The sequence below is a fragment of the Bradyrhizobium uaiense genome (assembly GCF_010811875.1).
Lineage (GTDB): Bacteria > Pseudomonadota > Alphaproteobacteria > Rhizobiales > Xanthobacteraceae > Bradyrhizobium > Bradyrhizobium uaiense.
This window is the reverse complement of the sequence record NZ_VKHP01000034.1, coordinates 1-50,032: the sequence shown is the minus strand read 5'-3', so window position 1 is coordinate 50,032 and position 50,032 is coordinate 1. Positions and strand designations below refer to the sequence as shown.

Annotated in this window: 38 protein-coding genes and 2 pseudogenes; 23 read left to right on the top strand and 17 right to left on the bottom strand. The window is 60.4% G+C overall.

The window, feature by feature from the left end:
* The first annotated feature begins 440 nt into the window (after window positions 1-440).
* Window positions 441-1,127 carry a hypothetical protein gene (locus FNJ47_RS11355; RefSeq protein ID WP_163153160.1) on the top strand — a complete coding sequence of 229 codons (687 nt, stop codon included), beginning with the start codon at window positions 441-443 and terminating at the stop codon, window positions 1,125-1,127.
* An 89-nt stretch (window positions 1,128-1,216) separates the two neighbouring features.
* Here FNJ47_RS11355 and FNJ47_RS11350 read toward each other — a convergent pair whose 3' ends face one another.
* Window positions 1,217-2,050, bottom strand: coding sequence for a DUF1194 domain-containing protein (locus FNJ47_RS11350; RefSeq protein ID WP_163153159.1), 834 nt, complete (start codon window positions 2,048-2,050; stop codon window positions 1,217-1,219).
* An 871-nt stretch (window positions 2,051-2,921) separates the two neighbouring features.
* Here FNJ47_RS11350 and FNJ47_RS11345 point away from each other — a divergent pair.
* Window positions 2,922-4,766, top strand: a complete 1,845-nt coding sequence (locus tag FNJ47_RS11345; RefSeq protein WP_235999830.1) for a caspase family protein — start codon at window positions 2,922-2,924, stop codon at window positions 4,764-4,766.
* A 172-nt stretch (window positions 4,767-4,938) separates the two neighbouring features.
* Here the strand turns inward: FNJ47_RS11345 and FNJ47_RS11340 are convergent, their stop codons facing one another.
* The 3 genes from FNJ47_RS11340 to FNJ47_RS11330 all read right to left on the bottom strand — a co-directional run bounded on the left by FNJ47_RS11340 (window position 4,939) and on the right by FNJ47_RS11330 (window position 9,241).
* On the bottom strand, window positions 4,939-5,583 hold the full coding sequence (locus FNJ47_RS11340) for a DUF4384 domain-containing protein (RefSeq protein ID WP_163153158.1): 645 nt from the start codon (window positions 5,581-5,583) through the stop codon (window positions 4,939-4,941).
* Between the two features lie 20 nt (window positions 5,584-5,603).
* A complete protein-coding gene (locus tag FNJ47_RS11335; RefSeq protein WP_163153157.1) occupies window positions 5,604-7,379 on the bottom strand; it encodes a caspase family protein in 1,776 nt (591 codons plus the stop codon).
* Window positions 7,380-7,519: 140 nt separating this feature from the next.
* On the bottom strand, window positions 7,520-9,241 hold the full coding sequence (locus FNJ47_RS11330; protein ID WP_163153156.1) for an NHL repeat-containing protein: 1,722 nt from the start codon (window positions 9,239-9,241) through the stop codon (window positions 7,520-7,522).
* 156 nt (window positions 9,242-9,397) lie between these two features.
* Between FNJ47_RS11330 and FNJ47_RS11325 the strand changes: the two genes are divergently transcribed.
* A complete protein-coding gene (locus FNJ47_RS11325) occupies window positions 9,398-9,679 on the top strand; it encodes a hypothetical protein (protein WP_163153155.1) in 282 nt (93 codons plus the stop codon).
* Between the two features lie 31 nt (window positions 9,680-9,710).
* Window positions 9,711-10,739: a DUF4424 domain-containing protein gene (locus FNJ47_RS11320; protein WP_235999828.1), complete on the top strand. Its 1,029-nt coding sequence runs from the start codon at window positions 9,711-9,713 to the stop codon at window positions 10,737-10,739.
* 8 nt (window positions 10,740-10,747) lie between these two features.
* Here the strand turns inward: FNJ47_RS11320 and FNJ47_RS11315 are convergent, their stop codons facing one another.
* The 9 genes from FNJ47_RS11315 to FNJ47_RS11275 all read right to left on the bottom strand — a co-directional run bounded on the left by FNJ47_RS11315 (window position 10,748) and on the right by FNJ47_RS11275 (window position 24,339).
* Window positions 10,748-12,538, bottom strand: coding sequence for a serine/threonine-protein kinase (locus FNJ47_RS11315; RefSeq protein ID WP_163153154.1), 1,791 nt, complete (start codon window positions 12,536-12,538; stop codon window positions 10,748-10,750).
* Window positions 12,535-13,311 carry a PP2C family protein-serine/threonine phosphatase gene (locus FNJ47_RS11310; RefSeq protein WP_163153153.1) on the bottom strand — a complete coding sequence of 259 codons (777 nt, stop codon included), beginning with the start codon at window positions 13,309-13,311 and terminating at the stop codon, window positions 12,535-12,537. The genes FNJ47_RS11315 and FNJ47_RS11310 overlap by 4 nt, the downstream gene beginning before the upstream one ends.
* 6 nt (window positions 13,312-13,317) lie before the next feature.
* Window positions 13,318-14,019: a type VI secretion system-associated protein TagF gene (gene tagF, locus FNJ47_RS11305; RefSeq protein ID WP_163153152.1), complete on the bottom strand. Its 702-nt coding sequence runs from the start codon at window positions 14,017-14,019 to the stop codon at window positions 13,318-13,320.
* Window positions 14,016-17,564, bottom strand: coding sequence for a type VI secretion system membrane subunit TssM (gene tssM / locus FNJ47_RS11300; protein WP_163153151.1), 3,549 nt, complete (start codon window positions 17,562-17,564; stop codon window positions 14,016-14,018). Before tssM ends, tagF begins: the two co-directional genes overlap by 4 nt.
* 42 nt (window positions 17,565-17,606) lie before the next feature.
* Entirely contained in the window at window positions 17,607-18,980 is a 1,374-nt protein-coding gene (tssL, locus tag FNJ47_RS11295) for a type VI secretion system protein TssL, long form (RefSeq protein WP_347341656.1), read from the bottom strand.
* 149 nt (window positions 18,981-19,129) lie between these two features.
* Entirely contained in the window at window positions 19,130-20,467 is a 1,338-nt protein-coding gene (gene tssK, locus FNJ47_RS11290) for a type VI secretion system baseplate subunit TssK (RefSeq protein WP_163153163.1), read from the bottom strand.
* A gap of 48 nt (window positions 20,468-20,515) precedes the next feature.
* Window positions 20,516-21,889, bottom strand: coding sequence for a type VI secretion system-associated FHA domain protein TagH (gene tagH / locus FNJ47_RS11285; RefSeq protein ID WP_163153149.1), 1,374 nt, complete (start codon window positions 21,887-21,889; stop codon window positions 20,516-20,518).
* A gap of 12 nt (window positions 21,890-21,901) precedes the next feature.
* The gene (locus FNJ47_RS11280) at window positions 21,902-22,465 is read right to left on the bottom strand and encodes a DUF6931 family protein (RefSeq protein ID WP_163153148.1); all 564 of its coding nucleotides are present in this window, start codon (window positions 22,463-22,465) and stop codon (window positions 21,902-21,904) included.
* A 5-nt stretch (window positions 22,466-22,470) separates the two neighbouring features.
* Window positions 22,471-24,339 carry a type VI secretion system Vgr family protein gene (locus FNJ47_RS11275; RefSeq protein ID WP_163153147.1) on the bottom strand — a complete coding sequence of 623 codons (1,869 nt, stop codon included), beginning with the start codon at window positions 24,337-24,339 and terminating at the stop codon, window positions 22,471-22,473.
* A 349-nt stretch (window positions 24,340-24,688) separates the two neighbouring features.
* On the opposite strand from FNJ47_RS11275, the gene FNJ47_RS11270 reads away from it, so the two are divergent.
* The 9 genes from FNJ47_RS11270 (at window position 24,689) to FNJ47_RS11230 (ending at window position 36,652) form a co-directional block, all read left to right on the top strand.
* Window positions 24,689-26,002, top strand: coding sequence for a type VI secretion system protein TssA (locus FNJ47_RS11270; protein ID WP_163153146.1), 1,314 nt, complete (start codon window positions 24,689-24,691; stop codon window positions 26,000-26,002).
* Between the two features lie 123 nt (window positions 26,003-26,125).
* Window positions 26,126-26,653 (top strand): type VI secretion system contractile sheath small subunit, encoded by a 528-nt coding sequence (tssB, locus tag FNJ47_RS11265; RefSeq protein ID WP_163153145.1) that lies wholly within the window; start codon window positions 26,126-26,128, stop codon window positions 26,651-26,653.
* A 16-nt stretch (window positions 26,654-26,669) separates the two neighbouring features.
* Window positions 26,670-28,172 (top strand): type VI secretion system contractile sheath large subunit, encoded by a 1,503-nt coding sequence (tssC, locus tag FNJ47_RS11260; RefSeq protein ID WP_163153144.1) that lies wholly within the window; start codon window positions 26,670-26,672, stop codon window positions 28,170-28,172.
* 51 nt (window positions 28,173-28,223) lie between these two features.
* Entirely contained in the window at window positions 28,224-28,709 is a 486-nt protein-coding gene (locus tag FNJ47_RS11255) for an Hcp family type VI secretion system effector (RefSeq protein WP_163153143.1), read from the top strand.
* A 69-nt stretch (window positions 28,710-28,778) separates the two neighbouring features.
* On the top strand, window positions 28,779-29,327 hold the full coding sequence (gene tssE, locus FNJ47_RS11250) for a type VI secretion system baseplate subunit TssE (RefSeq protein WP_175068367.1): 549 nt from the start codon (window positions 28,779-28,781) through the stop codon (window positions 29,325-29,327).
* Window position 29,328: 1 nt separating this feature from the next.
* On the top strand, window positions 29,329-31,296 hold the full coding sequence (tssF, locus tag FNJ47_RS11245) for a type VI secretion system baseplate subunit TssF (protein WP_163153142.1): 1,968 nt from the start codon (window positions 29,329-29,331) through the stop codon (window positions 31,294-31,296).
* Window positions 31,260-32,324: a type VI secretion system baseplate subunit TssG gene (gene tssG / locus FNJ47_RS11240; RefSeq protein ID WP_163153161.1), complete on the top strand. Its 1,065-nt coding sequence runs from the start codon at window positions 31,260-31,262 to the stop codon at window positions 32,322-32,324. Before tssF ends, tssG begins: the two co-directional genes overlap by 37 nt.
* 99 nt (window positions 32,325-32,423) lie before the next feature.
* Window positions 32,424-35,060, top strand: coding sequence for a type VI secretion system ATPase TssH (gene tssH, locus FNJ47_RS11235; RefSeq protein WP_163153141.1), 2,637 nt, complete (start codon window positions 32,424-32,426; stop codon window positions 35,058-35,060).
* A 5-nt stretch (window positions 35,061-35,065) separates the two neighbouring features.
* Window positions 35,066-36,652, top strand: a complete 1,587-nt coding sequence (locus tag FNJ47_RS11230; protein WP_165445639.1) for a class I SAM-dependent methyltransferase — start codon at window positions 35,066-35,068, stop codon at window positions 36,650-36,652.
* An 82-nt stretch (window positions 36,653-36,734) separates the two neighbouring features.
* On the opposite strand, the gene FNJ47_RS11225 is transcribed toward FNJ47_RS11230, so the two are convergent.
* The gene (locus FNJ47_RS11225) at window positions 36,735-37,364 is read right to left on the bottom strand and encodes a hypothetical protein (protein ID WP_163153139.1); all 630 of its coding nucleotides are present in this window, start codon (window positions 37,362-37,364) and stop codon (window positions 36,735-36,737) included.
* A gap of 125 nt (window positions 37,365-37,489) precedes the next feature.
* On the opposite strand from FNJ47_RS11225, the gene FNJ47_RS11220 reads away from it, so the two are divergent.
* The gene (locus FNJ47_RS11220) at window positions 37,490-38,368 is read left to right on the top strand and encodes a hypothetical protein (RefSeq protein ID WP_163153138.1); all 879 of its coding nucleotides are present in this window, start codon (window positions 37,490-37,492) and stop codon (window positions 38,366-38,368) included.
* A gap of 39 nt (window positions 38,369-38,407) precedes the next feature.
* Entirely contained in the window at window positions 38,408-39,790 is a 1,383-nt protein-coding gene (locus FNJ47_RS11215) for a hypothetical protein (protein ID WP_163153137.1), read from the top strand.
* 208 nt (window positions 39,791-39,998) lie between these two features.
* Here the strand turns inward: FNJ47_RS11215 and FNJ47_RS11210 are convergent, their stop codons facing one another.
* Complete coding sequence (locus FNJ47_RS11210) at window positions 39,999-41,087, bottom strand: M91 family zinc metallopeptidase (RefSeq protein WP_163153136.1); 1,089 nt, start codon at window positions 41,085-41,087, stop codon at window positions 39,999-40,001.
* Window positions 41,088-41,298: 211 nt separating this feature from the next.
* Between FNJ47_RS11210 and FNJ47_RS11205 the strand changes: the two genes are divergently transcribed.
* The 8 genes and pseudogenes from FNJ47_RS11205 (at window position 41,299) to tnpC (ending at window position 48,333) form a co-directional block, all read left to right on the top strand.
* On the top strand, window positions 41,299-41,907 hold the full coding sequence (locus FNJ47_RS11205) for a hypothetical protein (RefSeq protein ID WP_163153135.1): 609 nt from the start codon (window positions 41,299-41,301) through the stop codon (window positions 41,905-41,907).
* Window positions 41,908-41,930: 23 nt separating this feature from the next.
* A pseudogene (locus FNJ47_RS11200) lies at window positions 41,931-42,041 on the top strand (IS3 family transposase); the annotation flags it as partial.
* 591 nt (window positions 42,042-42,632) lie between these two features.
* Window positions 42,633-43,577: an HD domain-containing protein gene (locus tag FNJ47_RS11195; RefSeq protein WP_163153134.1), complete on the top strand. Its 945-nt coding sequence runs from the start codon at window positions 42,633-42,635 to the stop codon at window positions 43,575-43,577.
* 55 nt (window positions 43,578-43,632) lie between these two features.
* A complete protein-coding gene (locus tag FNJ47_RS11190) occupies window positions 43,633-43,965 on the top strand; it encodes a hypothetical protein (RefSeq protein ID WP_163153133.1) in 333 nt (110 codons plus the stop codon).
* Between the two features lie 24 nt (window positions 43,966-43,989).
* The gene (locus FNJ47_RS11185; RefSeq protein WP_163153132.1) at window positions 43,990-45,156 is read left to right on the top strand and encodes a radical SAM protein; all 1,167 of its coding nucleotides are present in this window, start codon (window positions 43,990-43,992) and stop codon (window positions 45,154-45,156) included.
* A gap of 343 nt (window positions 45,157-45,499) precedes the next feature.
* The gene (gene tnpA, locus FNJ47_RS11180; RefSeq protein WP_163153131.1) at window positions 45,500-46,375 is read left to right on the top strand and encodes an IS66 family insertion sequence element accessory protein TnpA; all 876 of its coding nucleotides are present in this window, start codon (window positions 45,500-45,502) and stop codon (window positions 46,373-46,375) included.
* Entirely contained in the window at window positions 46,375-46,725 is a 351-nt protein-coding gene (tnpB, locus tag FNJ47_RS11175; protein WP_430649373.1) for an IS66 family insertion sequence element accessory protein TnpB, read from the top strand. The genes tnpA and tnpB overlap by 1 nt, the downstream gene beginning before the upstream one ends.
* A gap of 72 nt (window positions 46,726-46,797) precedes the next feature.
* On the top strand, window positions 46,798-48,333 hold the full coding sequence (gene tnpC, locus FNJ47_RS11170; protein WP_163153130.1) for an IS66 family transposase: 1,536 nt from the start codon (window positions 46,798-46,800) through the stop codon (window positions 48,331-48,333).
* Window positions 48,334-48,743: 410 nt separating this feature from the next.
* Here tnpC and FNJ47_RS11165 read toward each other — a convergent pair whose 3' ends face one another.
* Together FNJ47_RS11165 and FNJ47_RS11160 are read right to left on the bottom strand one after the other, a co-directional pair.
* Complete coding sequence (locus FNJ47_RS11165; RefSeq protein ID WP_163153129.1) at window positions 48,744-49,055, bottom strand: DUF736 domain-containing protein; 312 nt, start codon at window positions 49,053-49,055, stop codon at window positions 48,744-48,746.
* A 502-nt stretch (window positions 49,056-49,557) separates the two neighbouring features.
* Window positions 49,558-49,710: pseudogene (locus FNJ47_RS11160) on the bottom strand (recombinase family protein); the annotation flags it as partial.
* Between the last annotated feature and the right edge of the window lie 322 nt (window positions 49,711-50,032).

The window sequence follows — 50,032 nt, the reverse complement described above, 5'->3', positions numbered from 1 at the left end:
CCAGGGGCGGTCAGACGAGGCGCGCTGAAAGGTTTGTCCTTGCTCGATTGATGACGGTTGACCTTGTAGCGGTGTGTCGGATTGCCGCAGGCATGAACATACTGAGCCATCTTAGTGGGGATGAAGTCCCGAGGCGTCGGCAGCATCATCAGGCCTCTGTGCTCGAATTGGAGCTGATCCGATCGTCGGGAAATGGCAGCTCGTCTAGTCGGAGGTCAATGCAGCTTCCTGCGGCATGACCAATGACATCGGCGTTGCCGGTCGACTTCGGAACTTCATCCCCACTAAGATGGCTCAGTATGTTCATGCCTGCGGCAATCCGACACACCGCTACAAGGTCAACCGTCATCAATCGAGCAAGGACAAACCTTTCAGCGCGCCTCGTCTGACCGCCCCTGGAAGAGGTCACAAAGCGCCGCAGCAGCATATGGAAGGTCACCATGTCCGACACCCATACCCGCGACCCCTCGTGGAAAACCGACCTGATCTGGCACTATTTCCACAGCGTCACGACGGCAGCCAAGGCGCCCGCTGCCTATCGCAAGTTCTACAGCAACCAAGACCCCAGCGACGAATTGGACAACCGCCATCGCGTCTATGAAATGCTGGTGGACGAGCCGCTCAACACCCGTCCCATTCTGCTGGCGACCGCGGACGAGTCGATGGAAAACTACAAGAAGAGCAAGCTGCCATGGAACCAGAACAATGCCGGATTCCTGAAGGCAGTGAACAATGAATATTGGTGCGGCTCGATCCTCAAGATCGTATTCGTCCGCTACATGGGTTGGAAAATGGTCGAACCGACGGCTCGTGACCAGGTAAGCGCGGGCCGCGATCCCAGCAAAGCGGTGGATTGGACAATCAAGAACCTCGAAAACAAGGTGCCGGTACGAGCCTCACTCGGCGGTGCCCACTATGTCGGCATCGTCGGCCACCGCACTGCAGGAGCCGACAACAAGGTCACAGAGTTTCTGTGCCTCGACCCTTGGGCATATGGCATCGACGGCGGAAACATGGACATGAAATATGCCGGCACAAAGACCGCGTTTCTCGGGATTAGCAAACGCGACGGCGCGATATGGACTTATAGCAACAAGGCCGTCGCCTTCGTTGAACGGCCATCCTAGAAAATCATGGCAGTGGATAGCCCTCATTCTCACGCGCCGCCGCGCAGACCGCTCGTGAATGTGGAACAGTCTAAGAAAATTATAGAGATCTACCGCCCCCAACGGTCTTGCCAGATTTTCTCTCCAATCCAACAGGGTACGCGCGGTTCATTCTCTATAACTGGAACGACCAACCGCTCCGGCGTACGACCCGCCACCTCAAAGACTAACTTGGTGCGAATTGCCTCTTTCATCTCGTCGCGCAGCTTGATGGAGACCACAAACAAACCCGGCCCTCCAATCACGCAGTCTTCATAGTACCAATCGAGATTATTGATATCCATGGCGTTAGTCGACGGTTCTTTGATCATGATCGGCAGGCCATTGATCGCAATGCCTTTCTCAATTGCGGCATCACGTGCAATGGTAACCGGTATGCCATTGTTATTGGGACCGTCACCAGAAATGTCGATCACGCGTCGCGCTCCCAAAAACCGATTCTCGTAGAACAGCGGAACGGCGAAATTGAACGCGCCAGAGATTGATGTACGTGAACCTCGGCGCAATGGGGCTTTCATGATTTCATCCGCCACCGCACCAGCGGATTCCGGCCCATCAATCACACGCCAAGGAATAATAACTTTCTGATCGCTCGACGCCGACCACTCGAAGTATGTGACAGCTATCTTACTAGTCGGTCCTTGCTTGAGGGCCTGGAGAAATTCCTTTGATGAGATCGCCTCGGCATACCCTTCGCGCTGAACGGCCAATTCGTCCATATCCATCGAGTAAGAAACGTCAACAGCGATAACAAGCTCGAGGTCCACCGATACGGAAGCCTCGCTGCCGTCGCTTCGTTGAGAGCCGAGGTTTCTCGGTCCAGCCGCGCCCGCCGAGATAGCTCCGGCAACGAGCATAGCTCCGATTGACATAGCCCAGCGCATCATAACCTCCACGGACCAAAGGTGACACGGATGGCGGAGCCATTCAAATCCGCCAACCCGACCTCCAGGAAATGTGCATCTCGCCTGTCCGGTGCGCCGCTCTAAAGACCGAATAATTCATAAGAGACTGACAATTTCCACCCTGCTCCAGACCAATCCTAAATGAGCGGAGGCGTATCCGTTGGCGAAATCAATCGCTACATTATTGGACAAAGCTCGCCGGCTCAGAACTTTTTGAACAAATCAGCTGTCGCAAGCCGATAAATTACCGCGATAGATATGGAGCGAGTTGTCTGGAACATGCCTGAGGACATCTAGCACGCGATAATCAATGTTGTGCGCTCAGCGTAAGAGAGACGACCGCGGGTGCGTCAAAACGGTTGAGACATGCCAACTGAACCGTCTCATTGTTACCCGCCAAGCAGCGCCGTCTTCTCAAGCTCGGCGGCTGTCCATGCCCGAACGAGAGCGCGGCGATAGATCTGACGAGACCGGCCTTGATCCGCTCTGCTCCATGAGGCGACGCGCACTTATTTTGGATGTCCTTCCACCGCCAAGGGATGGAACTTCGGTCGGCGAGCCTGACCTGTAGCCAGCACCACCAGCCACCGCGCAAAGAGCGGAAACCGAAATTATTTCAATGCTTTATTTTCGGCCCGGCATCGGGCCGGCTACCCGTTGGTTTACACTCTTCCGTGTGCAGTTGAACGTCTTCGCCACCCTGAACGACAACATTCAGAAATGGATTGGACCTGGGATTGGTAGCTGTGCGGAGAAAGGCCGTCCGACGCGGAGTCTGCCACGGCGGAATTTGCGCGGGGCCAACTTCGATAAAGCTACCATTGTTTCGGGCAGATTCTGGACGGCGGCCATGAGCTTGTACGCACACTTCAGAGTTTTTGTTCTTCTTGCGGCTTCGGCTCTACTCGCTTCGCAGCCCGCATGGGCAACGAAGCGAGTGGCTTTGGTAGTCGGAAATTCGAACTATCAAAATGCGCCGTTGCTTCCGAATCCTGCCAATGACGCCACCGCTATCGCCGCGACCTTGAAGGGCGCCGGGTTCGATTTAGTGGAATCCCGGCAGAACCTGACCTCGAGCGACATGCGGCGGGCACTGAGGGATTTCGCCGATCAAGCTCGCGATGCAGACATCGCGATCGTTTACTATGCAGGTCACGGAATCGAGATCGACGGGACGAATTATCTGATTCCGACGGATGCCAGACTTGAACGCGACACTGATATCTATGACGAGGCCTTCTCGCTCGATCGCATCCTACTCGCGATCGAGCCGGCGAAGCAGCTGCGCATCGTGATCGTTGACGCATGCCGCAACAATCCATTCGCCGACACGATGAAACGCACCGTTGCTTCGCGCGCGATCAGCCGGGGGCTCGCCCGGGTCGAACCCGCCGTATCCAATACGCTGATCGCATTTGCGGCCAAGGCCGGACTGACCGCACTCGACGGCAACAGCAAGAACAGTCCTTATGCGACAGCGCTAGTCAAGTACATCGCAAAGCCTGGACTCGACGTGCGTAGGGCTTTCGGCTTCGTCCGCGATGATGTCTTGCAAGCTACGGGAAATCGACAGGAGCCTTACGTTTACGGCTCGCTGGGGGGCGAGGACGTTGCGCTTGTGCCAAAGGCCGAGGAGCAGGTACCGCCGGCGGTCAGCGCCTCATCGGAAATTCGCCGCGACTATGAGTTGGCGCTGCAGGTCGGCAACAAAGCCGCCATGGATGCGTTTCTCGCCCAGCATCCTGACGGCTATTACGCAAATCTTGCCAGGCTTCAGCTCAATCAGATCGACGCGGAGGACGCGCGCATTGCCGCGACCCGGAAGGCGCAGGAAGCGGAGCAGCAAAAAGCCCGGCTTGCGTCCGAAGGTGCCCAGCGAGCCGAGCAGGAAAAAGCGGCCGCAGATTTCAAGGCCGCGGAGGACGCCCGTATCACGGCAGAAAGGACAAAGCAGGCAGCGCAAGAGCAAGCGACCGAGGCCGAGCGGAGGCGGGTGGCATCCCAATCCTCGACGGTCGCCATACTTTCCTCGAACGGGCCCGTGCCCGACAGCGCCAAGCCGAATGATCCTGCACCCGCTGTCAACTCCCAGAATAGCGAGGGTGCGAAAGTTGCCGCCTTGAACACGGCACCGCCGCAGCAGAATCTTGCCAAATCAGTTCAGAGCGAATTGAGCCGGGTTGGCTGTTTCACAGGCTCCATTGACGGTGAGTGGAACGCCGCCTCGCGTCGTTCCCTAGGCTTGTTCAACCGGCACGCCGGAACCAAACTCGACGTCAAGCTTGCAAGTCTCGATGCGCTCGATGCGATCAAGCTGAAACCGACTCGGGTTTGCCCCCTGATCTGCGAGCACGGCTACAAGGCGGACGGCGACGAATGCCGCAAGATCACCTGCGCCGAAGGCTCGTTCCTCAACGAGGACAACGAATGCGAGAAGAGTCACGGGAAAAAGCCGGTGGCGAAGCGCAATATGGATGAGCGCCCGTCGCGCGCCGATCATTCGGTACGCAGTATCTCCGAGCCGCGAGCTGATGTTCCGCGACGAAGGCAAGCCACTGCAAGGTCCTCAGCCGGCAGCGGCCAGATCGTGTGTGATTCTTATCTATGCCGCCCGGTCCGTCACGGGTGTCATCTCGATTACCGTGGCGGCGGAGGTCCCGGCGGCGGTACCGGCAATGTTGAAGTCTGCAACTAGGACAGCATGGACAACGGCGCGCTCGACATCGTGTACGGCCGCCGACTGCTCCGCAATTGACGATGCTGGCGGCAACAGAGCTGAAGCCCTGGCCCTTCGGCCACAAGAGTATTCACCACATCGCGTGGGACGATCTCCTCAACCGCCCGAGTAAGCCAACGCGATCGCTTGCCTACTTGATAGAGTATGATTTGATGTCGAATGACCAATTGTTCGACACCAGCTTTCCACTGCCGCTGTCCGTTACACGCAACTGACGTGTCCAATCGGACAGATAGCTCAACGTATCGGCCGGCCCCTGAATCTTGCGCTGAACGTCTGGCAAATCAAGCAATTGCACACGTCGCTCGCTCAGGATCGCAACGATCACGGCAGACCCAGCCGGTGGCGCGACGACATACTCAAATCCACGTTGTTGTGCCGCAGGAGTCGGAACAATGAATTGGACGCCAGGCTTCACAAGATTCATGTCTCGTTCGATCGACTGCGCCAATAGCTCGGCGGTTGGAAAGATCTGGGACATCCGCCCTTCCGCATCAACATCCACGAGTATCAGATAGCCAGCCTTTTTGGCGGTTAGGCCGAATGACACCTTGCCGCCAATGTTAACTGTTGGACCCGGCAGGATTTCAAGCGACACGCTAGCAGCGTTTGTCGAGCCGCGGGGGGCCTGTACATGCCAGAGCATTGGAGTATCTCTCGCGGCAGATGGAAATGCCGATGGCAGCGGCGCGGCGCTCACGATCCCGCTTCCCGCCGCCGAGAGCACCAGCGCGAGCCATGATTGCTTCTGGAAAACCGGCTTCGCTGACGACATGACCTGCAGTCACAGCATTGTCAGGGAACGCTGAAAAAGCCAATAGACGCGATCCGCGCATCCGCCGGCAGATAGCGCTCCAGACTCTTGATCATCTGCCCCGAGGCGCGACGCCGGTTGAGCTGCATCAGGACCGTCTCTAGATCAACCATTCGCTGTTGCGAAGTCACCGCAACGATCTGCTCGGCACCGAACGGCTCGCCCACCCGAAGAGGCAGCCGCAGATTTACTGATCGGGTAAGCGCGGCATCGGAACCCACCGGATACAGCATTTGGATCGTTCCATCTCCGGACACGTTGAACAGTAGCACCGCCCGCGAACCGACGTCGGACAATTCGACCTCGACAGTCTGGCCGCTGCGCTGCTGTCGATCATCCGGCCAAATACGCATCGGCTGCGGCGACTGCGTCGCCATGCGCTTGAGCTCCCGAATTGCCGCAGTTCTGTTGACCACCGTCGGCAAGCCGTCAACGTCAACACCATAAGCGACCACATCGCCCCAGGCGATTACGTCATGCGACACGGGGTCCCAGATCAGGTCGGGATTATCGGTTGGTTGAACGGCCTGCACACTGGCGTCCTGTGGTTTGACGTTCGCGAAATAGCTGATCTTGCCGTCAAGCGCCGCCAAGCGGATCGGTGTTATGAGACGGAAGGGCGGCAGCGCGGCACCGGGCGCGGCCGAGCCGGTCGCAGCGACGCCGGCCGGAGCGGTTTGCGAAGCGGCCGTAAAGGCCGGCGGCGCGGGGGTTTGTTTCTCGACGGGCGCGACGGCAGGAACCTGAGCGGGAGCAGCTCTCGCGGCCGTCCCCTGGATCAGCACTACGCCGCGCGTCAATTCGAAGGCGACCTCGGTCTCCGGCATCTGCGCCGGCGACGATACCGTCACGATGTTCTGGCGTTGGTCGGACAATTGATAGACCACCTGCCGAACATTGCTGAAAAGCTCCTTCAGCGTCACTTTTCCATCATGATTGATGTCCGCGTTGCCCCCCACGGCTCGCGCAACGGCATAACTCAAAGCGCCGCGCAAGCCATCGATCCCGGGAATCCGCACTTCCGGCGCCTTGGTGTAACGATCAACCGCAGCAATGAACGCAGTGTGGTCGAGATCGAGCTCGGACTTCGGGTCGTCGCTGCTCGACACTGGCTTCAATTCATCAACCAGCAGTGTGTAGCGTGGCACCTGTCGAAAGCTCATCTCCGCCGCACGCGGATCGATATCGCGCACCATTCCGCCGCCGTGGCAGGTATCCGCAACGAAGATCACTTTTGCGCCGCGCAATTCGAATTGCCGGATGAAATGGTTGAATTCGCTTCCTAGAATGCGTTCGACCGATCCGGCCGGCGTGGTCGCGAATTCGGGCAGCAGGAACACGTTCTCCATTCCGTCCGGTTCGGAGCCCTTGATGCGCTCCGGCTCCTGCGAGCCGTGACCTGCAATCGATAGGAAGATGAGATCGTTGCTCTTAGTCCGCTCCACTAGCAAGCTGATTTCACGCAGCACGCTTGCCCTATCGGCCTGCGCATTGGTCAGCTCGACCACATCGCTGACGCCCATGGTCCGCAAGCTGGACACGATGTCGTTGGCGTCGGCGACCGCACCCTTCAGTTTGCGTACGTGCTGGTAGTCGTCGATGCCGATGACGAGCGCCCGGAGAGCCGCACCGTCAGGATTGCTTATCGACAGTTCGCCCGCTGCATGCGCGCGTGGGGCTAGCAGACCGATCAGGGTGAGCAGGATTGCGGCACACAGCAAGCCGGATTTTTGATCAAAGCCGTTCAGCGATCGCATCGTGATTCACCTCGATATCAAGTAGGTCGGTCCTGGAACTACACCGGTAAGGCGGAAGGGCGGGATGCCGTCCAGACCTCCAGAAACCGGTGCGCAGGCGGTGATCCATGTTCATCTGTAGCCTTAGCAAAACCCCAGGTTCAGCGCCGTTTGCTCGCCGCCTTGCGGCCTATCGGCGCCTCTATCTCCTGATAAGCGTTCGCGGAAACAGTCGTCTGATCGTCTGCCAAGGCACGAAAGCGGACCGGAACGTAACCGCGTGTGAGCAGGCTTGCGAGCGGATAGACGTTGCGGCAGACCCTGCCGTTGCAGCCGCCCGTCGAGGATTCCATGACCTCCGCCTTGCGATCCGGCGTGAACCGCAGGAACAACATCACGTGGGAACCCGGCTTGTTCAGCGCGTCACCAGGCTTGAGGTCCCAGGGGTTGGTCACGGGTGCGGCGATCGCGGGGATCGCGGCGGTCGTGTAGTGAACCGAAAGTCCCCATGTGGCGCTGACGAACGCCGAGCAGTCGACGCCGGCCACATCCGGCCGCGGTTCGTTGCGGGTGCAGACATTGCCCGCAAGCGTCCCGCTTTCGATCCGCTGCCGGAAATTCGCGAGCGAACCATGGCAGCCCCAACAATAGGGCACGCCCCGCACTTCCTGGTTCACCTTGCCCTGCAGATACCACGGCCGGCGAATCCGGCTGAAACCGGAGCATTGGCTGTCGGGATCGCTGCCGTAGTTCGCCGGTGTCAGCTTCCACTGAATGCCTTCAAAGGCGAAGGCCGTCTCGATCGCTTGCTGGCGATTGGACGGCCGTACGGCGGCGGTCGCGTTGAACTTGATATCCGGCTGCGCCGCCGGCGCGGCCGCCGTGCGCGACGGCCTGACGTCAATGACGGATACCTTCCCCAGGGGCCGGAAGCCGACGCCAACGACCTCAACACCCTCCGGCTTGGTACGCAAAAAATAGACATCGCCGTCGCCTGAGACGGTGACAAACCGCCGGGTGACGGGTGTGTTCTCCAGAGGCAACTCGTAAATGCCCTCAAGGCGTCCGTTCGCGGCATAGCGTGCGACGAATGTGGAGGCATTCTTACCCGAAGGAGGAATGTCCTCGGCCAGCACGTAGAAGCGGTCACTGTTGTCAATCTCAAGAAACTCCACGGTGCCGAGCTGGTTGCGGACGCGCAGGCCGAGCTGACCGATGGTCTCGTTGGAGACCATCGTTTGGATTTCCACCCGAACGCTGGCATTGCCCTTGTCGGGAATGATGTCGGCGATCACCGATCCCTTGCTGCGCGAGGCGATATACTGCCGGTCGGGCTGCCGCGTCGTTCTCACGATGGCCGCGCGCGTGTTCTGATCCAGCAAATCGGTTGGGCTGCTCGGCGCCTGCGAGCCCATCTGTGCGAAGGCCGAAATGGCGACCTGATCGTCCGCTCCGCGGGATGAGACTTCCTCCAGCTGGATCACGTCTCCGCCCAGCCCGCGGGTAGACTGTCCCGGTGCAGCTTTCAGCGTGCGTACGCCGCCGTCCCAAACCATGATGTCGTCGTTACGAACAACAAGGTCCGTGGGCTGGACATCGCTTGGCATCTTCAGGATGTCGGGAGCCGCATTCGGTTGTTTAGGGTCGAACTGCAGAATGCGGCCGTTGACCTGATCAAGCACAAACAGATTTCCCTGTCCGTCCGCGCTGAGCGCTTGCGGGCCCACGAGTTCGACGTCCTTGCCGGCCGGGACGATCCCGACCATGGATGCGGCCGAACCGTCGGCAAAGCTTCGCACGACGGAATCGTCGGCCCTTGCCACGCTAGAAGCGATGGCTGCGCCGACGATAGGGAGCCAGATCCAGCTAGATGGACGAAGCATATCCGCCTCAATGTAACCGAACCGAATCCCGCGTCAGTCCGACTAATCCAAGACTGCGCGAGAGTAGCGTCAATTAGTGGCGAGCAACCCCAATTTCGTTCAACTCCTTCACTGGACGGTGATGGTCCGAACTCCTTCAGCTTGCAGTGCAAAATCATGGCCAGAAACAGATTTGAGCAAGTCAGCGAAATCCAGCCCGACGCAATTACTCTGGTCTTGAGGCGCGACGACCAAGGCGCCTCCGGGTCAATCGTGTTGCCAGCCGCCGCAAGCGGGGGACGCTTGAGCAGCGATCAGGTCAGCGCCCAACTACCTGCCCAGGACGCCTTTCGCGGCGCGATCCGTCTAGCCAATGACATGAAGCTCGCGATCGTGGTTTGCGACCCGGATGGCGTCTGGAAGCCGGAATGGGGAGATCTCTACCAGGCGATCAATTGATCCCGCGCTGCGGCGCCGCATGGAGGCCGGCATGGCAAATGGAGCGTTAGGCGGGCTGTCATTGAGATTGCAAGTCCTGATGATCGCCCTGATGGCCGCAACCGGTTGGCCCGCGCAGGCGAACGACTCCGCGGCCGAATTGTCCATCGGCGGGCTGCAATTCGTTCGCACCAAGGATGTGGCCATGGCGAGCGAGGAGCTTCGTATTGGCTTGGACAGGGTCAGCGTACGCTACCAATTCGTCAACCAGACAAGCAAGCCGGTTGCACTCACTGTCGCCTTTCCGCTGCCCGACATCGATTTGTCCGAAGCCGAGAACATTGCCTTTCCATCGAGCAATCCGGTCAACTTCGTCGAGTTCGAGACCAAGATCGACGGCATCGCGGTGCCGCTGACCATCGACCAACGCGCCATGGTCGGCAGCAAGGATGTGACCGCCCTCCTTCGTCAATATAAGCTGCCTTTGCTGCCGCTCGGCGATCGGGATATCCGGATCGCCGACCTGCCTGCGGCAACCCGAAGCAAGCTGATCGATGGCGGCCTTCTGATGCCTGCCGGTATGAACGACAACGGTCGCCAGCAATACATGCCTGGCTGGATAACCAAGACTTCGGCTGTTCGCGAGCAGGTGTTTCCTGCGGCGCGTACCGTCACTGTCGAACATCAATACCGCCCGAGCGTCGGCTCCAGCCCTGACACGGTCCTGCGCTCGGGTCTGCGTCGTAGCGCAGCGCTAGGTCCCGAGGTCGAGCGATACAGGCGAGACTATTGCATTACGGATGCGTTCCTTGCCGAATTGGACAGGCGTGCAGGCAGCGACCAGGCGAATACCGCAAGGCTGCAGGAGCGGCGTATCTCCTACGTGCTCAGGACGGGCGCGAATTGGGCAGGTCCAATCCGGTCCTTCACATTGACGATCGATCCGGGAAGTGACGACCATCTGGCCAGTTTTTGTCCCGGGCGGCTCAAGCCATCATCTGCAAACAACTCGCGCCAATTTACGGCGAGCGACTTCATGCCGGATGCCGACCTGAAGATCTTGATAATCGGCAAGTTCTGAAGAGTAGCTCAATTCGTGAGCATCACATAGCGCGCGGCCGCAGTGATGGTCACGTTGCCGCGCTGAGCTTCGCTGGTCGCCTGCAGGAAGAAGGTGTCGGCAGCCATCGGTCGCGGCTGGCGCAACGAATCCAGAACCCGCGGGACCGCAATGACCAGCAGGAGTTGCGGACCGATCGTCCGCTCCATCGGGAGTGCAAAGGAAAGCGAGTCGATGCCTGGCTTCAGGAGATAGGACAGGCTACGCACCTCGCCGCGATCCGAGACCATCAGCAGTTCCACCACCTGGTTGGCGAAATTCTCAACGGTCCCATTGAGAGTCTCGCCTGCCTTCAGCTCCGTCGCTGACAGGTTGATGCGCGGCGCACGTGCTTGGTCGCTTCCAACCTGGCTCAGGAATTTGACTGCCGGACATTGTGCTTGGTTCACCTGCCTGACGCCGACAGAGGCCTCAAATCCCTGCTCCTTTCGAAACGCTTTGTCGAAGGTATCGAACGGCGCTGTTGAAGCACCGTAACCTTCAATGACGGCTGCGCTCGAGCTCACCGCAACAGGCAGGATGAAGAAGCAGTCTCCGCCCGCGTATTGGGCAACGTATTTGCGGATGCGCTCGGCTCGACCCGGCCCGTCGGGAGACGGAGACGGTATCACCGCCGGCTTCAACGGCTCCTGATGTGCTGGCTGTGAGGGGGAAGGCTCGCTCGGCGGCGCGGACACCCCGGCGAGTTTCGGAGGTGGCGGCAAGGCCGCCAATCCCGACGTCTTCCAGACAAATCGATAGTAGGTGTACCCACCGCTGCCCAGCAGAAGCAGCAGCCCCGCGACGCAGGTGCCAAGCCAGATACGGCGAGAGTTCCGCGTGGTTGGTGGCGGCCGCTCCTGCGCGGACGCCCGGGCTTCCGACTTCCCCAATGGATCGAAGCCGTAGAGCGGCGCAACGGACGGCTGAGACGAAGCCCCCGGCGCCCAGTTGGCGACCTCCGCCATGGTCGGGCGCAATGCCGGATCCGGCTGCAGCATCCTCTTGAGAAGCGGCCTGATACGCATATCCACCGCGCCGAGATCGGGCACACGCCGACGTTTCTCGACCAGTTGAAACTGGCTCCCGCCCATATCGAGCTTCTGTCCGGTCAAGGCATGGAACAGCACGAGGCCGAAGCTATAGACATCGGACTTTGCGGTGACATCGTTGCCGTACAAGCCGACCTGCTCCGGCGACGCGTAATTGTCCTTGCCGGCGAAGCCGGAACCGATGATGGTCTTGTCACCCATCTGGGTTGACCGGGCGATACCAAAGTCGATGATCTTCGCGCGCCTTACATCGTCGAGCGGCACGATGATGTTGTCGGGGGAGACGTCGCGATGGATAATGCCGTGCTCATGAGCGGCCTGAAGGCCCGACGCGACCCGCTGCACCAACTTGACCAGCGCTTCGAAGGTCAGCGGCCCATCGTCGAGCATGTTCGACAGCGAGCGCCCGTTCACAAATTCCATCGCGAGATACGGGCGTTGCAGCACGGGTTCGACCGTGAACAGGAAGTAGCGAACGATTGCTTCATGCGGAAGATTGTGAAGCGCCGCCGCCTCCCGGCGGAACAGCGTAAGTGCCGCTTCGTTGTCGACCATGTCGGGTAGCAACATCTTGACCGCGACCGGCGATCCGGTCTGGATCTCGCGGCATCGGTAGACCTCCCCCATGCCGCCTGATCCGATCATCGCTTCGATTTCGTAAATTCCGTTGAGCCGGGTGCCGGCCGGCACACCGCGGTAGGATGACCGAAACGGATCGTTCGCGGTCATGGTCGCGGCTCCCGATTGAGCGGCGTTCTCGTGGGCTCTGAGGATCGTCGCGCGAGCAATCGCACGATCACGATCGTAACGTTATCGAGCCCGCCGCGATCAAGCGCGAGCGCGAGCATGTCGTCGCAGGCTGCCTGAGCAAGTCGAGTGGCCGCGTGCTGCTGAATCTCGTCATCCTGCACGTGTCGCGTCAAGCCGTCGCTGCAAATCACGAAGACGTCTTCTGGTTCGGCTGGACCGGTCACCACCTCGAACTCGGGTTCGGCGACAACGCCGACAGCCCGGGTGATGGCATTGCTCGGCCAATCCTGGACCTCTTCGCGCGATAGTGTGCCGCCGGCGATCAGCTCCTCCAACTCGCTATGGTCGTGCGACACCTGCGTGATACCGTAGCGATTGATCAGGTACACACGGCTGTCGCCCGCCCAAATACAGGCATAATGGCCGTCGCGCACGAGCAGGACTGCCGTCGTGGAGCCGACAATGGCACCCTGCCTTGCGTGGCTAAGTGCCTGGATCTGCTGATTGGCGCTGAACAGACGCGCTTCGCATTGCGCCAGCAGGTCCGCCGCCGAGTCCGTCGTGCCGATCGCATCGAGCGACTGCACCACGATGCGGCTCGCAAGATCGCCGGCCTCATGACCGCCCATACCGTCAGCGACGGCCCACAGGCCGACGTCGGTTCTCACGAGGTATGAATCCTCGTTTCGCGCCCGCACCCGTCCGGCGTGGGTCACGCTACCGACATCGAACAAGGACGGGACGTTTACCATCGCGCGTCATCCCGTCCCGGACACCGCGCGGCCAATGTCGCCGGTCAGCAGCGTGGAATAATGAAAGGGATCCGGCAGTCCGCGGCAACAGAGCGCGATCGGCGAGAAACCCTCGCCTCCGGCGGTCCACCAGAAACTGGCCGCGGCATAGACTTGCGGGTTGGCGCCGCAGAGCGTGCCAAGCGACTCGCCAAACCCATCGACCTTCGAAACCATTCCCAGCGTCGCCTCATTCAACATCACGATGGGCGATGCATCGGTTCGCGGCGTCAGCAGATGTGGGAGCGCGAGACGATCCACCGCATCGGAGATCTGCTCGAACGTCGCAGCCCGGTCCAGGGTCGATAGCAAAAACGTCTCCACCTGCCCGAACCACTCGTCCTGCGGATCGATGTGCGGCGGCGGCAATGCGGCGGCGTCATCAGATACCGCATGCAGCGTCAACGGATAGTATCGACCTACCCCGTCAAGCGACGGCATGATCGCTCCCGCGACGGTGGTGCCGCAGATTGCGGCACCAAGCCAGAATCGCCACACCGGCGCGGTCAGGAATGCTCCCTGCCAAGCCGCGCCGAGTTGATTGCGGCTCGCGGAGACGGCAGCCTGCACCCACGGCTCCCAGACTTCAAGGAAGCTCCGCGGCGTCGCGATCGCGATGAAATCACGCTTGGCGCCAATCTTGCCGAATAAGCCGCACCGCATGGTCATATTCCGGTTGGGCAACGAAACTCACGGAGCACTGACAGGTTTAGCGGATTGCGCAACGATCCTGTCGAGATCTGATAGTTGAGCTCCCGTCCGGCAACAATGAAGGTTGCGCTGGCGGTTTCCGCCTTCGCGACCAGCGAGCCGGCCTCCAGCATTCGGAACAATGACCAGGGACCGACGCGCTCAAGTACGGATGGCGAGCCTGTCTCGTTGCTGACCGAAATTGCTGTCCGCGGCGACGGCCCGGGCCAGAGCACCGTCGTCGGTGAGTTGCTCTGCGGCGGCGGCGGGGCAGCGGGTTGCGGCGTACCGAACATGGAGGGAGCTGCGGCTGGTCCTGGCGTAGTGGGGCTAGTGATCGTCGTGCCACCGATCTCGGTCTTGACTGTGATGCCCGGTCCGGCCGGGGGCGGCGGCCGAATCGCAAAGGACACCGCCGGCACACCGCCGCCAGTCTGGAAAAAGGCATCGCGGATATAGGCGGCATTCTGAAACTGCTTCAATGTGTCAGGCGAGAACGATCGGCCGACAGGACTTTCCTTTCGCCAGACCCAGTCCGAGCGCGACGTATCTGCATAAGGCGCCAGGAACTGGGTGAAGAACTTGTCCATGACGCCGTTCGGGCTGAACAGCTTGGCGAAGTCAGCGAGCGGCACTTCCTGACCGCTGCTCCGTACAAAGGGATAGCGGTTGGTCACCGTCTGCTGGCAGACCGGCGTGACTTGATCGCGCAACGACTGCAGGATCTGACCGGCCGTGGAGGCGGCGATGCTGCCTTCAAACTCCGTGGCCGCAGCCCGCAGCATATCCGAAAATGGTGGCGGCATGCGCGAGGCGTTGTTGCGCAGCGCTGCAACCTGGGTCTGCAGCCCCGCAGTTGCCTGCGCCGTCAGTTGCGGATTCTCCACCATCAGCGTCAGATTCTGCGCGATGTCGTTGAGGTTCGCGATCGTCGAGTCGATTGGCCGGCGCGTGCTCTCCCCTTCAAGCACCGCATGGTAGGGCTTGAACTGCGACTCGATCGCCGCGCCCGGCGTGCCATCCTGGGCATTGTTGAATAGTGCAGGCGTGGTCACGGCAGGGGGCGCTGCCGGCGTACCAGCACTTGCCTGCTTCGGGCGCTCCTTCGTCAGCATCGTCTCGTCGCGCACCGACTCCAGGATTTGCCGCATCGGCGAGGTCGGCGCCGAAAGCGCCCTCAGCACCTCGTATTTCGGCTTGTCGGAGAGCAATTTCTTCAGACGCAGACTTCCAAGCGCAGTACGCCAATTTGTTACGAAATCGTTGGAATAGATGCTGAGCAGATCGCCAGCCAGGTTGTCATACTGCTGGTCAATTGCCGACTGCTGGCCGGCGTCACCCAGCACCCACCGCTCCCGCTTCATGCGCTCCGACAATCCGGGCAGTCGAGCAATGAACTTCTGATTGAAGCCGTTGTAAGTGAAGAACTCGGGCACCCGTACGTTGTCCAGGGGTTGCCCAGTCGTGGTTTCGAAGACAACTGCCACGTCCGGGCCGCCGCGGCGGCTGACAACCCAGTCACCGGCGTTCGATCCGCGTGCCTCCGACTTTAGAAATTCGTAGGCACGTTGCGACACGCTGAGGCGCGCCAGCGAATTCTGGGCCTGCTTGATCAGCCGGCCGTCAAGCTCGACCAGCGGCGGCTGCTCAGTTTCGAGGTCGAACATTGCAACAAGATTTTCATCGAGCAGACGCCGCCCTTCCGCATTGGTCGCGCCGGGATAAAGGTTGTCCGCCCAGTCGCGCTGCATCCAGGAGCGGATCAGCTCGCGGTCCGGGGATTGCAGGCCGCCAAGCATCAGGTAGACCTTCAGCGCCTCATAGACGAAGGCAGGCTCATTGATACGCGCATTGAGCTGCTCTTCCAAACGGTACAGCAAGCGAGGCCTGAACATGCGCTCGAGCGCAGTGTGATAGGCTGCCTTCGCGGGCGACAACAGACGCGCGTGCTGACTAAGCCCGTAACGCGCCGAGAACGCTACCGGCTCATTCCGTGACGCATAGCCGGCGGGGGCGTTCCGCAGTCGATAGAGTAGCGGCAGCACCTTGTCGAGATCGTGATCGGCGATCAGCGTCTGCTTGATGAGCGGCGCCCCGGCGGCCGCATACTCCTTGTCCGCCTGCAAACTCTGCTCGATCAGGTCGGAGTTGCGCTTGTAGCTTGTCAGCCAAACACCTATCAGTCCGATCGCCACCAAACCTATCACCGACAGCGCCGCGGTCTTGAGGATCAGGGCGCCACGCACTGCAGCACGGTCGGTCGAAACCCAATCGGCCTCGCCGATGATGACCTTCGAAATCAAATCAGCAAGGAAATAGCTCTTGCCGGTTCCGGAGTATGATCCGGCACCGACTTCTTCCGCGCCAAATGTACGCGCCAACGATCCGATCAATTGATCGATCGGCGTACCCTGCTGAGTGCCCGAGGTGAAATAGAACCCCCGCAGATTGGCGTTCACGTGGTACCGCGTCGGCTCAAAAATCTGATTGAGGAAATCGTGGATTTGCGGCTTGAGCCGCGCCATCTGCGCCGGGAAGCCGAACAACTGCACCCGGTGCTGCGGCGTCGGCTCGTCCTGGAGACGGTCGAGCGTTTCCTCGCTCAGGCGCTCCAGCAGGCGATCGAACTCGACCGGGACCTGCCCCACCAGATTCTGGGTCTTGTCGGCGGTCTGGAAGGTGGCGCCCCAGACCTGGCGCCGGCCGGGCTCGCCGAGATAGGCGAAATATTCGGTGAAACCGGCAACGAGATCGGCCTTGGTGAACAGCGCGTAGACCGGGAAACTTACCTTCAGTCGTTGATGCAGTTCCAGTAGCCGCATCCTGATGGCATCGGCATGAAGCGCGAGCTCCTGCTTGGGCAGCGTCAGCACGTCCTCCAGACTGATTGCCACAAGAACGCCGTTGATCGGCTGGCGCGACCGATTTTTTTTCAGAATGTCGAGAAAGGACAGCCAGCTTTCCTTGTCGGCTTTGCTGTTTGAGTCCTGGGTTGTGTAGCGACCGGCGGTATCGATCAGCACCGCTTCCTCGGTGAACCACCAATCACAGTAGCGAGTGCCGCCGACCCCGGCGATCGCCGCCGGCGTTGCCCCCCGCGCGAGCGGAAACTTGAGCCCCGAATTCACCAGCGCGGTGGTCTTTCCCGCGCCCGGCGGACCGATGATGACGTACCAGGGCAGATCGTAGAGATAACCGGACTTGTTGCCGCTCGCAGTCTTGAGCGTTGCGAGCGCGTCCTTCATGCGCTCCTTGAGCACCGGCTCGTCGCTGACGGCCTGATCGGCGCCGCTGACGCCGTCAGCGATTTCCTTCGCATTCCTGCGTCGCTTGAAGAAATGGAGACCGGTGACACCTGCTGCCGCGGCGCCGAGTAGCAGGATCGCGATCTGGCGAATGATGTGATTTTCCAATGGATGCCAGTCGCCGAAAGCAATGAAGGGACCGGCAAGGTAGATCACCGCCCCAAGCGAGCTGAGCCCGACTCCATAGAGAACGATGCGTAGAATGTCCTTGGCGAGCATTTACCGGTACCTGTCGCTTACGCGTGAGCTTGTGGCATCCGTCTATTCGCTACGTTCGATGAAGATTTCGACTCGACGGTTTTTAGCCCGTCCCTCCGGTGTCGAATTGCTGGCAATCGGTGAATCCGATCCCTTGCCGTCGACGTCGATGCGCGAACCATCGGCGAGGCCGGGTTTCAGCGCGCCGGCAACCGCCTTGGCGCGCTCGACCGACAATTCGAAATTCGAGGGGAAACGCACGGTGCGGATCGGCGAGCTGTCGGTATGGCCAACCACTCGGATGCGGCCGGGCTCCTTGTCGAGCGTCGCCGCAACGCGGGCCGCGATCGGCTTGAAGCCATCCAGGATGGTTGCCTGGCCCGAGGCAAACAATGCGAGATCGCAGACCCTGATCACGATGAAGCTCGCCGTTTGATCCGCCGTCATGGCGCAGGCCGTCTTCTCCTGTGCAAGCGCGTTGCGAATGCGCTGCAGCTGGGTAATGCGATCTGGGGGTGGCGGCGGAGGTGGAGGCGGCGGCGGCGCAACGACGCGGCGCTTGAGTTCGATTGGATCGCCGGGATGCAATGCCAGCGCGACTTCCGCGGCATTCTCTGCACGGCCAGCCAGCAGTGTCCGCAGCACAAAATAGGATCCCGTCAGCACCGCGGCGACCACGGCCGCCACCAGCCAAACCGGAATGCGCAGGTGCTTCCGCCGACCAGCCAAAGCCTGGCCGCGCCAGTGCGGCGACAGATCGTTGGTCGGCTTGGGTCGAACCCGGCGCAACGTCTCATAGAGGTTGCGCTGGATCACCTGGAGGTTCGCAAGCCCGCCCGGCGACGTCCGGTGAATGCCTTGGAACCCGAGTGCAAGACAGGCGTGCTGGAGTTCGAGCACCGGATAGTTGACGAGCGGATCAGTCTTCAAATGGTCAAGAATCTCGAAGAAGCGTACGCCACCGACGCGTTCGCCGAAGAACCGGCTGAGCATCGAGTATTGCGCCCAGACGTGTCGATCGTCGGTCGGAATGTGTTGCACGATATCGTCGGCGGTAGCGCACAGGATGTACTTCGCCGTATTGGCCTGGTGCTCGGAAATGCCGGCCGAGCGGATATCCTTCTCGAAGAACTTGATGGCGTCGGCGACCTGCTCCATCAGGCTCGCGAATGACGCCCGCATCAGTGCTACTCGCAGCCGGCCAAGCAGCTGCAGCAAGGGGCCGCCGGCGCGCATCACCGGATTGGCGTTTGGCGCGACCAGATCGTCGACACGCAAGGGCGGTCCGGGCGGCAGGATCGGTTGCTGCGCCGGAGCCTGCGCCGGCGTCGAAATCCATTCCTCCGACGGCTGGCTGGTCGGCGGCGCAGCGTAGCCTGCGCCCTGCGGCGCGGGCGAAAATGAAGGCGGAGGCGACGGGCCACCCGGCGAAGCCACGGGCGATGGCGAGTACGCTGGACGGCTTGCAGGCCCCTCGCCTGCTGGAGGTTGAGGAGGCGGAGCCGGCGGCATCTTCCCGCCGGGGTTCGGACGGATGATGGTCCGCTCACCCCGACCGAAAGGGTTAACCGGCTTGTCCCTGTCGGTCATGGCCGCTCTTCCAGGATCGCCCAAAGGTACAACTCAAGCTCCGGCCAGTCGCCGGAAAAATGCATCCCGATCGACGCCGCTGTGCTGAACTCTGGCCACAGCGGCGACTTGCGATCGAGATAGAAATAAACGTGGTCCGTGATGGCTCGGATGTGCGGTGGCGGCGTCGGCAAATGCACCAAGGTTAAACCCGGCAGGTTTGCGTGCACGATCTCGGTCATCTTGGTGTTGGGCCCGACCTTGAACAGGTGCGGGAATTCATTCTGGATCTCGACGAGAGGTCGCCGCGCGGCAACCTCGAGCACCAAGGTAGCATTTCGGAACAACGCCCGATCGCGGATCGGCGACACAAATGCGTTCGGGGCGCGTTCGATGATCTCCAGACGAATCGCTCGCCTGCCCAGCCGCGCACTGAGGAAGTCCTGGATGTCGCGCACCAGCGGCGTGAAGACGTATTCGAGGTTATCGTGATCGTATGCCGGGTAGTCCCGTGCGCGTCGTTCGGTGGTCGCAAAGGTCGCAAGCTCACCGGCAAACCGCAGTAGTTCTTCGTACAGCCGCTCGGGATGCACGCTGCCAGACCGCTTGAAATGAGCCAGCACGGGAATGGTCCGGTTCAGCACCTGCAGCACCAGGTAATCGACGCTCTGCAAGCCGCCGCCGGACGATGGATCGACCGCGTAGCGTGCAAGCTCATCGAGTTTGGTCTCAACCCAGCCAATGATTCGATTGAGCCAGCCATCGACGACCGGATGTGCGGCGCAGACCAGCATCGGCGGAACAAACTTGTCATCAAACAGGATATTCTTGTCGCGTACTTCGAGGATGCGGGCGATGCCGAGGCCCATGTATCCCGGCTTGCTAGTCTTGCGCAGCTCGAACGATAGCCGCGGATAGACAATGTCAATCTCTTCCTCGATGCGCAGCGCCGAGGTTGAATCGATAAACGTCTCGGAAGTCCGAACGTAGCGACTTGCGCTGTCGGTGCGATCCTCATCCACCTCCCGCGTGTTGGGCGCCGCGACCGGCATCATCAGCCAGACGATCTGGCCTGCGGCCGAATCCGGCACTTCGATCGCTTCCGGGATCGGACTGTCGGCAGGGATATCGAACGGCGTCCCATCGGGCATGACGCCGGTCGCACTGCGCACGGCGAATTTGCTCTGCTGTGTAAGATCGTTGTCGATCTCGAGCTGCGCAAAGCCCCACGGGTACGGTGTTGTGTAACGAACGCGCTTTTCCAGCAGATGCTCGAGATAGCGGTCGTTCTGCTGCAGATGATGCGGCCGCAGAAACAGACCTTCCGACCAGAAAACTTTGCTGTACCAGGACATTCCTGCATCCACTTGGCAATGATCGGCGACGGCATCGTCACCGACGGTTCACTTTGACCCCGCCTTGTCTGCGCGGTCGTAATATTCAGAGAAATGAAGCATGAAGGTATCGATCGGCGCGCTCTCGTCGCGACCGAGATGCGCCTTCCAGCGCGTCAAGAACTCATCCCATAACTTACTCTTGTTTGAGCCGAAAAAGGATCTTGCACCGCGCTGAAGCTCGAGCTCGCGCGCCATCAGCGTTGGATCGATACTGGCGATCAGCCCGCTGACCGCATGCTGCATTGCCGCATAGGTCTTCAATTGATGGGATTTGAGATCTTTGAAGCCCTGCGCGAAGGCATGCGGCGCATCGAGGTAACTGCGCGTCGGCGGCCCGAACAGGATACGCATCGCGTCTTCCGCGGTCGGCGAGAATTTCAACGGATTGTTCTCGATGGCCTGGATGGTGGTTTGACTGGTGCTGCGGGTCAGTTGCTTGGCCTGGGTCCGCGCCTGCAGCAGAGCCATCAAATTTTCCACGGTCATGCGCAGTATGATGCCCAGCTGCTCCGCGAGTTCGGCCTCGGTCTTGTCGGCAAAGAAATTCTCCGGCAGTCCGGCAGCACGCGCCACCAGGAGCGCGAATTCGGGATTGCCGATCGAGGTGCCCGTAGCCGGTACCGGTTCGGCCACCTGCGGCCGCGGCGCTCCGGCATGCCCTGCCGAGGGCGCCGGCGGCGGCGCGACGGCCGTTTCATCGTCGACCCAGACCGATGGTCGGCGCGGGGTCGGCATCACGTGCAGCATGTCGACCGGCGGTTTAGGCGTGGCGATGGGACCGGCTGCCCAGCTCATGTCGTCATGCGGAGGCGGCTCTCGTTGAGGCATCTGGGGTGAATGCCGGACGGGGTCGACGCCCGCCGGCGGAACGCTCGCCGCCCAGTCCAGGAATTCCACATTGACGGGCCGCGCTGCTTCACGCGGCTTTCTCAACTGCTGGGGGTCGATTGGCGGCGGCACGTCGCGACCGGGAGCCCACAGTTCCTGGTAATCGGCGTGCTGCTGCGCGAGAGGAGCTTGCTGCTGCGCGCCATGGCTCGGAGCACCCTCGGCACGCTCGTCCAGGTCCAGCGAAACGCCAATGACATAGTGGCCGATGACGAGCCGATCGCCATCGCGTAGCCGATGCGCGCCCCGCATGCGCTGGTCGGCGCCGTTGAGAAAGGTGCCGTTGGTCGAGACGTCGTGCAACCAATAGCCGCCGTCGCGATAATGGACCTCGCAATGCTTCCCCGAAATCATCCGAGACGGATCGGGCAATGTCCAATCGAGATGACGATCGCGGCCTATATCGACCGAGCGACGGCCGGTGACCGTAAATGACACAGGTCCGCCATCGGGGAGGTTGGGCTCGTTCTCGATGTTGAAGCGAAGCACCATCACATCGTCTCGTCAGCGCAGAGGGCGCGGTTCGCCGCGTGCCAATTGAATACCATCCTCCAGGCAGGCCGTCATTATCCGGTCCCTGGACTCACGGGTAAGCCGGCAAAGCCCGATCAAAAGAGCCGCGCGAACCGCCCGCGCCGTCTGATCTGGCTTGGCCTCGACCGGAGCAAATTCCGCAGGGACGACGCTCCCGCCAGACCAGCCCGCCGCCAACGCCAGCCAAGTCGCCGGCTGTTCTGGATCATTGGCATTGCCGACCGCCAACGCCTTGTTGCGCGATTGCTCGTCTGGCTGCCGGACCCAGGTCTCTGCAAAGCTGAGTGACCTGCCTTCGTTGCCGTCGAAATTGTCGCACATCTGCCGAAGCGAGCGACATCCCCAGGCGACGGCCACGCGCCTGGGAAGCAGGTACGCGCAGAAGGATACAGCCTGGTGCCAGTTGCCTGCATCAGCGGCTTCCTGCAGGAAATCCAACGAGGACTTTTCCGGGGCGGCGTTACCGACGTCGTATCGCGCCAGCGGATAGGCTTCAAACAGATCGCGGACTGTGCTGAACCGAACTTGACCCATGGCCGTCAGCCGACAATGGTTGGTGTGCCGTGGGCAACCAACGGGCCGCCGGCCGCGAGCGCCATGGCGGCCTGCGCGGTCATGGTGATGGTCGGCGCGTTGATGACGATTCCGGCGGGGGACAGGATGATCTGGCTGGGACCAACCTGGAGGGTGATGTTGACATTGGCCGCAAGCGTGATGCTCAGCCCTGCGTCGACGGACTGATCCATCGCCAGCTTGATGTGCTGACCACCCAATTCGATATCAAGCTTGTCATTGCCGTTCTTGATTGTGGTCTTGCGGGTATCGCCGCCGAACGCGGCTTCACCGATGGTCCTGGTCTCGGTATCGCGGACCGTTACGTCGTAGTCCTTTTCGGCGTGCAGGGTGATCTTCTCGGACCCTCTCTTGTCCTCAAAGTTCCATTCGTTGTAGCCGCCCCCTCCCTTGGTCGAGTCGGACTTCAATCCCGCGATCGTCTTCTTGGACGGCAGATCGTAGGGCAGCTTGTATTCATCGTTGTACACCGTCCCGATAACCAAGGGCCGGTCGGGGTCTCCTTCCAGGAATTCCACGACGACTTCCTGCCCGACGCGCGGGATGATCTGACCGCCCCAGCGCTTGCCGGACCAGACTTGGGCCACGCGCAACCGGCACGACCGCTTCTTTTTTCGATCCCAGAAAAAGCGAACATAGATTTCGCCCAACGACTCGACGTCGATTTCCTCGCTCGAATTGTCGTCCTTGGTGACGACCTTGGCCGTCTGGATACCATTGATCCTCGGCTTCGGTGTCATCATGGGAGATCGAAACGGTCGATCGCTTGGCAGAAATTCATAGCTGCCGAAGTAGACGTGCTGTCCACCGTCGCCGGGACCGCCAGTGCGGTAGGACTCGACGGAAAACGAGTGAGCTGCTCGTACGACGAGATATTCAACGTTCTGCGAGTCTCTCGAATGCTTCTCGAGCTTGGTTAGTCCGCCGGGGAACAGATTGACGGCGTCGCCGTTGCCGCGGCGGCGCCGATCCATCGCCTGCTCGGCCTGGAGCTGGATCTTGGCGTATCGTTCGCCGTCGGATTTCTCCTTGAACTTGCCGGGATAGTCGTAGAACTCCATCTCGGATCGCGTGTAGTGCTCGGAACCCTTGGCGTCGCTGATCATCTGTGCGTTGGGTTTCTGGTAGTTGTAGTCGTTGAGCTCGAACTTTCCGGTGCGAAACCGGCGCTCGGAAACCCATTCATAAATATGCTGCTCCTCGCGGCGGTCGGATCCGGTCAGCGGGACATAGGGGATCTTTGCGAGACCGTTGATTGGACTGTGCGAGGACCTGGAGTCAGCCAGCACCAGCGTATGCTTGCCACCCTCATGCTTGAAGAAGTAGTAGATGCCGTGCTGCTCCATCAGGCGGCATACGAAATCCAGATCGGTCTCGCGATACTGAACGCAGTACTCGAGCTTTGGACATGAGCCCTCTTCGGTAAGCTTGGACTCATAATCCGTGAAGCCACGCTCGTTGAAGACCTCCTTGATGATGTCGGGCGCCTTCTTGTCCTGAAAAATCCGGCAATCGGTGGTGCGCGACAGTAGCCATAACCAGGGCCTCAGCACGATCCGGTAGCTGAAATAGTCGTTCCTGACCCCGAGCCACTGCGCTTCCGTGAGAATGCCGCTGAACTCGCGCTCCTTCCCGTGCAACTTGATGGTGAGCGTGCACTGCTGGCCGATCGCGCGATCAAAGTCGAGATCGGCGTCCTCGCTGAGGCATTCGATACGATATTCGTACAGTTCACTCAGACCTTCAGAGGCCTCGAACCTGACAAAAACCAGCACATCCTTGCCAAGGGGGGTCTTGAGCTCGCAAAGGCGGGTATCCTGGGTAAGCTGGCCCATGTGGGCGTTAAACTCCTTCGTTGACCGCACCATCCGCGCAATCGGCGCATCAGGTCGTCAAGCCTGAAACAACCGAAGTCCGAGCCAGCCATCGGTGGGACGACCGACCTGTCTGCCCGGTCTCGCCCTCTCCTGACGCGCCAAAGCTCGCGCCAGATGGTCCCGGCACTCCATGTAGTCGGCTCCAAGAGCTTGTTGGTTCACGCGAAACGGTCGTGGCCGCCGGGAATGAACCGAGGTCATCGTTGATCTGACCTAACAGACGATCGGATCATGAACCCCCGCCCGATCCGCCACTTGTGACGGACTTGGCAATGGGGCTAGAGCCCCTCAGACGGACCATCTTGGCATGCTCGATGTCACATCCCTGACCCAGCCCGTATCCCCGGACGATCCTTGCGGGCCTGACCTCGATGCGGCCGGGGATGTCCAGTACCTCAATTTCTTCGCAAGCGCGGAATCGCTGCTTCCAAAGTCGTACTTCGAGGTCGTCAACGCCAACGGAGAACGCGGACGCTTTGACCCAAAGGCCCTCGACATTACCGGCCAGTTCGCCGCTGCGCGGCCGCTCTTGGCACGCACCCGCGATCTACGCTTGACCATGCTGCTCGCCAAATTCTCCATCTTAAACCGCGATCTCGACGGCTTTCTCAGCTGCCTGAAAGCGACCACCCTGCTGCTGCGTGAACAATGGGAAGCGGTTCACCCGAGGGGCGATGACGGCGACTATGGTTTTCGCGCCGTCACCGTCGAGGCGATCGACGTGTTTCCGACGGTGATCAACCCGCTCCAATTCCTTCCCCTGATCGAAAATCGCAGGCACGGCAGCCTCAACTACCGTGCCTATCAGATTGCCAAGGGCGAAATTCCCGCCGCTGATGCCGATGTCGACATGCCCGATCTTGCAACCATCGAGCGCATTGTCGGCGAGACCGATCTCGACACCCTCAAGGCGGTGAGCGAACGCTGTTCCGCGGTCGCAGCCGAGATCGCCGACATCAAATCGGTTTGGCACGAAAAGCTAAACTCAGGGCAACCCATCAGCCTCGACAGGGTGGCGGGTGTCGCGAATGGCATGGCCAACTGGCTCGCGGCTCTGGTCACCGCACGCGATCCGGCCGCAGTTGCTCCATCCCCGGACGAGACTGCTCAAGACGGCCCGCAGCTTGCGATTGAAATCGCCGGTGCACTGACCTCGCCAGGACAGGCATCCGCGGCGCTAGCAGCCGCTGCCGACTATTTCGCGCGGAAGGAACCGTCGAGCCCAGCGCTTCTGCTGGTGCGGCAAGCACAGGACATGGTTGGCAAATCGTTTATCGAAGTGATGCGGATGCTGATGCCCGGCCAGGTCGAGAGCGCCGCCATCAATATTGGTCGCGACAAGGTTTTTGACCTGCCGATCGAGCGCATGGCGGAATTCGCGACATCGCTCCCATCTGCAACGGAAAACGACACACAAGCTACTGATTTTTCAGCAGAAAATAGAGTGCAGGCGTTGGACTTGCTGAGCAAGGTTGCATCTTTCTTCCGGACCGCGGAGCCGTCCAGCCCGATCCCGTTCCTGGTCGATCGCGCACGCGAACTCGCGCAGCGAGACTTCCTCAGTCTGCTGAACGAAGTCCTGCCAGAGGGCGCTCTGAAGACGATCGACAAATCGAATTGAACCCGCCTTCCGTTCGACGGGACTAACCAAACGGAAGGAAGCTCCGCCGACGAAGACCAAGGCACTTCCCAGCCTCCGTCGCGCAAGTCGGCTTCCGCAGCGATTTTTTGAAGAGGGCACCCAATGGCAACCGACAGCGGTCAAAAATTCATTCGCCGGAACCGCGCACCGCGCGTGCACATCACTTACGAAGATCCGTATGATGCCGAGCGGCTGATCGAACTGCCGTTTGTCATGGGCGTCTTGTCCGATCTTTCCGGCAACAACCCCGGCGTCGAGAAGGCGAAGGTCGAGGAGCGCAAGTTCCTCGAGTTCGACATGGACAATTTCGACAACCGCATGGCGGCGATCCAGCCCGGCGTGACGGCTCGTGTAGCCAATCGTCTCAGCGATGGGTCTGACGAAAAAATCTCCGTCAACCTGCGCTTCAATAAAATGTCGGACTTCACGCCCGTGGCGGTCGCCCGCCAGGTGCCCGCGACGGCCAAGCTGCTCCAGGCACGCGAACAGCTCGCCAACCTGCTGCGCTACATGGATGGCAAGGTGGGCGCCGAGGACCAGCTGAAGAAACTCCTCGCCGATCCTCAACTGATGGCCGCACTGCGCGAGCGCGCGGCCGGCCAGTCCACCGAACCCGACACCAACAGCTAAGGGAAGGATGGGGACCATGGCCAAAGAAGCTACCCATAAAGAGACCACCACCCAGGTCGGGACCGTCGAGGCTGACGAGTTTGCTGCCCTGCTGAAGCAAAGCTTCAAGCCGCGCACCGAACGTGCGGCAACCGAAGTCGAGAACGCGGTGTCCACGCTCGTCCAAGAGGCGCTCAAGGACACCAGCGTCATCAAGTCGGACGTGCTAGACACCATCGAGGAGATGATCGCGCGGATCGATCAGAAGCTGACCGCGCAGATGAACGAGATCCTGCACGCACCCGAATTCCAGGCGATCGAGAGCGCCTGGCGCGGCCTCCACTACCTCGTCTTCAACTCCGAGACCGACGCCAACCTCAAGATCCGGGTGATGAACGTCTCCAAGACCGAGCTGTATCGGAACTTGCGGCTCTATCCCGATGCGCGCTGGGATCAGAGCCCCCTGTTCAAGCAGATCTACGAGTACGAATTCGGCCAGCTCGGCGGCGAGCCGTTCGGCTGCCTGATCGGCGACTACTATTTCAGCCACCTCCCGACCGACGTGCAGCTACTTCGCGATCTCAGCAAGATCGCCGGCGCCGCGCATGCCCCCTTCTTTAGCGGCGCCGAGCCTACGCTGATGGGAATGGACTCCTGGACCGAACTGTCCAATCCTCGCGATATCGGCAAGGTGTTCGACACGCCGGAATACGCCGCATGGAAGGGACTGCGCGATCAGGACGACTCGCGCTATCTCGGCCTTTGCATGCCGCGCGCGCTGGGCCGCCTCCCCTACGGTGCCAAATCAGAGCCGGTAGAAGAATTCGCCTTCGAAGAGGAGACGGACGGACACACCGGTGACAAATACGGCTGGATCAACGCCGCTTATGCGATGGCAGTGAACATCAACCGCGCCTTCAAGGAGTTCGGTTGGTGCACGCGCATCCGCGGTGTGCAGTCGGGCGGCGAGGTCATCAACCTGCCGACGCACACGTTCCCGACCGACGACGGTGGCGTCGACCTGAAATGCCCCACCGAGATCGCGATCAGCGATCGTCGCGAGCACGAGCTTGCAAAGGCGGGCCTCATCCCGCTGATCCACCGCAAGAACACCGACAAGGCCGCCTTCATCGGAGCCCAGTCGCTCTACAAGCCGAAGAAATACTTCGGCGAGAAGGGTGTGGACGCAACCGCATCCGACAACCTGTCGTCACGCCTGCCTTACATGTTCGCAGTGTCCCGCTTTGCGCACTACCTGAAATGCATGGTTCGCGACAAGATCGGATCCATGAAGGAAAAGGATGAGCTGACGGTTTGGCTGCAAACCTGGATCAACGAGTACGTTGATGCCAATCCAGCCTTGTCGTCGGAGGCGCAGAAAGCGCGCAAGCCGCTGGCCGCTGCGAAGGTGGAAGTCATAGCAAACGAGGAGAACCCGGGATACTACAACGCGCGCTTTTTTCTCCGTCCACACTTTCAATTGGAAGCGATGGACGTCGGTCTCAGCCTTGTCTCGCGCCTTCCGGGCCCGGGCTCCTGACGCCGCGTTATCGCAACCCTCACTCATCCAGGTTTTTGAAAGGGCTATGCTATGGCTGTCGACATCTTTCTGAAGCTCGATCCGATCAAGGGCGAATCGCTCGACGACAAACACAAGGACGAGATCGACATTTTGAGCTGGTCGTTTGGCGAGAGCCAAAGCGGCACCTTCCACAGCGGGTCGGGCGGCGGCGCCGGCAAGGTCAACGTTCAGGATCTCCACTTCACGCACTTCGTGGACAAAGCCACGCCCGAACTCTTTAAGGTCTGCGCCAACGGCAAGCACATCGATACCGCGATCCTCACTGTCCGCAAGGCCGGTGAAAATCCGCTGGAGTATCTCAAGATCGAGATGAAGCATGTCCTGGTCTCCAGCGTATCGACCGGCGGATCGCATGGCGAAGATCGTCTCACCGAAAACGTGAGCTTGAACTTCGCGAAGGTGAAGATGACTTACAAGACCCAGACGGAAAAGGGCGGCGCCGGCGCATCGCCGACCTTCGGCTGGGACGTTCCGGCCAACAAGGAATGGGCCTGATCGTAAGCTTCCTGTCCGGTGCCGGCTACCAGCAATGGCAATCGGCGCCGGCGGTACAAGGGATTCTCAATGACTGTTGCGCCAAAGAAGGATCGGCTCTCTCCGCCATTGATGCTCGCCTTTCGTGCGGCTTACGACGCTCGTGATGCGCGCAAGCCAATCGAACTGCGCGATCAGTACGGTGAGCGAGTGATAGCGGGACGGCGCAGCACTGGTCGTTTCCCGATCTCAGAGACGTTGCTAAGGCGGGAAGTTTCGCATGACGTTGAAACGCTCCTTAATACTATTGCCCTCGAATCGACGCTCGACCTGACTGGCTACGCCTGCGTTCGCACCTCGATTTTGAACTATGGTTTTCCCGACATCGCAAACCGATCCATCGACGAGGTCACCGACGAAGAGCTCAGCGACGCCCTGCGCATGTCGCTTACGACGTACGAGCCTCGGCTCGATCGCAAGTCCATCCGGGTGCGGCGCGACACCACCGTGGACCCCGAACAGCTCAAGCTGCGCTTTTTCGTACAATCCGACCTGAAGTGCGAGCCGCTCAACGTGCCCGTGGAATTCGTCGCGGATGTCGACCTCGACAGCGGCGATATACAGATCAATCGACTATAGCATGGATCGCGAGTTCCTCGACTTATACAATCGTGAACTGTCGCTGCTGTACGAGCACGCGGAAGACTTTGCCGACGAATATCCTGGCATCGCCGAGCGCCTCGGCGGGCTGATCCGCGATCGCTCAGATCCAATGATTTCGGGCCTGCTCGAAGGCGCCGCGTTCCTCGCTGCCCGCGTTCAGCTCAAGCTCAAGCACGAATTCCCGGAATTCACGGCAAACCTGCTCGAACAGCTGGTTCCGAACTATCTCGCGCCAACTCCATCTGCCATGCTGGTCAAGGTACAGCCACCCTATGCCGATCCGGCATTGCGCGACGGTAGGAAAATCGTGCGGGGCGCCTACTTCGATGCGAGCTACCGCGAAAGGGAACGGAGCCTCGCCTGCCGATTCAGGCTTTGCCGCGATATCGTGCTTTGGCCCTTTGACGTCACCAGTGCCGAATATTTCGCGACCGCGGGCGCATTGCAGGCTCTCGGGATTCCGGTCAGCGGTGAGGTCATTGCGGGGCTCAGGCTCTCCATGACCCACCGTACCGCAGCGCGGCTCGACGAAGAGCCGGCAGACGCGGAGGCACGCAACAAGCCGGAAACCTGGTTCGCGGGCTGCCGCACCGGCGAATTGCCCATTTATCTGACTGGCGCCGAATCCGATGCTATCGCGCTTTACGAACAGCTGACTTCGAACTGCGTCAACGTCTACTTTCGCTATCTCGACGATTTCGGTGATCCGGTCGTCATCCGGGCTCCGAACGACTGTGTGCAACAAGTTGGCTTCGGCGAGAAAGAATCCCTGTTTCCTAACGATAACCGGGTCTTTCGCGGCTCGGAGTTGTTGCGGGAGTATTTCCTGTTTCCGCGCAAGTTCCTTGGCATCAATCTGACGGGACTTCGCGCTGTGATGCCGCGGCTGCGCGGCAAGTCAATCGATATCGTCTTCGCGTTCGATGAGCACAACTCACGGCTTGCCGCCTCCGTCCGCGCTGAGACTTTCAGTCTCTATACTGCCCCGGCAATCAACCTGTTTGAGAAGACCACCGATCGCATCCCTGTCAAATCGAATACGCACGAATACCACGTGGTGCCCGACCGAAGCCGCTATCTCGAATACGAGCCGCACCAGGTGCTGGAGGTTTACGCGCACTTTCCCGCAGAAAAAGACAAGCGGCACGTGCGTCCGCTGTACTCCGCCGAAGTCGACCGGACGGCCGCATCGGTCGAGGGGCTTTACTTTACCGTTCGTCGGCTACCGCGGCGCCGCACTGTCGAGGAAAAGGCATATGGCACGGCCTCGGACTACACCGGGACAGACATGTTCCTTTCGCTGCTCGAGCCTGGCGACCTGAGTGGCGACAGATCCGCCGCCGAGCTGAGCGTCCGGGCGTTGTGCTCAAACCGGCATCTCACGGAACATCTGCCGGTCGGCCAGGGCGGAGCCGACTTTCGCCTGTTGGACGACACCTCGCTCGAACTAATGTGCATAGCCGGCCCCACCCGGCCACGCGAGCCGGTGGTGGCGCAGTTGCGCAGTCGCAGTCAAGTCGCCAACAGCGGCGTTGTCAGCTGGCGCCTGATCAACATGCTGAGCCTGAACTATCTCGGCCTCGTAGAAAGCGGCGGCGGCAAGAATGCCGGAGCACTGCGGGAGATGCTGTCACTGTTCGCCGACCAGTTCGACGACGCTACGGAACGAAAGATTCGCGGCGCGCGCAGCATCGAGAGCAGGCCCGTGGTGCGGCGGGTGCGAGAGCGTACCGGCAGTGGCGCAGCGCGTGGCCTGGAGATCACCGTCACTCTCGACGAGAAGGCATTCGAAGGCAGTGGCGTGTTCCTGCTCGGGGCTGTGCTGGAACGCTTCTTCGCCGACTATTCGGGCTTCAACACCTTCACCCAAACCGTCATCTCGACTTCGGAACGCGGCGAGATCATGCGCTGGCCGGCCCGCATGGGTACCCGGAGGCCGCTGTGACGCTGATCGACCAGATGAAGGCCGAGCCTTGGCGGTTCGATTTTTTTCAAACGCTCCGCCAGCTCGAGCGATCCAACCCGGATCAGCCGCGGATCGGCGACAGTGCCGCGCGTCGCGAGGAATTTGTTGACCTGGGTCAAACCCCCTATCTGGAATTCCCCGCTTCCAATCTAAGCTCGGTCGACGACCGCGATGGCAGGCTCAGGATCCTGGTCAAATTCCTCGGTCTGCTCGGACCGCAGGGCGCACTGCCGCTGGCCACCACCGATGAGAGCGTCGGCTGGCAGTTGATGCGGGACGATGCTTTTCCGCGCTTTCTCGACCTTCTCAATGGACGCTTTCTACAATTGTTCTTTCGTGCCTGGGCGGATGCACGGCCGATCGCGCAGCATGACCGGCCATCGGATGACCGCTTCATCGCCTATGTCGGCTCCTTTGCCGGCCTCGGCTCTGACATCTTTGCCAATCGCGACGCGGTACCGGACATGGCGAAGCTCAGCTTCGCGGGACTGGTCTCACCCAGGGCTAAGTCCGCGTCACGATTGGCCGGGCTGCTGCAGGGGCTGTTCGATGTCAGGGTCGAGATCGACGAATTTGTGGGCAGCTGGCTCCCGTTCGAGGCGAACTATTGCAGCCGCCTCGGCGCGGCGCATGCCAGGCTCGGCCACGACGCGCTTCTGGGCTCGCGGGTGTTCAGCGTCGAAGACAAAATCAGGGTTCGCGTTTTCGTGAAGGATTTCGCTCAATACGAGCAGTTCCTACCCACCGAAGCGCCTAACCTGTCCGAGCCGCTGGCTGACGCCGTCTACTTCTATATCGGCGACGAACTCGAGTGGGAGGTGGAACTCGCCATTCCGGCGGGAGCGGTCGTCCCGATCAAGCTGGGACAGAGCGGACGCCTTGGGTGGACCAGCTGGGTCTCACCGAACTGGGCCTCGACCGAGGAATATCGCCGCGATGCTCGCTTTAACCTTGCCGAGCGTCTGAGGGCCGGGCGAAGCGCCGCGACAGACGCCTCGCCCATTTGAACCTATGCACCGGTCCGATTGTCCTAACATCATGGAATTCGCGCCAATTTCCACGATGAGCAGGACATCGCCCCGGGGGATTGAGCAGGAGGCCCCACCGTGACCGACATCAGCCTTGAGGCCGTGACCGGAAAGCTGAACCGCGTTGGCTACGACGCCTTCATACAAGCCCTGCGTCACGCCAAAAGCGCGAGCAACCGCAACGTCGAGCTCGCGCACTGGCTGTTTCACATCCTGCAACAGGAAAGCACCGACTTCAGCCTTGCGGTGGATCACTACAAGCTGGACCGTGCGCGGCTGCTGTCGGACCTCGCAGGCGTCATCAACGGCTTCCGCAAGAACGAAACCGACATGCCCGGAGTCGCCAATTCGGTCATCGATATTCTCGACCGTGGCTGGCACTACGCCACGCTGTTCTTCGGCGAGACTCAGATCCGCACCGGCCATCTCTTGGTCGCCGGACTGAAATCGAATGAGATCCGTCGTACGCTCAACAACATCTCGCAGGAATTCGCCAAGATAAACGTAGACGCATTGGCCGCGGAGCACCGCGCTGTCTGGGCAGGCTCCGAGGAAGAGACCATGCGTCCGATGGACGGCTCTGGATTGACCGGTGCCGGCTCTGACGGTGCAGACCGGGCAAATCCCAAGGGAACAACGCCGCTCGACAGGTTCTCCCAGGATCTCACCGCCAAAGCGCGATCGGGCGAAATGGATCCAATCCTCGGTCGAGACGACGAAATCCGTCAATTGATCGACGTGCTGATGCGCCGGCGGCAAAACAATCCGATCCTCACCGGCGAAGCCGGCGTCGGCAAGACCGCCGTGGTCGAGGGATTTGCTCAGCGCATTGCTGCCGGCGAGGTGCCGCCGCCACTGCGTAACGTCAGGCTCTGCGCACTGGATATCGGCCTGATGCAGGCCGGCGCCTCGATGAAGGGTGAATTCGAGCAGCGCTTGCGCTCGGTGATCGACGAGGTACAGAATTCGCCTACCCCGATTATCCTGTTCATTGACGAAGCTCACACGCTGATCGGAGCCGGTGGCACGGCCGGCACCGGCGACGCGGCCAATCTCCTCAAGCCTCCCCTCGCCCGCGGCACGCTGCGTACCATCGCCGCGACCACCTGGGCAGAGTATCGCCAGTACATCGAAAAAGACCCCGCACTCACACGACGCTTTCAGCCGATCCAGGTCGACGAGCCGGATGTCGAGACCTGTTGCATCATGCTGCGCGGCCTCCTAGGCCCGATGGAGAAGCACCACGGCGTTCGGATTTCGGACGCAGCAATCGTGACCGCGGTCAACCTGTCGCATCGCTACATTCCATCCCGACAGCTGCCGGACAAGGCGGTCAGCCTGCTGGACACAGCCTCGGCGCGGGTAGCCATCAGTCAAAGCGCGACGCCGGCCCTGATCGAGGATACTCGCGTCGCTATTGCGGCTCGCGAGGCCGAACGATCGGCGCTGGTCAGCGACGGCGACCTCGGGGACGAGAACAGCGAGCGCATTGCCGCAGTCGACGGCGACATAGCCACGCTAAGGGACAAGCAGACCGGCCTTGAGGCCGATTGGGCCAGGGAACAGGAGCTCGTCAAGGACATCCGCAGCATTCGCGAAATTCTCTCCGAGAACGGCGACGAAGATCGAGCAGCGAAACGCATGGAGTTGCGCGGCAAGTTTGAAACACTGGAGGGCATCAATCCGGAAAAGCGGATGATCTACGCCCATGTCGACCAGCAGTCGGTGGCCTCTGTCGTGTCCGACTGGACCGGCATTCCGACCGGCAGAATGATGCGTGACGAAATCGAGACCGTCCTGAAGTTACCCGAAATTCTCAATCGCCGCGTGGTCGGCCAGTCCCACGGACTGACAATGATTGCCAAGAGAATCGAGACCAGCCGCGCCAGGTTGGACAATCCGTCCAAGCCAATTGGCGTTTTCATGCTGGCCGGACCGTCCGGCGTGGGGAAGACAGAAACCGCGCTCGCGCTTGCCGAAACCCTTTATGGTGGCGAGCAGAACATCATTACAATCAACATGTCGGAGTTCCAGGAGGCGCACACGGTCTCGACCTTGAAGGGCGCGCCTCCGGGCTATGTCGGCTATGGTGAAGGCGGTCGGCTCACCGAGGCGGTCCGGCGCAAGCCCTACAGTGTTATCCTGCTCGACGAAGTGGAGAAGGCCCATCCCGACGTCCATGAGATCTTCTTTCAGGTGTTTGACAAGGGGGTCATGGAAGACGGCAACGGTCGGCGAATCGATTTCAAGAACACATTGATCATTCTGACCACGAACGTCGGCACGGATCTGATCATGGGCCTTGCGCGCGATCCAAAGTATCGCAACGAGCCGGAAGACGTGGCCAAGCTGCTGCGGCCGGAGCTGTTGAAGGTGTTCCCTGCCGCGTTGCTTGGGCGCGTTGTCTCGATCCCCTACTTTCCGCTTTCAGACGAGATGCTTGCGGGCATCGTCAGATTGCAGCTCGACCGGATCGGACAGCGCCTCCGCGACAATCACAAGGCCGCCTTCGGCTATGACGATGCGGTCGTCGAGCACATCGTATCCCGCTGCAACGATCCGGACTCCGGCGGGCGGATGATCGATAACATCATCACCAACACGCTGTTGCCCGAACTGTCGCGTGAATTCCTCAGCAAGGCTCTCGCCAAGGAGGAAGTCAAGCAGACGCGCGTCTCGATCGTGAACGACAAGTTTGCATACTCGTGGAACTGACTGCGATGAACATCCAGACCGAGCACCGCCAGCCGGCCACCGGCGCCACACCATACGATGAGGTGTATTATCCCGGGCATGTCTACGGGCTCACTCACCCGAACCATCTGGCAACCATCGCGACCGTCTACGGCATGCGGCCGGCTCCAGTCGAGCACTGCCGGGTTCTGGAACTCGGCTGCGGCGTTGGCGGCAACCTGTTGCCGATGGCATTCCAATATCCGGACAGCGAATTCATCGGTATCGACCTGAGCGGTGTGACGATCGAGCGTGGGCAGCGAAACATCGCCGCATTGAGCCTGGGCAACATCAGGCTTCTACATTGCGACATCATGGATGTCGACGCGGCCTTCGGACAGTTCGACTACATCATCGCCCATGGCGTGTATTCATGGGTGCCGCCGATCGTGCGCGAGAAGATGATGACCATCTTCAAGCGAAATTTGGCGCCACAGGGGCTCTGCTACGTCAGCTATAACGCGCACCCGTTCTCGCATCTTCGCGACATGGTCCGCGACATGATGCGCTACCACACCCGGAGCATCACCGGGATGAAGGAGAAAGTCGGACAAGCCCGCGCCATCGTGAAATTTCTCAGCGAAGGATCGAAGTCCAGCTCGGTGCACGGTGCCGTCATGCGCGATCAGTGCAACCGCGTCCTCAATGCTCCGGACGAATTGCTCTTTCACGACGATCTCGATCAGGACGCGACAGCCTTCCTTTTGCACGACGTCGTCGAAGATGCCGGCCGGCACGGCCTGCAATATCTGAGCGATGCCGATTTTTCACGACGCCATCTTGCCGGTTATACTGAGGAGGTCCGCGCCACGCTGCAGCGCTTTCCCGAAAGCGAGTTCATGGCGCGCGATCAGTATCAGGACTTCATTGACGGCAACGGCTTTCGGCGTACGTTGCTGTGCCATGAGGACATCTCCCTTGACCGCCGGGTCGATCTCGACTTCGTCACCGGGTTCTATCTGCTAAGCACCTCAAGCCCATGTCGACCCGACGCCTGCCTCACCGACGATACCGAGATGGAGTTTGAAAATCAGAACGGGAGCCGAATCACGGTGACCGATCCGCTCCTGAAGGCCGCACATCTTTGTCTCGGCCGGGCCTGGCCGCGCGCACTCTCGTTCACTGAACTGCTCGATGGCGCCCGGGCGCTGCTAGAGGGCCGGCAAACAGGCGACGACCAACGGAAATTGACGGAAGCGCTCTATATCCTGGCTCGCAGCGGAGAGGTTTCCTTTCTGAAATCACCGCCCTTTCTCGTGACAGAAGTCACGGATCGACCGCACGCGAGCCTGCTCGCCCGCAAACAGGCGCAGACCGGCCCGCTCATCACCAATCTGCTCCACCAGACGGTGCAATTGGACGACGACAGGACGCGCCACTTCCTGCAGTTGCTCGACGGCTCTCGGACGATCGAGCAGATCACGGCCGAAATGATCGAAGCCTTCGGACCGACCATCCAGGTCAAGCAAATCGACGATGCCGGGCGGCCGGCCGAGCCGTTACTGCTATCGACGCGACAAAGCGTTGACCGTTCGCTGGCGACAGTCGGTAAGTTGGGTTTGCTGGTTTCCTGAGACCTGCAACTGTCGACCTCGGCAAAGATGGGCGGCAAGGAGCCGGGCTGTCATCTTGCGGGGTGGATGTTAGTCTCGGCGCTTAGCCGTCGTGGGTGTATTGCTGGCCGAGGAGCCAACCAGTGAGAATACCGCCCGGTCCGCCGGCATAGACCGGATCGAGGCCTACACCGGCGCGCAGCATCCGCCACTCATGCTCGCCGACCCAAGGAATCCCGGGATCACCTTTCTGATATTGCGACAACAGCGTTCCGGCGACCTCCGCGGCATTCGCGTAGATCGGGCCATTCGCCCAACGGGGTCGCGGTAGGCCCGTCATGCGGCAATAAAGCGCGGTGCAGACATAGGCGGACGCCTCCTCCGCATTGCCGTCAAGGCCGGTGCGCAGCAGGTCGTAGGCGGCATGCAAGGCTTCGTGAACGATATAGGCCTCGTCCAGCCGTCCCGTCGCCGACACGACTTCCAGCGTATTCGCCGCGACGGCCGTACCGTCCGCCCGGGTTCGCGCGACATCGTTATATTGCGCCGCAACGCCTGCCGCGAGATCGGTCGGAACCCCGACGGTGACCTGTCCCAACCGGATCGCGCGAGCGACGTGATGGAACGTTTGCGGGGCAATCGTCACGTGGCTGCCGCGGATCGGAAACCGGAAGCGAATGCGCGCGACCGCCGGGCCGTGGAGTACGTCGAGCACCCTGCTCCGCAATGACATCGGATCGTCCTTGTTGCTGACTGCTCCATAGAGCGTTGTCGGCGCTTCCAGTTGGGAGGTTCATTGAACCCGGCTACCTCGGGGCCAGACCAATCAAAATTGGTTCTGACCCGGAGCGCGACCTCGTGACGACCACCGATCCGACGACGACCGACACTTACCGGAAGATCGCAGCGCGGCTGACCATGCTTCGGCCGCAGATCGATCTGTCGAAATATTTCGCGGGGCCAAACCCCGATGTCCGCCTTTATGACGAAAAGGCCTATATCCGACGCCAATTGGAGAAGTATGGCGTCGCGGCCGCGACGAGCACGCTCGACGGCGTCACCTTTCTGCCGAAGAACTGGGAAGACCTGATCAAGATGCTCCGCATCGCCAAAACGTCGGACGGATTCGACGCCTTCGCCGAAGGAAAAAGCCCGGAGAAACCGTCGCATTGGGCCCTCGATTTGTCGATGGCAGCCACGATCGGCAAGGGATTTCGAGAGATCTGGCGTCCGAAGCTATCCGACAGGCCACTTTCAACGCGAGACCTCCCGGGCCGGCACGGCTTCGGGCTTGGGCGCGGCAGAGGCCAATGGAGCGACGACTATAGTGCGCAGTTCGGCAAGGACCCGCAACCCCAAGACATCACGTCGCTCCATTTCGCGGTAGCGCCTGATCGGGTCAACGTTCACATCGACGAGACAGGCTTCGTGTTCGAAGGCGCAGACGGCGCTCTCACGGTCGGACCGAATTTCGGGCACCACGCCGTCAACGAACTGTTTTGGAAGAGCAACCCCAATTTGCCGCGCTGGGCGATCGATCACATCGACCTGATCCTGCCGAACAGCGCCAACGATTTTTCGCGATTTGGCATATCGGTCGACCTGTATCAGCGTAAGGACCTGCGCGTCACCGTCACAGGGTCCTGCGGAATTTTCGGAGGATTCGAGTGCTCGGGAACGTTGAGCGTCAGTGGAACGCATGATCTGTTCGGCTCCAAGCCGAAAGGCACGCGCTGACGCGGATCGTAGTTCTGCGGTCCGGATCTGGGAGCCGATATGCCACAGTTGAAAGACAAGGTCGGTCGGTTTGCGACGACGGGTCGCAACTGCCAGAACTGGAAACAAGATCAGGAGCTCGTCATCTCGCTCCTCAACAAGATCGCCATTTCCGACGGGGGTGCGGAGAACACACTCAAGCCGCAAATGATCGTGACAGGTCATGCCAGCGACAGCCTCTACACCTCCATTCTGTTCTTCCAGAAAAAGCACTTCGCGGGCACACCTGACGGCTATATCCGGCCTGGCGGGCCAACTTTCAGCAGGCTCGTTGACCTCTCGACGAAGGCGGCCGCCAAACCTCCCTCTCCAAAGGGCCAATGGGATGGAATCACGACCCCATCCGTCGATGCCGCGCTTCGCAAGGGTTTGATCGACGATTCAAGGCTAGATTACGCGGAAGTGGTTGACATCATCAGGGCGACCGTCGCGGACGGCACGGTCACGGCATTCGAGCTGGACGACCTGACGACCATTGCGAGCACCTCCAGAACGCTCTCGCCGACTTCAAAAAAGCTCATCACGCTCTTCGTCGGTGACGAAAAGAAGAAGTGGCTTGGGGTTGGACCGTACGACCTCAATTCGGATCAAAAGAAACTCGCCGCGGAGATGGTCTGCGATTTCCTGAAGAACACGAGGACTACGTTCTTTCCGAAGCTCGACCCGCACCGCGTCGGGATAGGCATTCTCAGGCGCATCGCGAAGCCGAGCCTCATCGATCAGGATCAGGCGAGTCTATGCGGACCGTCTGCGCTGATGTTCAGCTACGCATCCGACAAGCCGGGGCAGTATGCGCGGTTCGCCATCGACCTGTATCAGAAGGGGCAAGCGAGCCTCGGCCGCCTACTGATCAAGCCGGGAAAGGACGTGAAGAACTACTTGCCGCCCTACTCGCTGGACCACGTCGATTGGCTGACATGCGCCTCCATCCGCGACTCCGAAAATTGGTTCCTCGATTTTGACGACACCGGCAGAATAAGCGATGTCGCTGGAATCACCGTGCCGAGCGAAATGGAGCAATGGTTCCGCAAGGCGGGATACCAGGACGTACGTGAGGAGACCAATCTGAAATTCAGCAAGGGCATCGACAACGTCATGGAAGCCAACGCCCTGCTCGCCGGCGGATACCGCGTATGCCTTTTCATAAGCGCTAACATGATCGAATATGACGACCAGTCTGACGAAGGCTCCGTGCTCACGCGGCACTGGGTCGTCTTGCGCGACAAGATTCAAGTGTCGAGCGGAAACGTGACGACAACGATCTTCACCTGGGGCAAGGGAGACTACGCGATCCCGCACCCGAGCAAAGGCGGGGCTCTGAGGCCCCTGCCCCTTGCGGATTTTTTGATGAATTATTACGGCTACGTTGCTGCCAAGGCGTAAGCGGCGCTCGCCGGTATTCGCCTTCTACCGAGGCGATTTTCCCTCAATCGTTATATGCGGTGCTAGGAATTCGCGCGCCGGCACGCTCACCCGTACCAGAGCAGCCACTTGGTCACGCTTCGGACCCACAAGAAGATCTCGGCCATGAACCCGCCGTCAACGTGGCGGTCTGAATAGCGGTGACATTGCGGCTTCGATGGGAGATTCTTCATGGTCGACCAACCATCGGCCTGCGCGGACGCGTGCGTCCTTTGATCCGGATCTGGTCGTACCAGTAAATCCAATTATACTTCCTTACCAACCCTCCCATGGGTGGTAGATGAGCGAGCCTCCAATACAGGTCAGGCTGGCTGAGCCTGAACCGCTCGATTATCTGCACGGGCGATGGAGATGTGTTCTGCGGATTGTCAAGGAAGACGGCCGCTTCCCACAACGCATCATCGGGCGCAGGATCTTTGCCTTTATAGGGGCCTTCGGTCGGCCCATAGAACGCTCTGAAGAGCGGAGGCCCGCCCTTATCGGACACGTATATGTTCGTCAAAATGACTGCAAGATACTCTTCAGAATCCTGGTACCAATGGTCTGCTGGGGCAAAGTTCATCACGCCGGCTATCATTCGTGAGGCGTGAACGAGTTCGTGATACAGTACCTCGTCGGTTGCCATTGCGGGGGCATGGCCATGGTGAGCCTTCTTGAATTTCTTTCGGAGAAGCTCTGCTTTCTCGGGCGAAAACAAGACATCACAATTTGCGCCCCCGCCTTTTCCGACGACTTTGAACATTTCCTTTTTCTTTGGATCGGCAGTTAGGCGGGCACCGCGGGCAATGATATATTGCTGTTGATCAAGGTCGTCGGCCACCGTCAGTGCGTTGGCGTCATCCAGGTTATATGGACGAATTCTCGCGAACGATGGTTTGCTGGTACCGAATTCGTCAAGCAACGCCCGGCCAGTCGGGTGGCTTTGTATTTGTTTCAGGAGACCGACAATCTGACGCCTATAGCCGTTCTTGGCCGCCAAGTATTTCTGCTTCAGCGACTCGAATTTGCCGGCATGGGTGTCGGCACTCTCATGGTTCACCACCATCCACGATCCCATGCTTCGGAAGGCTATGAGAATGCCGTTCGGCAGTCCTTCATCTACCACGGGATCGCCTAGATCCCACTGCAACATCGAAGCATCAAGTGGCGATGCATGCTTCTCGATATATTTGTTGAACTTTTTATACTGCTCGTTCTGCTGAAAGCTAAGACCTAAAAAATCGTAATCCAGCTCCGTAAGATCAACATCGTCGGCCATGGCAACTCTCCATGTTATGCTTTCGGCCACGCGATGGTCCGCCGAGAAACTACGCTGAATAGTCGCGAAGCAGATACGAACGGTTCGTCCGGTCTCGAACACACGACCGTGATAGGTAGCGTCGCGGTTCCACGCCGGGTTGAACCGATTTGAACAAGGGCGAGACATACATGTCAGGGATCTTGTATCGACCTTCTACGGGGACCGCATCATGGCATGCACGGAACCGGAGATTACGCCTTGGCCCGAACGGGTGCGGCGCACGGGTGAGCTAAAGATATTCCCTGGGCCGAGCTTCACCCCAAGCGTTTGGGTGAATGATCTCGATACAGCGATCACGACGATCAACGACCTTCTCAAGCAGAACGGCGTCTATCTTGCGTTCAGAAAGGCTGACAGCGCAGCTAGCAGCCCGATCGTGGCCGAAACGTATCCGGGTTCCGGCCTCCACGGCAGCGCCGTACAGACCGTCGTCGACTCACGTAGTGGCCCTTCGATGAGTTCAGTGAAGCTGCGAGTGCCTGCAACCCCGAAAGTCGGCCGCGCTGACGCTGGCCAGGCAATGCGGCTCCATATCCTTGTGCACGAACTCGTCCATTGCATTGGCCTCTCGAATTGCGCACATAGCAACGATGACGTCTTCATAGGGGCACTAGTCATCGATAGCAGCGGCACGGTCCCACCCCCGAAACTAGGTGGGTACACGATCTCAAGAATCAAGAAGGCGTGGCCAGAGACGTGGGTCAGCGTGCAAGGCGGCGCTCTCGCCAAACAATCAGCCGATGAGCTGAGAAAATCGATGGAAGGAATCAAACTCTAGCCGATCGAGCAACGTCTGCGAAAAACGTCGCCATCGAGAGCTTCTTCTGGTCGCTCAAGACCGAACGCACCGCGCGCAAGATCCATCGTACCAGGAAAGAGGCCAGAGCAGATGTGCTCGATTACATCGAGCGGTCGTGTTGAGTTCGCGCGCAAGGTGGGATTAGCTTAACAACCCGTCCATCAGACCGGCAGCAGCTCAATCTGCACCTAGGAAGCCGCCAGCTTGAAGAGGGAGGCGTGATAGATATTGGTGTCGAAGCTCGCGCTCCCTTGAGCGCACCACTCTCGGAATGGGCTAAGCCAACAACAGTAATGCTCAGGCCGGCAAGAGCTGCTATTTTGACAACGCGGAACATCGTAGCGTCCCAGCTTATTCGGATCAGTAGCAATATGCAGCCGGCCCGTTCAAGCACAGTGAACACGATCAGTAAAGTTGAGCCTTTTGGCTAGATGCCACGTTAATGATAGTGATCCAACGCTCGATAGTCGTTTCTCTATTGGTCCTCGCGCCGACCGAAGCGGCACTAATAACACCTCTGCTGCCACTGTCAGCGCTTGGTTCATCAGCTCTCCTCTGCTACGTTAGGGTGATTAACTTCCTCTCCCGGAATTCCACCAATAGCGGCGATTTGGGGGAGGCTTGCAGCATAAGACTAGACAAGAATCCGTTCTCCCAGCCTCTCATGAGCGCGGGAACGTTCATGTTTTCCTGGTGGATCCTCAATGAGGAAGCCCGCTTATTTTTATCACGGCTCGCGCGCGCAGGTCGAACGCCTGGAGCCGAGCAAGGCGCGAAGCGGCGAGCCACGCGCCGTCTTTGCTTCGCCGGAGCGCGCCTACGCGACAGCGTTCGGCCTGCCCATCGTCCCCGACCCCAAGGGCAGACGGAGTTGGTCTTTCCACTATCGCGGCGGAGCCCCGCGCGTCACGATCCACTGCGGGTCACTTGACCTCACGCGCCACGGCTACCTGTACCGGGTGCCGTCAAAGGATTTTGTACGGCTCGATGACCGGCAATGGCTGTCCTACGAGCCTGTAGTACCGCGCGACTGCGAATTCGTCCGGGGCGCAGATTATGCGCACTGGATCGAAACGTTGCCGGCCACGAGAGCCAGACTGCGCATCGCTCCGTGCATTTCGCCGTCGTCTCGCGACATCGACTTCGACTCGATTGAGAGGCAGGCCACAGCCGCCTTTCAATTGCCCGCGCATTCAATTCACGGACCATCGCACTGGCGGCGGGTCGAGCAGAATGGCCTGATGCTGGCAAGGCGTTCCAGCGCGGATACCGACGTCGTGCGCCTGTTTGCGCTCATTCACGATTGCAAGCGCCAGGATGATTTCGCCGACAGCAGGCACGGCATGCGGGCCGCTGAATTCGTGGCCACAATCCGGCACCTCCTCCCCACATTGGACCAGGCGAATTTCGAGCGGCTTCAGCTTGCCTGTGCGCTGCACTCGGGCGGCCAGAGACATCCCGATCCCACGATCGGGACGTGCTGGGACGCCGATCGGCTCGATCTCACTCGTGTTGGCGCGGTGCCCGACGCTCGTCTCATGAGCACAGATTTCGGCCGCCACCTGGCCGAACGCCAATCGCGGTTTGCACCGAAATACCGTGTACGCGATGCGACGCCGAACTGGATTCATAGTTATGGCGGTCTTTGATCGATGACCAAACCTAGATTTGCGAGCGAGGACAAATCAACCACGGAGCCGACCCATGAAGAAGCCCGGAAAGCGGATGCGGACACTGCGCGTCGTGTTCAAGACAAAGGAACGAGCGCTGGCGGCACAGGTCGCCAAGGTGATCAACGAGGTAATGGGTGGAAGACCAGTGCTCCTTAAACCCGGACAGGGCGAGCAGGGATGGACCCAAGATGTGGGCCCGCCACCCTGGGGGCAGAACTGGGCACAGATCGATCCGCCGGATGGCGGCTGGAACCGAGGCATCGATCTTCCCAGCGGCGGTGCGGTGAGCAACCCGGCCGTGCGCGCCATGCGACGCAAGAACGTCAAGAAGGCGCTCTCGGCTGCAAAGAAGCGACGCAGCTAGGGGGTTGAGCCCATGTACTTCGTCATGAAGCTCAGCAAGCTCTGCAACCTGCGCTGCGCTTACTGCTACGAGTACGAAGAACTCGGCGAAAAGGCCAGGATGCCGATAGAACGTCTGGCCTTCTTCTTCGAAGGCGTTGCACACTACTATCAGAAGAGCGGCTGGCAGTTGCCATTGCATTTCGTGCTGCATGGCGGCGAGCCGGCCCTGCTGCCCCTCGACTACATCCGTTCCTTTGCGGCCTTGCAGCGCCAGTATCTCGCCAGCCGTTCGATTCCCTATCTGACGTCTCTGCAGAGTAATCTTACCCGCACGAGCGACGCCTTCCTGGAAACATTGGTCGAAACCGGCATCACGCTCGGCGCTTCCATCGACGTTTTCGGAGCCCAGCGCCTCAATCTTGCAGGCCGTGACTCGCAGGAGCGCGTGCTCGATAATCTCCAGCGACTGTTCGACCGCGATATCGTGCGGCGCCTGTCGGTCGGCGCGATCACGGTCCTTCATCGAGAGAACTGCGCTGATGCCGTGAATACGTTCCACTTCTTCAATTCGCTCGGGCTGAGTTACCGCATCCTGCCCGTTTTCAGCCTCGCTGATCCGCCCCCGCGCATGAAGCACCTGACGCTGGCCCCACACGAGGTCGTGACAGCGCTACAAAAGGTGGCGCGCGCCCACACAAGATGCGCCTCCACAATCCAGATCCATCCGCTGCAGGAGTACATGACCGCCGCGGTTCGCTATCTCGCCGGGCAACGATCGGCGCCATACGATCCCGAAAAAATGGAATGGGCGCTGATCGTGAACACGAACGGCGATGCCTACAATCACTCCGAGGCCTATACCGCCGACGGCCTGCTCGGAAATATCTTTAGGCAGCCGCTTGGCGACATCCTGGGCTCGGACGCTCGCAGGCGGACGCTCGAAATCCGCGCGAGGCGGGCGCGCACCTGCGAAGCCTGTTTGTACGATGCCTGCTGCTCGCGAGTTCCGATCGTCGAGGCGCTTCCGTCGGAGCGCGCCTATGATGCGGCAAACTCGCTGCGATGCTTGGTTGCCCGGCCGATGATCGAATTCCTCGTCGACCAGATCCAGCGCGACAAGGCGGCGATTACCACCATTCGTCGCCGGTCGAAACCTTCGGAACGCCGGGGCAAGGCGACCAGCAAGATGATCTCGCTTGCGGTCGGCTGACCGTTCCAATTGATTGCCTGCCCGCGCGCCCGCGCCGCGGATGCAGTGGCTCACTGCGCTAACCATCCAATTAAACTGCTCGAAACTTCCGGTACGACTATGCTGCTCGAGCGTAGAGACGAGTTTAACGAGCAAATAAGGTCGCTTACCCATGTAATGGCAACGAGCGACATGCCGATGGCACCAAATCTTGGATGTGCAGACAATCACTTAGCCGCACTCAGGCGGCAGTGCTTTTATCTTGCCCTACACCCTACCTGCGTAAGCGTCCGAATCCCGCACGACTTTCCGAGAGTGCGTTGTCGTTCCATATCGGGTTCCTTGCTGCATTGGAGGATCTCCGGTGGGTACGGAATATTTCAAGAACGAAGCGCGTCGCTCTTTTTGGTCGGTACACGTTGAGGCGTGGCGGCGAAGCGGTCTCAGCAAGCGCGAATACTGTCGTCAGCATCGTCTCAGTGGCGGCACATTCGATCGCTGGCTTCGGCATCTGATTGACGTTGAAACGCTGAAAGTACGTGCGGAATTGCGTCGCGAGGAACGTCGGGAGCGGCTCCGCAAGAAGCGGAGTCCAGTGTCGAAGGACCAGCGCTGCAGAGCCGTCCAAGCGTTCTGGGCAATGCACGTTGAAGCGATGAGGTGGTGCGGACTGAGCATCCAAGCCTATGCCCGGGCACATGGCATATCGCAGCACAGCCTGAAACGGTGGCGCGATCGGATCGACGCCAATGAGGTGGAAATCGACTGGCGGACGCAGCTTCATCCGAGTGCCCGCCCACTAATAAGCACTAGTGTTAGCAGCGCTGCTAAGGGGGCTCGCGCCAGAAGCCGCTTGACAGATCCACCAACCGTCGATCCGCCGAGCGACGAACGCGCCAACCGGCGTCGCTTCAGTGAGGAGGAAAAGCTCGCGATCGTCACCGACTCTGAGCTCCCTGGTGCCACCGCTGCCGAGGTTTGCCGGCGCCACGCCATCGTAACCAGCATGTTGTTCCGGTGGCGGGTACAGTTCGGGTTCAGCAAGCGAGTGCCGGCGAAATTGGCGGCTGTGAAGGTCGCCGGCGCACAATCCGCAACGCTTGTCCTGAACGATCTGTTGCAGCCGCCTGACGGCATGACGGTTATCGAACTGCACGATGGGCGTCGCGTCTTCGCACCGATCGGCAGCGATCCGGATGCAGTCCGTCGCCACGTCATTGAGCAGGAGACAGTCCAATGATGATCGTGCCGGCCGGCGTGAAAGTGCATCTGGCTTTGGGGTATACTGACATGCGGAAGGGCCTGGATGGCCTCGCCGCGCTCGTTCAGGAACACCTCAAGAAGGATCCATTCTCCGGCCACTTGTTTGCCTTCCGAGGCAAGAAGGCGAGCACGCTGAAGATCCTGTTCTGGGACGGCAACGGGCTTTGCCTGTTCAGCAAGAGGCTCGATCAAGGCGGCTTCATCTGGCCGAGAATGAGCGATCCCGGCGGCACGGTGACGCTGTCTCCAGCGCAGCTTGCCATGCTGATCGAAGGCATCGACTGGCGCACGCCGGAGCGTCGATGGCGGCCCGCAATCGCCGGCTGAGAAATTGCAAAAAACCGCATAAAATACAGGGAATCCGCTTCGTCGAATCAGCATGCCCGAGTAGAATCGGTCATGCAGCTCGACCTCGACAATCTGCCGTCGGACACTGCGCTTCTGCATCGCTTGGTGCGCGACATTGCCTCGGTCATCGCGCATCGAAACGGCGAGATCCAGCGTCTTCAAGCAATCATCAAACAGCTTCAGCGCGCACAATTTGGGCGTCGTTCCGAGCGTCTCGACGCCGATCAGTTCGCCCTTGGGCTTGAAGACCTGGACATCGATCTGTCGGCTGTCGAGGCAGATCAAGCCTCGGTGGACGCGTCTGCGCCGACGCAGAAGCTGCAGCCGAAGCGCAAACCGTTGCCGGACCATCTGCCCCGCGAAGAGGTCGTGCTCAACGTCGATAGTGAAAGCTGTGCATGCTGCGGCGGCGCGCTGCATGCGATCGGTGAGAGCGTCAGCGAGATGCTGGACTGGGTGCCGGCGCAGTTGCGGGTGGTGCGCGTCTGCCGTCCGAAATATGCCTGCCGCAGTTGTGGTACGATTACCCAGGCGCCGGCGCCGGAACGACCCATGGCTGGCGGTTTGGCCACACCAGCGTTGCTCGCCCAAGTTCTGGTCAGCAAATATTGCGACCACACACCACTCTATCGGCAGGCGCAGATTTTTGCCCGTCATGGCGTCGAACTGGAGCGCTCGACACTCGCCGGATGGGTTGGCGGCGCGTGCTGGTGGTTTGAGGCCCTGCACGACCGGCTGTGCAAGCACATCTTCGCGTCGGATCACCTGTTTGCCGACGACACTCCAATCCCTGTGCTCGATCCAGGCCGAGGCCGCACCAAGATCGGACGACTGTGGGTGTATGCCCGCGAACAACGCGGCTGGGCTGGGCCCGAGCCGCCGACTGCGGTTTATGTGTTCGCGCCCGACCGGAAAGCGGAGCGCCCGGCGGCGCATCTGACGCACTTCAAGGGCGTTCTGCACGTCGACGGTTACGCGGGATTCGAGCGGCTGACGGCCGCCGGAAACATCACTCTCGCCGCATGTTGGGCGCACGCCAGGCGCAAGTTCTACGAGGTCGCGCAAGCCGAGGACACGCCCATCGCGCACGAGGCCCTGCGTCGCATCGCTAGCCTCTATGCCGTCGAAGCGCAGGTGCGTGGTCAATCTCCGGCGCATCGGCTGGCCGCGCGGCGCGCACTCGCCAAGCCGATCGTTGACGGCCTTCGCCTTTGGCTCGAGGCACACCTCCCGCAACTGCCCGGCCGCAGCAATCTCGCCGAAGCGATCCGGTATGCGCTGTCGCGCTGGGATGGATTGACCCGCTTCCTGCACGACGGTCGCATCGAGCTCGACACGAACCCCGTCGAGCGGGCGATCCGACCTGTGGCGCTCGGCCGCAAGAACCATCTCTTCGCCGGTAGCGATGGCGGCGGGGAACGATGGGCAATCCTCTGTTCGCTGATCGAAACGTGCAAGCTCAATGACGTCGAGCCTTACGCGTACCTGCGCGACGTGCTCACGCGCATGGTCGATGGACATCCGATCAACCGTCTCGACGAACTGCTGCCGTGGGCCTGGAAACCGATGAATCATGTCAATACCTGACCAACGTGCGAGAGCGGGACGCTAACCTACCTGCTCCATGGCTGGCCTAGCTTTGCTCAAATTGCCAAGTCGATCCATCGCATGTTCGATTGAAGCGGCCTGAAACAGCGCCCCTTCGCACACCGAACGGACGCCGATGCGAGCTCCGAGAGCCTGCGCGAAGACGTCATTCCCCTCGCGAAACTGGCGGAATGCCACGCCCCTAGATCGAAAATCAGAGCCCGATCCGCCGCAAAATTCCAAGCGATCGATCCAAAATGCTACGCCAAAACCCTTCCATCAATCGCATTTTTCCCCATGCGAAGCCCCTTGTCGGAGCACAAAATGCCCTCCCGCTTCCTTCTCAAAGCGGCGCAACAAACGCAAAAAAGCCCCGCCTCCGAGGAGGCGGGGCCGATGATCCCTGAGGATCAGTCGCCGCTGCGGCGGGACCAGATCAGGCTGAAACCTTCCTCACCTTCGACCTTCACCAGCGAGGCGTAGATCGGGGCCGGGAAGCTCGGATCGTCGAGCTTGACCGAGAGATATTCGCGATCGCTGTCGCGGACGGTCCTCTTCCAGGCGGCGCCGAACTCGGTTGCTCCTGCAAAGATACGGTAGTCGGGAGCCTTGTCGTTGTCCTTCTCGGATGCCACGAGCTTGGCCTTGATGTTGAGCGTCAGCGTCTTGATCGAGCCGGTGTAGCCGGTGTCCGACGCGGTGAAAGTGCCGATGGTCGCCATGGTCGTCTCCGTCTGCTTTGCTCTCGGTGCCGGTAAGCAGACAGGCACGAAAAACGATACGTGAAGGCCATCGCAGACAGCGCAAGCCCGTTCAGGAAACCTTGCACATTTTCGGCCAGCCAAGCCCGCTGGTGCGCCCCGAGCGCCGGCCCGCTGTCTTGAGCGCCCGATCAACGCGAACGCATGCTCGCCCGCCTGCGCGTCACGGCGGGGCATGCGGAGATGCAGTTCCTACCTCCAACGGACTATGAAATAAGCCAGCTTGGCAGCACATCTGATAGGAGCCCCCAGCCAGATAGGTAGCCCCCCAACTGCTGGAGGAAAACCCGTCCGGGACGGGTTGGCGGCCCCTACTGGGGCCGTTTAATTTCCGAACGAAAGCCGGGGACCGGATCCCAGAATTTCATCGAGCAGCCTATTGGCAGCTCCCGGGTGGGGTGGCCCCCTTCCGGGAGGGGGCGGGTCGCATCACTCAGCGGCTTGCCGCTGGCGTGCGCGTTGCGGAGGCGTAGATGTGCAGCATGAACGGGTCGACGTTGCGGCCCAGCTCGGTGACGATGACGGGCACGCGCTTGGACATCAGCCCCGCGATGAAAGCGACATCACGCGAGAGCCGATCAAGCTTGGCCACGATGATGGGCGCTTTGGCCTTGCGACCGCGGGGACAATTCAACGGCGCCATGGGCGCCAATGCCTTCCTCCAGAATTGCGGACGAGCTTTTGGGTGGCGTGCTAACACGCTTTCCAGCCTTAGCCATGGTGATCGACCCTTCGATGATTGAGGTTAGGGCCGGACCGGAAGTGACAGCTTCCGCCCGGCTTGTATTTATGGTAGACCTAAATTCATGAGGAAGTCAATAAAGGTAGACCAAAAATCAAAACGGGGGCGCCCTTCCACGGGGCGCGACCCCATTGTCCCATCTAGGCTACCTGCCGCCCCCGCTGCCGCCGTCGACGCGTGGCCCGCGGAGCGCGAA

Bases quoted from the DNA above. Each gene is read 5' to 3' on its own strand.
- FNJ47_RS11355 (WP_163153160.1), top strand. From the start codon at position 441: ATGTCCGACACCCATACCCGCGACCCCTCGTGGAAAACCGACCTGATC.
- FNJ47_RS11350 (WP_163153159.1), bottom strand. From the start codon at position 2,050: ATGCGCTGGGCTATGTCAATCGGAGCTATGCTCGTTGCCGGAGCTATC.
- FNJ47_RS11345 (WP_235999830.1), top strand. From the start codon at position 2,922: ATGAGCTTGTACGCACACTTCAGAGTTTTTGTTCTTCTTGCGGCTTCG.
- FNJ47_RS11340 (WP_163153158.1), bottom strand. From the start codon at position 5,583: ATGTCGTCAGCGAAGCCGGTTTTCCAGAAGCAATCATGGCTCGCGCTG.
- FNJ47_RS11335 (WP_163153157.1), bottom strand. From the start codon at position 7,379: ATGCGATCGCTGAACGGCTTTGATCAAAAATCCGGCTTGCTGTGTGCC.
- FNJ47_RS11330 (WP_163153156.1), bottom strand. From the start codon at position 9,241: ATGCTTCGTCCATCTAGCTGGATCTGGCTCCCTATCGTCGGCGCAGCC.
- FNJ47_RS11325 (WP_163153155.1), top strand. From the start codon at position 9,398: ATGGCCAGAAACAGATTTGAGCAAGTCAGCGAAATCCAGCCCGACGCA.
- FNJ47_RS11320 (WP_235999828.1), top strand. From the start codon at position 9,711: ATGGCAAATGGAGCGTTAGGCGGGCTGTCATTGAGATTGCAAGTCCTG.
- FNJ47_RS11315 (WP_163153154.1), bottom strand. From the start codon at position 12,538: ATGACCGCGAACGATCCGTTTCGGTCATCCTACCGCGGTGTGCCGGCC.
- FNJ47_RS11310 (WP_163153153.1), bottom strand. From the start codon at position 13,311: ATGGTAAACGTCCCGTCCTTGTTCGATGTCGGTAGCGTGACCCACGCC.
- tagF (WP_163153152.1), bottom strand. From the start codon at position 14,019: ATGACCATGCGGTGCGGCTTATTCGGCAAGATTGGCGCCAAGCGTGAT.
- tssM (WP_163153151.1), bottom strand. From the start codon at position 17,564: ATGCTCGCCAAGGACATTCTACGCATCGTTCTCTATGGAGTCGGGCTC.
- tssK (WP_163153163.1), bottom strand. From the start codon at position 20,467: ATGTCCTGGTACAGCAAAGTTTTCTGGTCGGAAGGTCTGTTTCTGCGG.
- tagH (WP_163153149.1), bottom strand. From the start codon at position 21,889: ATGGTGCTTCGCTTCAACATCGAGAACGAGCCCAACCTCCCCGATGGC.
- FNJ47_RS11280 (WP_163153148.1), bottom strand. From the start codon at position 22,465: ATGGGTCAAGTTCGGTTCAGCACAGTCCGCGATCTGTTTGAAGCCTAT.
- FNJ47_RS11275 (WP_163153147.1), bottom strand. From the start codon at position 24,339: ATGGGCCAGCTTACCCAGGATACCCGCCTTTGCGAGCTCAAGACCCCC.
- FNJ47_RS11270 (WP_163153146.1), top strand. From the start codon at position 24,689: ATGCTCGATGTCACATCCCTGACCCAGCCCGTATCCCCGGACGATCCT.
- tssB (WP_163153145.1), top strand. From the start codon at position 26,126: ATGGCAACCGACAGCGGTCAAAAATTCATTCGCCGGAACCGCGCACCG.
- tssC (WP_163153144.1), top strand. From the start codon at position 26,670: ATGGCCAAAGAAGCTACCCATAAAGAGACCACCACCCAGGTCGGGACC.
- FNJ47_RS11255 (WP_163153143.1), top strand. From the start codon at position 28,224: ATGGCTGTCGACATCTTTCTGAAGCTCGATCCGATCAAGGGCGAATCG.
- tssE (WP_175068367.1), top strand. From the start codon at position 28,779: ATGACTGTTGCGCCAAAGAAGGATCGGCTCTCTCCGCCATTGATGCTC.
- tssF (WP_163153142.1), top strand. From the start codon at position 29,329: ATGGATCGCGAGTTCCTCGACTTATACAATCGTGAACTGTCGCTGCTG.
- FNJ47_RS11230 (WP_165445639.1), top strand. From the start codon at position 35,066: ATGAACATCCAGACCGAGCACCGCCAGCCGGCCACCGGCGCCACACCA.
- FNJ47_RS11225 (WP_163153139.1), bottom strand. From the start codon at position 37,364: ATGTCATTGCGGAGCAGGGTGCTCGACGTACTCCACGGCCCGGCGGTC.
- FNJ47_RS11215 (WP_163153137.1), top strand. From the start codon at position 38,408: ATGCCACAGTTGAAAGACAAGGTCGGTCGGTTTGCGACGACGGGTCGC.
- FNJ47_RS11210 (WP_163153136.1), bottom strand. From the start codon at position 41,087: ATGGCCGACGATGTTGATCTTACGGAGCTGGATTACGATTTTTTAGGT.
- FNJ47_RS11205 (WP_163153135.1), top strand. From the start codon at position 41,299: ATGGCATGCACGGAACCGGAGATTACGCCTTGGCCCGAACGGGTGCGG.
- FNJ47_RS11195 (WP_163153134.1), top strand. From the start codon at position 42,633: ATGAGGAAGCCCGCTTATTTTTATCACGGCTCGCGCGCGCAGGTCGAA.
- FNJ47_RS11190 (WP_163153133.1), top strand. From the start codon at position 43,633: ATGAAGAAGCCCGGAAAGCGGATGCGGACACTGCGCGTCGTGTTCAAG.
- FNJ47_RS11185 (WP_163153132.1), top strand. From the start codon at position 43,990: ATGAAGCTCAGCAAGCTCTGCAACCTGCGCTGCGCTTACTGCTACGAG.
- tnpB (WP_430649373.1), top strand. From the start codon at position 46,375: ATGATCGTGCCGGCCGGCGTGAAAGTGCATCTGGCTTTGGGGTATACT.
- tnpC (WP_163153130.1), top strand. From the start codon at position 46,798: ATGCAGCTCGACCTCGACAATCTGCCGTCGGACACTGCGCTTCTGCAT.
- FNJ47_RS11165 (WP_163153129.1), bottom strand. From the start codon at position 49,055: ATGGCGACCATCGGCACTTTCACCGCGTCGGACACCGGCTACACCGGC.